The organism is Adhaeribacter sp., assembly GCF_057359045.1.
The window spans coordinates 1-57,671 of the sequence record NZ_JBMQUD010000123.1 but is presented as its reverse complement, the minus strand read 5'-3'; the positions used below and the strand labels follow the sequence as shown (position 1 = coordinate 57,671).

Here is a 57,671-nt window from a genome sequence, read left to right as displayed (position 1 = left end):
CTTTTATGCCCCGCGAATGAAAGGCCGCACTAGTAAGAATATTTTTTACCACACCGCGGGTAAGTTTGCCGCTCCGCTGATCTTTTTTCAAAATAATATCAACTAACAAGCCTGGGTAAATGTCTTTTCGGTTTTGCCCGTTCATAATTTTTCTAGTTGTTTAGCTTATAATTTTAGGCGGTCTTGCTGTTCGTACAAAGATAATCCGTAAGCGGTAGCCAATACGTAAACTAACTGCGTACCGGCCGTGCCCCAATCTTCTTTCAGGGTGGTGCCAAATAACAGCGCTGCCAGCACCAAACCGCATAGTATTAACCCGTAACGGCCTAAGCGGCCACCCGCCAGAATTAAAATGCCCGCCAGCAATTCTAAAATAGGTAACACAATTAAAAAGAATTTAACCAGCGGTGCCGGCAATACGGTTCCCTCGAAACCAGCGGCCATTTTGGTGGCAAATGCATTTAATTTAGGCAGCCGTACCAGGCCGTGCATCAGCATGTTAATGCCTAATCCTAATCTTAAAATAAATAATGCCGAAAAGGTCTGAAATATTTTAGCCATAGGTTTTGCCTGCGTTTCCGGGCTTAAAGTTAACCAATTATCTTACACGAAAGGCATGCCCCTGCTAACCCCTTGCTTTAACCGCTATTTTAGAAATAGTAATACTGCTAAATTCTGCGCCGTCTTACGCTATAGAAGCATTTGCCGGTATAATTAATAAATAAGAAAGGGACGTACTTTTTAGTACATCCCTTTCTGTTTAACCGAATAAAGCAATTTACCTGGGTTTAGCGCTTGATTTTTGCTGCCGCCAGGTTTTGGTAAGTGGCTGGCCGGGTTAATTCCGAATGCAATACATAACCTACTTCTTCGTCCACGGTTACAATAGTCCAGAGGTTGTTGTACCGGCGTACTATTTGCAAACGGTCGGCGGTGCTCAGGTTGCGGATAACTTTCGTGGATGTGCCGGGCTGTTGGTACATTTGTACATTTTCCTGCCGCACCTGCGCGGTAAGAACTTGTTTATCGGTGGCTGTGGCACAAACAACTTGTACTAATAAGGCAAGGGTAAAAATGAGCTTTTTCATAGTTTTAGTTTTTTAGATGGCGTTTAATTATTTTTTTTCATGTTTTATTTTGACCTCAGAACTTAGCCTGGTTAAAGCAACAATTCTGGTTAATGGCTTCGGGATAGTATTTACAACCGTTGTGCCAGTTTTAAAAAGGCCTGAATGCCTTTAAAAAGGCACTTTTTGGTGCATCATGGCCTTAAAACTGTTCATAACCGGACGGTGTCGTCCGGTTATAATACAACAAGAAGAGTAGAAATAATCGGGTAGGCGGTTGGGTTAATTAGCAGGGATAAAGCAGCCGGAAAGAGCTGGATATAAAAATGCTGGCCTGCTCCTAAACGAAAGAAGCAGGCCAGGAAATTTTCAGGGATAAAAAAACTATCGTCTTATTTCTATTCTTCTAACCAGGCTTTCTATGCCATCCGACACCTGCAGGTAATAATACCCATTGGGGGTAGCTTGCAAATCAAAATCTATCTCATACATAACGTGGCTCTTGGCCACTACCGTAGACGTTACCAGCTTGCCATTGCTGTCGTAAATAACAAAAGTGTAATCTTTGTCTTTCCGGTTTTCCAGTTTCACTTTTAATTGGCCGGGGCTGGGGTTCGGATAGGCAATCAGCACAATACCATCTTGCGGCACATCATCTACATATACCAATACTGTTTGCTGCACCGGCTCGGCCGCTAAATAATTTTCATTGCCTGCTTGGCTGGCTTCTATTATTACCTGGCCTTCGCCGGTAAAAGAAAGCAGATTGCCCGTTAAACTTCCCGGACCCGATACTACCCGATAAGCTACCGGTAAACCAGCCGAAGAAGTAGCCGATAAAGCTAAATTTGTATTGGCTTTTACTGGTGCGGCAGCGGTAAACATAAGGGTTTGTGAAGCTTTATTTACTTCAAAAGTTTGGGAGGCTGTAACCGGAAAATATCTGTTGTCGCCGGCCTGACTGGCCTGTACGGTAACCGTACCCGCTCCTGTAATGGTCAGGAAGCCTTCTTCGTTAATGGTGGCCGGCCCGGAAGAAACTACCAGGGTAACTGGCAAACCAGAGCTCGCGCTGGCGATAAACTGAAAAGGTTCGTCGCCGTAGGTTACATCGGTTAACTGGCCAAAACTAATTTCCTGGGTTTTTCTTTGGAATAATTCCCATTCGGCAAACTGGGTGTTGTTGTTATTACCGTTCAGAGTAATATTCAGGCGGTAGTAAATAAACGATTGTGTGTTATCCGGAATACTAAAGGTGCGGGTAAGCGAGCGGGTCGGGAAATCTTCATTTGTGCGGGTGTCCAGGCGGGTCCAGGTAGTACCGTTATTAGAGCCTTGTAAGTTCCAGTCTTTGGGGTCGCGCTCTTCTGAATCAAAGCCCGAAGTAATGGTATAACTGGTTACAATGGCCGGCACAGCCGATTGGTACTGCACCCACAAAGCTTTTCGGCCATTCTGGTAATATTTGGTATTATAATCATTGTCGATTATTTTCTCAAAATTCTCGTCGGGGCGGTTACTTACATACTGTGCTGTTAAAACGCCGCCATTATCAGTTATATCAAAAGCTTCCAGGTCGGCTTCATTCCCAGTGCCAGTGCCGTTAGCTATTGGCGGTTCGGCAACCAGCTGTTGCGTTCTCGCCCGTAAGGGTATCCATAAATTACCTTGTAATTGTTCGGGCACCACAATATTATTTACGGCCTGCTCGCCCAAACGCTCCCGCAATTGCTGTAAATAAAGGCTGCGCAGCGGCACATGGGTACCCCAGCTTTCCCAGTAACCAGTATTTTCTTGTTTTAACCCAATGCAGCCAATACCCCAGTTGCGGGCCGTGGGTGGGCTCTCTACTTCAAAATCGCTTTTATAAGATTGGCAGTTCCAGAACATGGTTTGGGCACCCGCCCAGCCGTGACCCGTACCGGACGCTTCCCGGTTTTGCACCCGTATTTGCCCGCCGTACACATTATCAAATAATAAACCGGTGGCCCAGCGGTGGTGCGGTCCAATGTCGGCCTGGGTGTTATCGGAGAAGCAATCCAGAAATACGTTGGGACCGGGTACTTTAGAGCCGGTTACATAATCGTGGCGCCCGCCCCAGGTCATACACCTTTGGAACAAATTACTTGTGCTGTTGCTTTCCAGATTAAAGGAATATTTCCGGCTGCCGGTAGTTTGAGATTTTGGATCGATCATGGCGCAATCTTCTATGGTATTAAAGCGCGACATGTTAGAAAGCCGGACCGCAGCGTAACCGAAATATTTGGCTACTACATTTTTTACCCAGCAATTTTCGGCGCGGTTAAACTGAATGGCATTCCAGCCGTGGGCCTCATCGCCACTGCTCCGGAACACCGACTCCAGGCGCATGTTTTCTACGCCCGATTCTGAAATCCGGCCGGTTACGTTAGATTTAAAAACCTCGCCGCCGCCATAAATGGTTTCGATGGGATCCACCACCGGAATATTAAGGGTAATATTATCACCACTTACTGCGGTTATTTTTCTTTCGAACTGAGTAATATAGCCCGAAGCCGTCCAGCCGAATTGAGCCATGTTTAAAACGGTAATCCAGGCTTCGTTGGGTGTTTTTTGCACAACTACGTTGTCGCCAACCTTAAAAGTATGGTTGGCAACCGCAAACGTTTTGGCTCCGGTTGCTACATAAGGCGTGGTAATTCTGGCTTTGCTGCCTGCCACTTCGGCAAAGCCACTCCCGGTTCCCCGCAATTCTATCAGGTTATGCTGCGTTCTTTGGGTAGCCACTAAAACAGTACCACTTACGCCATTGCCTTCGCCCCGCAGCACTACCCCGCCGGTCTGCAGAAACAAACTGCCTTCTACCGGGTAAATACCGGCTTTTAACAAAACTGCCCCCCGGAAACCATTGGCATCGACCGGTAGTGCGGCTACTCTGTTAATAGCTTCCTGAATTAGGGCCCGGCAATCGCCTTCCTGGGCCGAAATGGTTTCTTTTACTGGTAGTTCTGGTAATTTAACCCCGCCGCCCCGGTAACCCGCATTCGAAAAATCCGGCACCTGGTTCACGGCATTGGTCTGCCCCTGGTTGGCGTATAAACTGTACACTAATTTCCCGTTTTGCAGCGAAACCAAAGGGTCTTGCGCCGCCACCGGAAACATAAAAATAAGTAAGGCTAATACGGTAGTAAATAGTTTAAGCATATTTAATTGGTTAGGTGATTGGTGGATAACATTCGTGTAAATAAAATATTTAAGTAGTTAAGGGTAATGGATTGATAATTAAGTCTCATTTTCATCGACTTGAAAAGGCATGTAAATTCAGTTTAAAAGTTTAATATTTTCTCTGAAAGGTTAATGTCGCCCGCAAATCTTTTAATTCTAGCTATTGCGCCGTAAGCAGCTTGTGTATATTTTAAAAGAAATAAACTGTTTGGGTTAAGTATAATTAATTTTATTTAAAATATTTGATTTTCAGCACTTTTGTTTATCTATTCTAAAAGCGGGCTGAAGGCCTTTTATCAGCTCTAAGCCATTGAAATAATTATCCCGGGCAAAAATTACAATTAGCTGCGCAGTAATATCTCTGAATTAAAATCTAGTGGCAGGCTTTGATAAGACTGGGGAAAAGGCTAAAAAAGAAAAATGGGAGAATAAATGCGTTATGTTTTGCTTAACCAAGCCGCGGCTATTCGTAAAACCAGGGTAGCGGCTTACACTAAACCTAAATTACCGGCATGCACGCGTTGTACCAAACACTTATTATACAAGAAATAAAAGAAGAGGTAAAGGACTTTAAAACTTTTAGTTTTCGGGAAGAAGGGGCAAATAAAATCCGGTACGAGGCTGGGCAATATTTAACCTTGGTACTCCGGCAGCCCGGGAGAGAAATTCGAAGATCTTACTCAATTACTTCTTCGCCGGTAATGCCGGAGCCGCTTACCATTGGCATTAAGCGGATACCAAACGGGGTAGTATCGCGGCAAATGATAGATGAGGCCAAGCCCGGCGACGAAGTGCTTACCACCGGTACCGGCGGTTTTTTTACTTTGCCCGCAACTGTTGAGGCCCACAAACAAATATTCCTTTTTGCTGCCGGTAGTGGTATTACCCCCGTTTTCTCTTTAATAAAAACCATTTTGTACGGACATTCTCCGGTAGCCGTTGTTTTAATTTACAGCAACAACTCGCCGGATAGTGCTATTTTTAAAGAAGCTTTGGAAGAACTGGCGGCAAAGTTTCCGGAACGGTTCCGGCTTTTGTTTTTATTTAGTACTAACACCGACTTAAGCCGGGCGCGCCTGCACAAAGATTTGTTAAAATTACTTTTACACCAGGAAGCCATGGCTCCGCCCGAGGAGTTGTTGTGTTATGTTTGCGGGCCTTTAAATTACATGCGTATGTGTACTTATGGCTTGCGCGAAGCCGGGGTACCCGCGGCTAATATCCGGAAAGAAAATTTTAGCACCGATAAACCGGTTGCGCCGGCTTTACCGCCCGACACGGCGGCTTATCCGGTAACCTTAATGTACCGGCAAACCTCTTATCAATTGCAGGTACAATACCCTACCACTATATTAAGAGCCGCTCGCCAGGCCGGTATTACTTTGCCTTATAGCTGCGAGGCCGGCCGATGCGGCAATTGCGTGGCGCATTGCACCGCTGGTAAGGTATGGCACACTTATAACGAAGTTTTAACTGATAAAGAATTAGCGCGCGGGCTGGTACTTACCTGTGTAGGTTACCCGGTGGGCGGACCGGTAGTTTTAAGTATTCCGTAATGCTTCTTCCAAAATCATTAAAATAAAACGGGCAGAGAAGCATTAGCTCCTCTGCCCGTTTTATTTTTTGCCGGTACGCGTTACAAATAAAATATTAAGATTATATAAGTTTCCCTGGCGTGTAAAGCCGGTACTAAATTATTGGTACTGCGGCTTCAGCATTTGTTTAAATTCTTTTTCGAACTTAATTACTTTGGGGCGGCTTACCGATAAAATATAAGAATCGCTGGGGTTAAGCTTATAATAATCCTGGTGGTAGCCTTCGGCGGGGTAAAAAGCCGCAAAAGGTTTTATTTCGGTTACAATGGGGCTGGCGTATTTACGCGCCTCGGTGAGTTGCTTTACGTAATCCTGGGCTTGCTGCTGCTCGGTGCTGTTGCGGTAAAATACAGCCGACCGGTATTGTGTGCCTACGTCCGGGCCCTGGCGGTTGAGGGTAGTAGGGTCGTGGGTGGCAAAGAATATTTGTAGCAGTTCGGGGTAAGTAATTACCTGGGGGTCGTAGTACACCTGCACCGCTTCAGCGTGGCCGGTTTGGCCGGCACTTACCTGGCTGTAGGTAGGTTTCTTTTCAGGGCCGCCGCTGTACCCCGATATTACTCTGTCTACGCCTTTTACCCGTTCAAAAATGGCTTCGGTGCACCAAAAGCAGCCGCTGGCAAAAGTAGCGGTAGCCAGGCCGGCCGTTTGCAGTTCGGTGTCGGTGGGCAGGATAGCGGCTGCTTGCTGGGCCTGCCGGGTAGTAGCATCGGCGCAGCCAAAAAATAAAATTAAATAACTAAGTATAGAAAAATGCGCCAGGCGTATCATGGGTTGTTTAGTTAAAGGTTATAGGGTATTAACCAAATGTACGAGTAAATTAATTCCCGTGGTTTGTGCACCCATACTTTAAAAATAAAAGAGCCGGCACAATTTTGTGACGGCTCTTAATCACCTAAAAATAAAATTTAAGAGGGCTCAAAATATTAAAACCGTTTTAATATTTAGGGCGATAGTTTTCGTCGCGGGTGGGCGGCGGAACAGGTTTAAGATCTTGGTTGGGGTTTATAGCCTTGCCGGAACGGCGCGACATTTTGGTTACAACCAGGTAACCTACCACAAAAGCTATTAGGAGAGAAATACATATAATAAAAACCATAAGGGTAGCAGCTTAATGAGTAAAAAGTAAATAAGCTGTTTACCATGCCCAATAAAGTTCTGTTGTTTTTTAAAGCAAAATACCCGGTTATACGGAGTTGCCGGGTTCGTACATATACGGGCGGAGCTTACCCGGTAGCCATAACTCTCCGTATTTATTGGGGCACTTAATTCGTGAATAAAGTTTGCTTTGCTTCCTGTTCTGAAAATAAAAAAAGGGATATAAAATATATCCCCCTTTCCAACAAACAAACAAACAATTATAATACCTTAAAAGGTGCTTTTGCGACCGGTTTTTGTCATCGCGATATTTTTAACGTCTTTTTTCAAAGTTATTTCGGAAGTTAAAACGTAGCCTACTTCGCCGTTTACCGTAACAATGGTCCAGTTGGCGTTGTGTTTGCGCACTACCACTACTTCGTCGGTGCTTTTCAGTGATTTTAATACTTCGGTTGAAGTGCCGGCCTGGCGGTACATTTTAACATTATCGTAGCTGGCCTGGGCAACTTGTTCGGGCCCGGCGGCAAATACCAATACCGTCTGGATTAAGAAGGCAAGGGTGAAGATGATCTTTTTCATAGCTTTAACTTTTTAGTTTGATACATTTTTTAGGTTTTTTACTCTTGCCCGGGCCTTTGTTACTAAGATGCCTGTGCGTTTACTTTGGTTGCCCGGCCGTTGAATTTTTTATTTTATTTGCCCATATTCTCTATCACACACTTTCCTTTTGCTAAATAGTTACGGCAAACTTTAACTTTTATTAAACAAGCCGTATGCCACAATCCGGCGGTGCCAGGTTTTTATTATTTTCTGTTACCAGGGAATAATACTTGCGCCGCAAGTGTTACTGTACAAATATGAACCAGGAATGGCTTTACAAAAAACGTTAAGGTGTGAATAGCTTATTTTATGCGGTGAACAGCAGTTTTATGCGGTTGAAATGTTCTGAAATCGTACTGGGCTACAAGTTTTTTCCGGAATATTTATAACTAGAGATAGTGCCGGAAGCTCAAAGCTTGTTTTTATTTGTTAAAAAAATATTAAAATAATTTTAATAGCAAAGGCTTAATTAAATGCTAAACAGGCAATTTGTTCGTTTTCGAACAGAATAATGTCCGGTAATATTACAGCTTAAGTTTTACCAGGGCGGCAAGGCATTTAAACAGCAGCATAATTTCCGGCTTATATTCAGACTAATATTTATCTTTATTCCCTACATTCAGTTTTTATTTTTTATGAGATATCTAATCTTATTAATGCTTATCTTTTGCTTACCCTTGGCTACCATGGCCCAGGTAGGCAGCGATAATGACCCACGTACCCATTTTATTGGGTTAATGAACGGGCAGAAAGTTTATGCCAAGCGGGTTCAGCTCAAAAATCCTTTTTTAAAAGGCAGTTACTTCTTACTCGACGACACCTTGCGCTACCCCCTGAATAGTGTAAGGTATTACCAAAACGATAATGGCTATTTTCTGCGCATTTCTAACCCTTATGATCGCGATGATTTTGCCAAACGTACTATTAGTGGCCGTATTTCTAAATATTATGTGTCTAAAACATATTATAACAATATGTATGGTCCGTACGGCGGCTATGGTGGCTATGGCTACGGTGGTTTTGGAGGATACGGCTGGGGGATGCCTTCATCGCGCAATATTTACTTTTTTAGCAAAGACGATGGCGAGTTGCAAAATTATAATTTTAATAATTTGCGCGAAGCCATGGCCGATAACCCCGGTAGCGTAGAATTATTAAACCAATACCGGCGCGGTAAATATGTAGATACGGGGGTTACAATTGCCGGAGCCGCTATTTTAATTTACGGCATGACCCAAACGTTTAAAAATTACCAGAACCAGAACGGACAGAGCGGCGGAGTGCACCCTACGGTATATGTAGGCGCCGGAGTAATTAGTTTACCGTGGCTAACCGGGCTGTTTAAAAAAGATAAAATTACCCAGGCGGTAGAACTATATAATTACAATACCCGGGAGCAATAAACCTGGCAACCGCAATATTTAATAAAAAACCAGCTCTTACCGGGGCTGGTTTTTTTATGCCGATCATCCCGGCAATATATTTAAGGGCTTGTACATGGATATAAGCTTTAAACCTTATTTGGCCCAGCGCTAAAATTAACCCCAATATCTACTGCTAAGCGGGTAAAACCGCCTGCAATAGCGTGGCTTAGTACTTTTAGCGGCGGACAATATCCAGACAAATGAAGTTGCATCGATTAAAATAAAGTAAGTACTATACCACAACCCTGGTAAAAAGAGTTTTATAGTTAAACTTAACTGCGGGTAACTTTGCCTTTAAAATCCCAGTGGCTTTTGGTAATGGTTACACCGTCGGGCGCATATTGTAGCCGTCGGGCATAGCGTTCGCCGGTAATACTGCCGTCGGGGTTGCGTTTGCCAATAAACAAAGTTATGGCCTGGCCGGCTTTATCGGTAATAATGGTAAGGTCTTTGCCCCTAAAATTATCCTGAATAGTTGCGGCGGCTTCGTAAGGTTTAGCCAGTTTAGCCTCTAAGGCCGGGTTTAAAGCCATAAATTTATATCGGTTTAAAAGTTTATCCTTTTTAATTTTACGCCCGATGTAGGGCCGGGTTGTTAACCTGGGTTAGTGCCGCTGCTGTTTATTTCGCTTATGATTAAATTAAAACATCTCTTTTTACTCCTCTTTGTAGCTCTCCTGAGCAGTTGTGCGGGTAACCAGTTTACCCAATCCGGAAAAGCCTCTTTTTACAGCAATAAATTTCAGGGAAGAAAAATGGCCAACGGTCAGCCTTACCGCAAAGGAAAACTTACAGCCGCTCATAATACTTTGCCTTTTGGCACCAAGGTAAAAGTTAGAAACGAGCAAAACGGCAAAACGGTAAAAGTAAAAATTACGGATCGCGGTCCGCACGTTAAAGGCCGGATTGTAGATTTATCGTTAGCCGCCGCCCGGCGCTTAGATATGGTAAGCAGTGGCGTGGCACCGGTTAAAATTAAAGTAGTGCGCCGGCCATAAATAAATCTGTTTGAGCCGCTAAAATTCTGATTGAAATTTGCAACCTGGTTAAAAAAATTCAGTAGTTATAAGTAGCTAATTGCTTTTATTATTTAGTGGTTTTTCAGCAATTGTTTAACTGTTAAAAGATAATAATTATGGCAATTCAAAGATTTGGCGGCTTAATGGAGGACTTTATGCCGCAAACTTTCAGTAGCATGCTCGACCGTTTCTTTCAGGATTCGGTAAACCAGCGCCAGCGCGTGGCCGACTACAGACCCCACGTAGATACTTGCGAAACCGACAATGGTTATGAACTGGAACTTACTTTGCCCGGCCTCCGGAAAGAAGATATTCATATTGAGTTTCAGGAGGGACGCTTAACCGTATCGGGCGAACGCAAGTTTAAAAACGAAAAGAACGAAAAGCGTTACCACGTAATTGAGTCGCAGTACGGTTCGTTTTCGCGTTCTTTCCAGTTGCCTAACCACATTAACCCGGCGGCTATTCAGGCCGAGTTTCAGGATGGCATTTTGCGGATAAACGTACCCAAAGACGAGCAGAAAACGCAAAAACACCAAATCCGGATCAAAGATGCTGCTCCAGGCCAGGCTGCAGCCGCACAACAACCTTTAGATGCCAGGCCGCCTCAGAACAGCGGAATCCCGCAATCGGAGGTTACGCATAACGGCCAAACCATTGAGATAGGCCAGAATAACAAGAAACCCAAGGCCAAAAATACAGCTACGGCTTAACACAAAAGGCGCTACATAAGCGCCTTTTGTGTTGTATGCTTCTCAGTATAAAAATATTGCTTTTGTTAAAACCTTACACTTATACCCGGGAAAACAGTTTTGAATTTATCGGTAAAGTAAAGTTCCGGTATAATTCTAATAACGCTTTTAGCAACGGGGTAAGCGTAAGAAAGCCGGAAAGTGTTTTTACTAAAATAATCACCGGTTGAATTAATTAAATATCCGGCCGAAATCCGGTGGTACACATCGTCGTCTTTTTTGCCCGGCACTTTAAACCCAAAGCCTAAGTCCAGAAACGAGTTAAGGTATAATTTATATTTTCGATTCTCGTCCCGCTCAAAGAAAAAGTTCATGTCGTAAGATACTGAATATTCTTTTTCTTTGATTCGAATTGTAGCCACCGGTGCTATTTTGGGTACCCATTTATCTCTTATTAAACCAGTACCTACGCCGGCCCATAATATAAGCATGTCGCCGGATTTCTTTTGGGCCGTATCGGGGGGAGTTAAGCTTACCAGGTTGGCTTGGGCTTGCCTGGCTTTAGCCGGAATGGTTCCCGCCGATTCAAGTTGTTGGTTTAAATCCCTGACCACCGAGTCGAGGCTGACTTTTTCCAGATCTGCCAGGTTCTCTATTTTATCTAAAATTAAAATCATTTTGGTATTGTTGGGTAATTCCAGCATTACCGAATCTACTTTAGATTGAGGGTTGGTTTTAACATTGGTTTGTGCAAAAGCAGTAGTACTGTAAAAACAAAGCATGGCCAGGCCAGCCGAGCATAAATTTCGGATTTTCATGGGTGAAACAGGTTAAATTTTAAAGTTCTATATGGGCGCCTAAAGGCAAAGCTGAGGTGGTGGCACGCGCCGTAGCCATTGGTAATTCATCGGTCGGTTGGCTATTGGGCGAATAAATACGCAGACGGATTTTCTTTTTGGTTTCGGCCACTGATTTTAAGTTGATGCTGGGTTGGGTACGGGCTAAAGTAGGTGCGCCTAACACTACCGTAATTTTAAGTGGTTTGGGGATATTAGCTTTTTCGGTACCGCTATAAGCTTCATTTAAAACTAAGTTGTTCTCTAAACTTTTTTCTGCCTGGCCCACCGTAGCCGTTGGTACCGACTGCGCTGTAAAATCTGGTGCTGCCGGCAATTGCTTTTTAGGCGGTAAAATAGCTAACTTTTTCTCTGGGGCAGCCTTGCTGGGGGCAAGCTTTACCAGGCTATTAATAGTTGGTTGGGGCATTACTGCTGCCGGGGGCAATATATTGGTTTTAGTAATGGCCTGGTTAGTAGTAGCCAAATTTGGTAATGGTTTAATAGTTGCAGGCCGGCTTACTGCAACTTTGGTACTGGTAATACCTTGCTCTGATACGAACCACCAGGTTAGGCCACTTATTAATATAATAGCCCAAGCTGCCGCCGCGTAAAAAAGCCAACCGGGTCGTGCGGGCCGTTGTACCTGGTTGGGCCGTATTTGTTGCAATTGCTGCCAGGCTGCCTCCGGTTGCCAGTTTACGTTGGGCGGCGGGGTGTGCTGCACCGCTTCTATCTTTTCTTTAAAATATTTTTCCAGGTTATCAGATGGCATATTTCAGGTTATTTTTGGTGAGCAGTTCCCGCAGCACCGCTTTGGCTTTACTTAACTGCGAGCGGGAGGTAAGTTCACTTATATTTAATCTTTCGGCAATTTCTTTGTGGCTGTAGCCTTCCAGTACATACAGGTTAAAAACCGTACGGTAACCGGTGGGCAACTCCAGCACCAGCGCATAAATATCCTCCGCCGATAAATTACTATCCGGCGTAACGTCAGTGGGTACTTCTAAATCGTCGGAGATGGAAGTAAGATTAAAATTATTGGCCTTTCTCAAAAACATCAGGCATTCGTTTACCATTATTTTCTTTATCCAACCTTCCAGGCTTTTGTCGTCGCGGTAATGCAGCTGGTGCATATTGGTCAAAACTTTATGGAAGCCTTTCATAAAAGTATCTTCAGCTTCGGCCTGGTGCCGGATGTAACGCAGACAAAGCCGGAACATTGGTACCGCATAAGCATCGTAAAGGCATTTCTGGGCCTTTGCATCGCCTTGCTGGCATAATTTTATAAGTTTTTCTCCTTTCAAGCCGGGCTTTGTTAACTATTCTCAAATATAAGAATGCCCGGAGTGGTATAACCGTTGCTTCGGTACCAAACTTTTTCCTGGTAATTATTTAAGTCTTTTCTAAACGCCAAAATATAAAGACACTTAAACGGGTAAGAAGCAACCATTTGGCATACTGGTGGGTCTTTACATTATAAATAACCGGGAGCAGGTGTCAGGAATTAAAATTTTTCCAAGTTCAAAACTTCTTAATATCTTTATTAGTCCAGAAGTTCTTTTTGTATGAAGTCTACGTTTACCAGTTTACTTTCTTTTATACTTTGCTTTTTACTTTTTACCGATAAAACTTGTGCCCAGGCCCTTAAGTCGGTTGCCAGTACAGTAGCAGCCCCTTTAAATCAGCCTGGTCCGGAAAAAAGCCTGCAATTTATTCAGAATAAAAACCAGTGGGATAAAGCTGTACACTACATGGCGCAATTGCCCGGCGGACGCTTGTTTTTACGGGCGCAGGGCCTTACGTATGCTTTTTACAACGAAGCCCAACTCGATCACCACCACACTCCATCCGAAAAGGCTAAGACCTCGGCCTCGCCAAATAAAATAAAAGCCCATGCTTATAGTGTTAATTTTTTAGGTGCCAGCACTACCGGTGCCGCAGTAACGGGGCAGCTCCCAACACCCGGCGTGCGTAATTATTTTGTGGGCAACGACCCGAAACGTTGGGCCGCCGGCGTAAAAGCCTACGAAGAAGTAACTTACCAGGCTTTATACCCCGGCATTGCCATGCACCTCTTTGAAAAAGATGCGCACCTAAAATACGAGTTCCTGGTGGCACCTCATACCAATCCTAATGTAATCCGGATGCAGTACCAGGGTGCCGATAAGCTTTTTATTCAGAACCAGGACCTGCACATTAAAACCTCGGTTACAGAAGTTATCGAGAAAAAACCTTACGCCTACCAAATGCAGCAGGGCCGGCCCGTAGAAGTACCCTGTACTTTTAAACTCGACGGCGATGTGGTAACTTTTGCTTTTCCGCAGGGGTACGATGCTTCGCAGCCGCTGGTAATAGATCCGGTATTAATATTTTCTACTTTTTCCGGTTCCAGAGCCGATAACTGGGGTTTTACGGCTACTTACGATCAGCAAGGCAATATGTATTCGGGCGGTATTGTAGCGTATATTGGTTTTCCGGCTACTACCGGCGCTTACGATATTTCCTGGAATAATAATAACGATCCTATGCAATCCAGCGCTAGTTGGGATGTGGGTATTCTAAAATATAATCCCAGTGCCAGTGGGGCATCGTCTTTGGTATATGCTACTTACCTGGGCGGCAACCTGACCGATGTACCCAACAGCTTAGTTGTAAATAATAAAAACGAACTCCTGATTCTGGGGGTAACCAGCTCCGATAATTTCCCAACGTCAACGGGTGCCCACAGCCGCCGGTTTAGCGGCGGGTCTGACCCCATTGAGCCCTTAAGCGGTATTGTTTTTAGCCAGGGCACCGATTTATTTATCAGCCGCCTGAATGCCGACGGCTCGGCTTTGCTGGCCTCTACGTATTTAGGTGGCACGGCCAACGATGGTATTTTAGCCGGTGCCTTGGATGGTCACCCGCTAAACCGGAATTATGGCGATCAGTTTCGCGGTGATATTTTTACCGATTCTACCGACCAGGTATATATTGTGTCTTCTACCCGATCTAGTAACTTCCCGATCCGCAATGGATTTCAGACCCGGTATGGTGGGGGCAATAACGATGGGGTAATTGCCAAGCTAACGCCAGCCTTGGCTTTGCAGTGGAGTAGCTTTATTGGCGGGGGCGGTGCCGATGCCGTATATTCCATACAATTAGATTCACGATACAATATTTTAGTGGCCGGCGGCACTACCAGCGACAATTTACCCGGTGCGCGCGGGGCCTTTCGCGATAGTTACCAAGGCGGCATAGCCGATGGCTTTGTGGCAAAAATAAATAATAATGGTACTGCCTTGCAGCGCTTATCATACATTGGTACCCCGGCTTACGACCAAAATTATTTTGTGCAGTTAGATGATACCGACAATGTGTATTTACTGGGGCAAACCTTGGGCAGCTATCCCATTTCGGCGGGAGTGTACGCGGTGCCCAACGGCAAGCAATTTATTCAAAAGTTAAACAACGATTTAACCAGCAGCGTTTTCTCTACCACCTTTGGCGCGCCTACCAACAACAATAACATCAATATTTCGCCTACCGCTTTTCTGGTGGATAATTGCGCCCGCTTATACATTTGTGGCTGGGGTGGAGGCCCCAATTCTGCCGAAGGCGGTCAGAGTTTCCCGAATGGCTCTACTATTGGTTTGCCTACTACCTCCGATGCCCAGCAGCGCACCACCGACGGACGCGATTTTTACCTGATGCAACTTACCCGCGATGCCACTGCCTTGGAGTACGCCACCTTTATTGGCAACGCCAGCCCTAACGGCGAACACGTAGATGGTGGCACCAGCCGCTTCGATAAGCGGGGCTTTGTGTACCAGGCAGTTTGCGGCGGTTGCCGGGGTACTTCGGCTTTTCCTACTACGCCTACGGCCTGGTCGCAAAACAACAACTCCAGTAATTGTAACAACGCCGCCTTTAAGTTTAATTTTAACTTTGCAGTAGCCGATGCTGGCCCCGACCGGGATGTTTGCGTAACCGAAGCGCCTTTTCAGTTAACTGCCAGCCCCGCGGGTGGCACCTGGTCGGGGCAAGGCGTTTCGCCTACGGGCCTTTTTACGCCCAGCCCAAATAATATTGGTAGTTTTACTTTAACTTATACGGTAGCCAACGGTACTTGCGTAAACACCGATACCAAAGTTATCCGGGTAAGCAGCATGCCGGTAGTAGTGCCGGGCCCCAACGAACAGATTTGTTCCGGCTCTTACCCGGTTATGCTCAGTGGGTTTTCGCCGGCCGGCGGTACCTGGACGGGTAATGGCGTAAGTCCCGATGGTTTGTTTACGCCTACCGATGCGCTGGTGGGCACACATGTACTCACGTATACTGTAACCAACGGAGGTTGCTCGGTAGTACAAACCAAGACCATAGTAGTAGAGCCTTCTCTTAAATTCTCGCAAGGGCCGGAGTTAACCTTGTGTCACGATGCTGGTCCCTTTGCTATTACCGATGTAAATCCGCCGGGCGGAACCTGGACGGGTAATGGCGTAAGCCCCGACGGGGTGTTTACCCCCTCACCAACAATGACCGGTCGGCAGCAACTGACTTATTTTATTACGGTAGGCGCCTGCAGTGGCGTTAGTACCAAATACATTACCATAAATCCTTTGCCAGAAGTTAAAGCTGCCCCCGAACCAACCGATTGCAGTACCGAAACCAGTATTCAGGGGTTTGCGCCCTTTACGGCTAATTTTACCAATACCACCACGGGGGCTACGGGGTATGTGTGGGAGTTTGGCGATGGCAGCACCTCGCAGGAAGTTGCCCCTTCACACCAATACAATACACCCGGCACATACAACGTAGACCTAACCGTTAGTTTTGGGAATAATTGTCAGCTTAAAAAGCGCATTACCACGGTAATAGTAGAAAAAGAAAGATTAATACCTAATATTTTTACGCCCAACCAAGATGGCTACAACGATACGTTTGTGCCGCGGGTAACCTGTTTACCCACCGACCTGAAAATATTTAACCGCTGGGGCCAGCAAGTATACGAAGGGAAAAATTACCAGAATACCTGGGCTGGCGAAGGCCTGACCGATGGCATCTATTATTACCAGCTAACCAGTTCTAAAGGCGAAATCTGGAAAGGTTGGGTAGAGATTACCCGGTAATATTTAAGCGTAAGTAGATTGCTATTTTATTATACCAAATCGTATTTATAAACTTCCATAGCTATTTTGTTCAAAGCGCAAACCCGCCAGGTTTTATACCCTGGCGGATTTATGTACGGCAGCTTCTTTTTACTATTTGGTGTTATCTAAATATTAATCTACTTACGCTTAATATCTAAATATTGGCAAATTGTCCGGCGTAGGTTATTCCTAATGGTTCCGTTGTGAAAAGACTAGTGTACCAAATCGCCGGCCAGGGCCAACAACGCGCCGGCCAGGGTAGCCAATATTTTATTCCGGTTAAAGCGGTGTTCGGGGCTGGTTTCGAAGAGAATGGTGGTAGAAATATGCAGGAAATTGCCGGCAACCAAACCCGATAAAATGGTGAATATTTTGCCATCCTGCAATTGCTCCGGAATAACATAGTTGCTAAATAAAATACCCAGCGGCGAAGCCACCGCAAATATTAACAGATAACCAAAAGCTTTACTAAAATTGTTTAGCCGGAAAACCAGTATGGTCATAAGCGCAAAGGCTGCCGGAATATGATGAATGGCAATACCCGCCAGTACCTGGTAAAAATTTTCGCTTAAGTGGGAATGTGGCGCTACCGAGCGATTTTCTAACAATATACTGCCTTCTAAAAAAGAATGAATCGCTAGCGAAAGCAAAAGTAAAAACGGTACCGACTGATTGCTTTTGTCGTGGGCGTGCAGGTGCATGTGGCCGTGCTCAATGCCTTGCGAAAATATTTCGAGCACCAATTGCAGAAAAAAGCCGGCCAGAATGTAATAGCCTACTGCGTGCGGATCGGGGCTGCCAATAAGCACCTCCGGCAAAATATGAATAATAGTTAGGGTAAACAGGTAAGCCCCGCTAAAAGCCAGAATAACTTTTAACCAACTATGTTTCCGTTGCGGAAAAAACCGCACCAACCAACCCGAGAATATTACGACTAAAAATAGGACAACAATGGCAATGAGCATGCTATTGTACTTAAGATTTAGATTAAACCAGCTTTAACAGGCCACAACTTTACGCCGCCGGCTAACGGCTGGCTACAATAACCCTGCCGTTTAAACCCAATATACTATTTGGCAGTTGTATAGCAACAAAAAGGCAGGTTTACACCTGCCTCTCCTTTCAAATTCAGTTCCGTATGGTTTTAATTTACTACGTTGGTAGCCGCCGAATCGGTGGCTGACCCTTTGTAGTTGGGGTTTTTAACTAAGTCCATGCTGCAAACCGGGCACTTACCGGGTTCGTTGCTGGCGCTGCCCTCGCATTGCATAGGGCAAATATAAGCCAACTGGGCCGAGGCTTCGTTGGCAGGCTTATTAGTAGCCGGAGAGTCGTAGGCTTCTTCGCCGGGTTGTTTTTCGTTTTTATTACCGCTACAGCCAGGTAAAATAATTACCCCCCATAGTAGCGCTAAAGCTAAAAAGATATTTTTCATAAAATAAGTGCCGGGGCAAATGGCCGGGTTAAAGTAAATTGCCTGATTTATTTATGGTTTTCAACCGCATCTTTCTGGGTTGTCTCCACGCCTTTGTTAACCGATTTTGCCTGGCCACTAACCTCATTCGAATGTTCATCGTGGTTTAGTTGTACTTGCTGTTGTGCATCGTGGCCACTGTGCTGGGCTGCATTATCTAAGTTTGGGGTGCTGCGGGTGCCAGGCGGCACGGCATCTACAGATACTTTTTTACCAGGACGTAAATCGGATGGTTCGCTGCTACAGGCGGCTAACACCAAATTGCCTGCTATTATAGCCAAGGTTAAAATGCGTTTTGTCATATAGATTAAAATTTAGCTAACTCGGGTTTACACAAGCATATTCTAAAATATGCTGTTTCTAGGATTTATTAATTTATTAATACGATAGGCTTAGTCAATTAGGTTTTTCCGTTTTAGGTAAGCCTCCATCATCTTAATGTCGTTGGGATTATTAAAAATCCGGTACGGTAAGTAAATAAACTGGGCTTTGGAAAGCGAAAGCAGAAAATGATCTTCAGCTTTTTTAGCGCTTTTAATCATATCCCAGGCTACCGGCATGCCCTGGCGTTCGTTTAACTTCATCAATATTTGACGGCCATCTATTTCGTACGACATTTTCTCGAACATTACTTTATTCTGCTCTAGTTGGGTAACACCGGTAAACTGCACTGCCCAAAACAACAGGTAAAGCACCACAATTAAAAGAGCGCCCGAAATAAACCACCACGAAGGCCAGATAAAAGCCAAACAAGCTACGGCAATAGGGCCAATAATATACCACCATTGTTTCCGGAGCAACTCCACCATCGACATTTTAATATACTGGCTGGTTCCCAGCTGGTATTTTTTGGTTTTAATAATCACAAGTAAAAAGTAAAAGTATTAATCACTTAAAATCAGAAATTAAGCAGAATAGCCTTGCGGATGCTCTTTTTAATTTTCGAGCACAAAAGTAGTTAAAATTTAATTTGCAACAATCAGGTTTTATGAGTTAGTGCCGGCTGTTTTGGGGCATTGTACAAAATATTTTCGGGCTAAACCTCATTCTGATAGTTTAGCCGGCTATAGACTTCTTAAAAAAGTGTTTGGCCTGGTTAAAAGAAGCTGCTATTGAAGTAAATTATTTATTCTATAATGCAAGTGCTTCGGCAAAACCAATAGCCGCAATAACGAAAGCAGTAATCAGATAAATATCCTAAATAGTTGGTTTGGTGTGTTGAGGTTTATTCTTGATTTTGTTACAAATATTTTAGAGGCGAATCTTGCTGTTTGTTTAAGTCCGCCCAGTATTATTAAATAATTTATCCAAATAAATAAGATGTTGTTTGTTTATGTATTCTTGATGAATATTTCTTTTATTTAAATATTTAAGCTTTATTCTTGTGAAATTATTGCTGATTACTGTTTGGTAATATTTATTTATTCATAATTTTAAGTTTGTGCTTGCAGAGTAAATAAAATTTGTATTAAATTTATAGCATAAGAATATTTCTATTTAGAATGAAAGATCCTGAACTTGAATTAAAACTAAAAATACGTGCGGTGCAACACCAGGCACAATTGGCTGGTAAATTATTTGGATTGGCGCTGCTCCTAACACTGCCGGCGCTTTTGGTTAATTTGCGCGGCGAAGCCTTTGGTTTTTTACACATGCCGTGGTGGGCCGAAACCATGCGTCTGCTGGGGCTGATTAGTTTTTTCTCGGCTTTATTTATTTACCGCAATGGCGCAAACAATCGTAAAAGATACCGGGCCCTCTCGGCGGGTAGGTGTTTTGCCACGCAGCTAGAGGTGCAAGATTGCTTTACTTTTATAAAATTATTACCCGGCAAAGATGGGCCTTTAGAACTGCGTAATTTTGTTGTAACATCGGCTGGTAACTGGCGCCTGGCCGATGACAAAGCAGATGTATTTACCCAATTGGTGCCCGGTAGCCAGATCCAGGCCGCCGTTGTTGCCGGCAAACTTACCCGCGAAATAATAGATTTAGAGATTTTAAATCCAGGTCAGGCATTAAATGTTAAAAGCCTCTGGAACACCGTTACCAGTAAAATAATTAGTGAAGTAAATATTACCGGTTACCAGAACGGCCAGTATGAGGTAAATAAATTGCACTTGTTTAAAGAGGTAAAATATTACCTGGTACTAAATAACCAACCCGTACAGGTAAAGAAAGATGAATTTGAGGCGGTAACGCTAGCTCAAAAATACCTGATACCGAAAAATATGTCGGCAAGCGTAAATACCCCGGTACCAGAAGAATTTATTTGCCTGGAGGCGCCTTATGCTTAATGTTATTTTCGCAACAATCATAAAAGTATACCCGCCCGAATTTTTGGGTATAAATTTAGTCTGTTGCAAATTAATTAGGCGCGCACAGAAATATTCTTAGCATTATAGCCCCTCCGGCCTGGTTAGTAGCCAGCCGCTTATAATTATTTAGTAAGCCTTTAAACTTAAATCCAAGCTTTTGTTAGAGTGGGTCAGGGCGCCTACCGAAATAAAATCTACCCCGCTGGCGGCTACTTCGGCAATGGTCTGTTCGGTTATGCCACCCGAGGCCTCAGTTTCGTAGCGTCCGTCAATCAGTTTTACGGCTTCGCGCATTAAATCGGGAGACATATTATCCAGCATAATCCGGTCTACGCCACCTGTATGCAGCACTTGTTGCACTTCGCTTAAATTGCGGGTTTCGATTACAATGCGCAGGTTTTTATCATGCTGCGTTAAATACCGTTGGGTAGCCGTAATGGCCTGCTGAATGCCCCCAGCATAATCTACGTGGTTATCTTTCAGCATAATCATATCGAATAAACCAAACCGGTGGTTTACGCCGCCGCCAATTACTACTGCCCATTTTTCCATAAGCCGGAAGTTAGGCGTAGTTTTGCGCGTATCGAGCAGGCGGGCTTTGGTTCCGGCTATGAGTTGGTTTAAATGGTGGGTATACGTCGCAATACCGCTCATGCGCTGCATACAATTTAATACCAGCCGCTCGGCCGTTAAAATTGCCTGCGCTTTACCCGTTACGGTAAACGCTACATCGCCTTTTTCTACCGTACTGCCGTCGGGTATAAATACCTGCATGGTAAGCGCGGGATCTACTTCCCGGAATATTAACCGGGCTAATTCTACCCCGGCCAGAATACCGTTGTCTTTTACGAGTAGGCGGGCTTTGTTTTCGGCATTGGCCGGAATAGCCGCCAACGACGAGTGGTCGCCGTCGCCTACATCTTCGCGCAGGGCAGCCTGAATAAAACTTAGAATGGCGGTTTCGGTTAAATAAGATGGTCTGTTCACGGCGTAAAAGTAAAAAGGCCCGCTAATAGTTGCGAGCCTTTTTACTTTTTATTAAGCAGTGTAGTTACAATGCCTGGTTATTATTTCTTGGTAAAATCGATAGTATCAATTACATAAGCCCCATTGACTTGTTTTACCACTACAAAAACCCGGTACGGACCAGATTTGCTGTTGTAGGTACCAATGGCATAACGTTGGCCCTGGTCTGAACTACCCTGGTGATCAAACTCAAAGCCGGTAGGCGCATTTTTAGAGAAGAAATTCTTCAGCACAAATTCGGCTTGGGTTTTACTGTAGCTCGATTTATCGCCATCCAGCCCTATTTCTATGGTATTATTAAAAAAACGGGCCAAGTCGCGCGACGACCCGCTCCGAATAGCTGCTTTAATCTCGCTGGGTACTTCTGCCTGGGCGTGCACCAACTGAGCGCCGGAAACGCCCACCAGCAGTAATACTAAGACCAAAACAAACTTAAACTTTTTCATGTGTGTATAAAATATTTTCGAATCAGTTGTAGCCAAAACTATGCCAAGCCCCAACATCCTTAACTAATTAAGTTTTAATTTTTATGTGGCCCCACAAGGTAAGAATTAATTACAGATTTTACCAAGGTTGCCTATATTTGCACCATGGAGAAGAAAGTTATTCTACTTATTTTAGACGGATGGGGAATTGCCACCAATCCGACCGTATCGGCTATTGATCAGGCTAATACGCCTTTTATTGATTCATTATTTAAAAATTACCCGCACGCCACGCTACAGGCTTCCGGCGAAGCTGTAGGTTTGCCCGAAGGGCAGATGGGAAACTCCGAAGTAGGCCACATGAATATTGGGGCCGGCCGGGTTGTTTACCAGGATCTGGTTAAAATAAATAAATCTATCCGGGATCAGACCCTTAGCGAAATGCCGGTGCTGGTAGAAGCCTTGCAGTACGCGAAGGAGCAACATAAAAAAGTGCATTTTATGGGCTTGGTGTCAGATGGCGGGGTGCATTCGCATATTGAGCACTTAAAGGCTTTATGTTCTATTGCCGCCAACAAAGGCGTTAAACAGGTATTTGTGCACGCATTTACCGATGGCCGCGATACCGACCCCAAAGGCGGTATGCAATATTTACATAACCTGCAGGCCCATTTAGACGAAACCGGTGGCCAGATTGCTTCGGTTATTGGCCGGTATTACGCCATGGACCGCGATAACCGCTGGGAACGCGTTAAATTAGCGTACGACTTGCTCGTAAACGGCACCGGCGCACCGGCGCAGGATATTATAAATGCCGTACAAGCTTCGTACGCAGCAGGCGTAACCGATGAATTTATTCAGCCCATTGTGGCCGTAGATAGCAATGGTCAGCCGCTGGCTACCATCCAGCCCGACGATGTAGTTATTTGCTTTAACTTCCGAACCGACCGGGGCCGCGAAATTACCCAAGCTTTAACCCAACGCGATTTTCCGGAGCAGAACATGCACAAGCTGCCACTCTACTACGTTACGCTTACTAATTACGACGATGCCTTTGTGGGTGTAAAATCCATTTTTGATAAAGATAACCTAAACAATACCCTGGGCGAAGTAGTAGCCAATGCCGGCCGTACCCAAATCCGGATTGCCGAAACCGAAAAGTACCCGCACGTAACGTTCTTTTTCTCGGGTGGCCGCGAAAATACTTTTGAAGGCGAAAAACGCATTTTGTGTGCCTCGCCCAAAGTAGCTACTTACGACCTGAAACCAGAAATGAGTGCCTTTGAAATACGGGACGCCATTATCCCGGAACTGCAAAACCGTTCCGCCGATTTTATTTGCCTGAACTTTGCCAACCCAGATATGGTGGGCCACACCGGGGTATTTGAGGCCGCTGTTAAAGCCTGCGAAACCGTAGATACCTGCGCCGAAGCTGTAGTAACCACGGCCCTTCAGAACGATTACGCTTGTATTGTAATTGCCGACCACGGCAACGCCGATATGATGGTAAACCCTGACGGCACACCTAATACCGCCCACACAACCAATTTGGTGCCTTTTATTCTGGCTGATAATACGTTTAAAGGGCCACTTAAAAGTGGTAAATTAGGCGATTTGGCCCCAACTATATTAGCTTTGATGGGCATTAGCCAACCCGCCGACATGACCGGCACCCCTTTACTCTAAGATTATATTTTGAAAAAAAACTGGCACCTATATTTACTTTGGACGGGGGGGCTCTGCTTGCTGTACGGCTGCAGTGGCCCGCCCGCGCCCAAAGAAAAGCAAGCCCAAACTGCCGGCCAATATTTTAATGTGGCCGGTTTTGTACAGGAGCAGATTAGCCAATTAAAAAACCAAAATCCGGTGGTTACCAAAAAAGTAACCGAGGCCGGTAGCAACGCCGAAACCAAAAAGATTGATAAGGTAGATTGGGCCGACGAACTGGAAGTGTTTCAGGAACTGGACTTAAACAAACCCGCTTTCCGGAATGCTTATACCACCGTTCGTCAGAACGATCCTGCTACAGGGTTAACCCAAACCACTTACCGGAAAAAGCCCGGCACCGATGGCACTATTGTATACTTAAGCGTTTACACCAATGCCCAGGGCCAGGTAAGTATTATCCGGGGTTTGCAGGAAAACAAAAACTTTTTACTTACCAGCCGCCGTGAGTTAGAACTACAATATCAAACCCAGAATGGCAAGCAGCGCCTTACCGCTTACCAGATTCAGGGCTTACAACAACCCATTGTGTTTAAACCCTTGCGCTACGTAATTACTACCCAATTAGCATACCGCTAAACGTAGTGGTTTTAAATGGCTGGGGTTTACTGGATAAAATAAGCCAGCCAGATTATAATTAAAATTACGGAGTTCCGTTTGTTTAATTAATCGCTTATATTTTGGTATTATTATCAGTTAAGTGAATATTGCCTTATTTTTGATTGATATAATATTTAAAGATTCCCCATTTCTGAACTAATTAGCAGCGCATGGCCAAAACCTTTACTACTCTCTGTCTGCTACTGCTCTTTACATGTTTTACAGCTAAAGCGCAAATTACGTCTTTACCGGCTTCCCGGACTTGTGCCACAGAGGCAGTTACCCAAAAAATAAAGCAGCGTGATCCGGCGGGCGGGCAACGGCTGGAGCGGGTAAAAAAAGCCGCCGCCGACTACCTGCAGGTTGCCGGCCGGGCCAGGGTTAATCAGCCGGTTATTCAAATTCCGGTTGTTTTTCACGTGCTCTATCATACGTCGCAAGAAAATATTTCGCAGGAACAAATCCTTTCGCAACTAGAGGTATTAAACCAGGATTATCGTCGGCGCAATGCCGATACGGCCAAGACCTTACCGGCTTTTAAAAGACTAGCAGCCGATACGGGCATTCAGTTCTGCCTGGCTACCGTAGATCCGGCGGGGCAGCCAACCACCGGCATTACCCGTACTTATACCGATTCCGTGAGTTTCTCTACAAACGATTACATGAAATTTTCGGCGTTTGGCGGTAAAAATGCCTGGGCCAATGGTAAGTATCTGAACATCTGGATTTGTAATTTACGGGATAATTATTTGGGTTATGCGCAATTCCCGGGCGAGTTGCCGGCCTACGATGGCGTAGTTTTAATGTACCAGGCGGTCGGCAAATTTCCGGCTAATCCGTATGCATCGGCTTTTAACCAGGGTCGCACCGCTACTCACGAAATTGGCCATTGGTTAGGCTTAGAGCATATCTGGGGTACGCAGGATAGTGGCTGCAACGACACTGACAGCATTGCCGATACACCTAACCAGGACGATTCTAATGCCGGTTGTCCCACAGGCGTAGTAACATCGTGCAACAATGCGGCAGAAGGCGGCGATATGTACCAAAATTTTATGGATTATACCGATGATGCCTGTATGACCCTGTTTACGCAAGGGCAAGCTGCTTACATGCAAGCCATTGTTAATGCTGCCCGTCCCGGATTATTATCGGCGGTAGTATGCGCCTTTCCGCTCCGCGCCGATTTTAGTGCCAACGATTCAATTATTGTAACGGGCTCTTCGGTGGCTTTTACCGATAATTCTATTGGTATACGGGCTACCAAATGGCAGTGGACATTTGAAGGCGGCTCGCCGGCCACCTCTGATCTGCAAAACCCGGTAGTTTATTTTGCTAACCCGGGCCGCCATACCGTATCCCTAACGGTAAGTAATGGTGCAATTACCGACACCAAAATTAAAAACAAGTATATTTATGTAACCTACGGCGAGCCGCGTTTTTACCCGAATCCGGCACCGGGCAATTTAGTTACCCTGGAGCTGCCCGCCGATTACGAAGTAGAAAAAGTTTATTTAGTAAATACCGTAGGGCAAATAATTCTGACGGTTAAACCAACCAGCCCTATTCTCCAGTTTGATTTAAAAGGTTTAGCCGGCGGCATTTACATGGGTAAAATTATTCTGAAAGATGGGCGTGTGGTTACCCGCAAACTAATGGTATTGCAGGAACAAATAAGGTAATATTTACTTAACCTTTTTAAGTTTTATTTCGCCTAGTCCTTTTAACGTTAGTACATCGGCCTGAATATGGTAGGTACTTACGTGGTGGAAAAGCGATGCCAGTTCCTGGGCCATATCGGAGTCGCAGCAGATTTCGGTGTAAGACATCCGGGTTATTTTTATCTGGCCGGGCTGGCTCACGGTGTAATCGCCTTCACAATTGTTCACATCAAGCTTAAGCGTAAAACGCTGGTTCTTTTTTAACTGAAGAATATACGGATTAACTGGGTACTGCTGCAAAGTGCTGTTGGGCCGCCGCATGCTTACTACCTGCCATTGCTGTAATAAATCTTCGGGGTTAGTGCGTTCTTTCTGACAAGCTTCTATAATCAGTAAAGAAAACAAAATAAAAATAAGCAAGGTGATGCTGCCTGAATTTTTCATGCTGGGCTGAATTTTTTAATCTTCCCACCTGCCTCCAACTTCGCTCCCGGAGATAATTACTACTTAAAAAGTTGGGCAAAACAAACGTGCTGCCGGCTAAACCTATCCGAAATTATAAAATTTAAGCGTAAATTCTTAAACGGGCGTAGTTTATTTGCCCTGCAAAGTAATAACCAACCAACGCCGGGTGGCGTGGTCGCGGTGCTCACACAAGTAAATACCTTGCCAGGTACCTAAGTTTAACTGCCCGTCGGTAATGGGTACGGTAACCGAGCTGCCGAGCAAAGAAGCTTTTAAGTGAGCGGGCATGTCGTCGGGGCCTTCGGAGTTGTGCCGGTAATAAGGCGCATTTTCCGGTACCATTTTGTTAAAGTGGCTTTCAAAATCGTGGCGTACGGTAGGGTCGGCGTCTTCGTTTATGGTAAGGCTGGCCGACGTATGCCGGATAAAGATATGCGCCAACCCTACTTTAATATTTTCCAACTCCGGCAATTCTGCCACAATTAAATCGGTAATTAAATGGAAGCCGCGCTTTAAAGCCGGTAAACGCATTGTTTTCTGGTACCAGTGCATAGTAAAAATTTAAGGCAACAGCCGTTCGTACGCCCCAATATCTGGTTTTTCGTCGTTGCGGGCAACATCATTTAAATCTAATTTTACCTGGGGTAAAGGCCGGGCCGCGCCATTTGCCACCGAAAGCGTATCGAGGCGATAATCGTAGGTATAACCGGTACGGCTTTCCGGGGTATTCCGGAAACGCGGGTCCTGGTTAAAAATATTCGTTTTGTTTAGCGTGGTCTTGTAAAGCTCTGTTTGTAAAATATTATACCGGAACGTAGTATCCAGCCGGGTACTGCCTTCGTTCCGGAAAAGCAACTCTTCGGTTAAGCGGCCGCTCCGCGAACCTGCCCACACAATAGAATTTATCATATTTATTTTAATGGGATAATCAATATGCTGGCCGTTGTCCAGAGTTATGCGGTCGGTAAAAGCAAAAGAAGGGGTGTCGCGCCTAAACTCCGGGGTGTAGTTGGCAATGGTACAATACTGAAAATCGAAAGCACCGCCGCCAAAGCCGGCTACGGCGTGCTGGCCGCAATTGGTAATAAGGGTATTTACCGCCTGAATATCGGACGTATAGCTTAAAATACCCGTGGTATACATATTCCGGATGGTGCAGTGCGCCAGCTTTATTTCATAAGTAGCCGGGTTGCGGTCGGGATTACCCGCCCATATTCCTACCTCGGCATTCCGGATATCGGCGTACTGGATAAGGTTGTTTTTGCTGTTGGTGAAAAAACGGATGCCACTCCACTGTCCCGGAATATTATCGTAATAGGGCTCCTGGCGGTAACCGGCAAAAGTTACCCGCTCTTTGGCGGTACCGTTTACGTGTAAGCTGCCATCTACATACAAACTAGCGCCTTTATTGGCGTAAATGCGGGCGCCGGGCTCAATGGTGAGCGTACAACCGGCTTTTACGGTTACATTACCATAAAGCACGTGCGGTTTATCGGCCTTCCAAACACTGTTGCACGCTAATTCCTGGTTGCGGTAAAAATGCGCATCTTGCCCATAGGCTACCAATTTTACGTCTTGTACCGCGTTGTTTAAACTAAATGTAAGCGAATCTTTTACCAGAAAAGGCGTATTGCGGTTACCCGGCTGAATAAAAACCTTAACCAATACGAGTAAGCTATCTTTGCCCCGGATGCGGATATTGCGGGCTACCGGCGTTTCTACCCCATTAATAATTACCCGATAAGCCGAGTTTTGCAGGTTACCCAGTTTTATCTCGTCTATGCTAACGGCATTTTTATTGAAATTGTATACCTGCACCCGTTTGGTTACACTGCCGGTTTGTACAAAAAGGGTATCAAAAAGAAGCGAATCGGTAGATAGTTGTAGATTTGCTTTGGGGCTGGTAGTTACTACTTCTTCGGTAGGTTCGCAGGCACCCAGCAAAACCCAACCCATAAAAAGTAAAAAAGCAGTAGGCAGGTATTTAGCCATTTATTCTGTTTTAAAAGCCGGCATTTACTTCTTTAAAAGAAACTGCCGGGGAAACTTTCCTGATGCAAAACACGCCGGGCCTGCAGAAAGTGCCTTTCTTCGTGCAAAACCCCAATGGTAACACAATCTTTCAGGCTGTAGGTAATAAATTTACTAACCGGCGAAGTTACAATAACTTTATCGTGGTTTACCTTATCTGTAGCGATAATTAATTTGGTTAGCTGTTGCTGGTACTGGGCAAATTCGGCAACCATGGTAGCGGGCAGGTTACTGGCTGCCGGGGTAAAAATGGCGGGGGCTTTTAACTTTTTTTGCGAAGCGGGATCGGTACCCTGCTTAATCAGGCGGCCCCAAAAACGCGGTAAAAGCGGCAGTTGCTCCCAAATGGTTTTCTTTTTTTTCCCTTGGCTTACTTCTTCATAAATCGGGAAATATTGCTGATTGGCTTTGATTAAGTGGTCGAGGCACTGGGCAATGCTCCAGCTATCGGCCGCTGGTTTCCAGTTAAGCTGTTCCCCCGAAAGGCGACCGAATTCGGCCTGAACTTTTTGGGTAATCAGGCCGAGCTCATGCAGCGACTCTTCTAAATATCCGTTATTCATTTTGCTCTTAGTAATTAGCTGTTAGCAGTAAGTGGTTAGTTTTAAAATATTATCTACTGGTTACTTAATAATCCAATAATTAACCAACACCAAGCAGCAATCACGCATCAGCATATTAACCAATCAGCAAATTAGCCCATTCATTTACGCCACGCCTTCTTTTAATTTTTCGGCGCTTTCGGCAATCCTTAATTCTTCAATAAAGTCGTCGATGGCACCGTCCATTACAATGGGCAGGTTGTATACGGTATAACCAATACGGTGGTCGGTAACGCGGCCCTGCGGGTAATTGTACGTTCGGATTTTATCGGAACGGTCGCCGCCACCTACCATGCTCTTGCGCTGGGCACCTTCTTCTTCGTTTTTCTTCGCTAACTCTACTTCGTAAATACGCGAGCGCAGTACTTTTAAAGCTTTATCGAAGTTTTTTAACTGCGATTTCTGGTCCTGGCACTGGGCTACAATACCGGTTGGAATGTGGGTTAAACGTACGGCTGAGTAAGTCGTGTTTACCGACTGTCCGCCGGGCCCGGAAGCACAGAAAAGGTCTTTCCGGATGTCGTTCATGTTTAGTTCAATATCAAATTCTTCAACATCGGGCAGTACCACTACGCTGGCCACTGACGTATGAATGCGGCCCTGGGTTTCGGTAGCGGGTACCCGCTGTACCCGGTGCACACCCGACTCAAACTTCATTTTGCCGTACACGTCTTCGCCCGAAATACTACTGATAATTTCTTTAAAGCCACCCGAGGTACCTTCCTGGGCATCAATTAATTCCATTTTCCAGCCTTGTTTTTCGGCAAAGCGGGAGTACATGCGGTGCAAATCGCCGGCAAAAATAGAAGCCTCGTCGCCGCCGGCGCCCGCCCGTATTTCAATAATAATATCTTTGCTATCGTTGGGGTCTTTTGGAATCAGCAGGTTTTTAATCAGTTCTTCCATTTCTTCCTGCTGCGGCATTAGTTCGTCGAGTTCTTCTTTGGCCATTTCCCGGAACTCTTCGTCTTTTTCGGTAGAAATAACTTGCTTGGCGTTTTCGATGTTGCTAAGCAGGTTTTGGTATTTTTTATATTCGATTACGATTTTTTCGAGGTCTTTGTACTCTTTGTTTAGTGCCTTGTATTTTTTCATATCGCTCATAGCATCGGGGGCTATGAGTTGCTGACTCACATCTTCAAATCGCTCTTTTATCGCTTCTAACTTATCTAACATTGCTCAATAAATATAATTTAATTACAAAGATAATAAATAACATTTGTGTTTGTGTATTAGTTGCCTTACGATAAAACAGGATATTTTAAGTGAATAATCCGGCTACTTAGCCATTTTCTGCGGCACACTTTATAACTTGCGCCGTTGTTTTCAACTAATGTGTTATGCGACGAATTATCTGGGCGGGCGCCATTTTTATAAGTTTGTTGCTGCTATTCTTACTTTTTTTCCGGCCTAAGCCTTTGGCTGTGCGCAAAGAGCTGGAGGTAAAATCAGAATTGCACAAAGTAAAACGTATTACCGGCAAACAGGTAGAAGCGGCTGCTTTGCGCTTAGGCGATAGCCTGGTAGCCGTTGCCGATAGTTTATGGCAGTTACGTTTAACTGCTGCTTTAAACCAAGATAATATAAAGGCAGCGCTGGCGCAATATCCGCCCCAAAACTACCCCGAAGTGCAGGCGGGTGCCCGCCATTACCAGGCCACCTTAACGCGCCAGGCCCAAACCTTACCCTCTGCTGCTGATAGCGGACAGGTAAAAGTTACTGGCAACGCCGAAATATTATATACGCGCCCTATATTTATAAAAGATGCTTTGTGCCTGCGCTGCCACGGCACCGTAGGCCAGGAAGTGTTGCCAGCTAACCTGGCGGAGCTTAAAAAAGCTTATCCGGCTTTTCACCTGACTGGCTTTAAAACCAACGACCAGATAGGCCATTGGCAGATAAAGTTTTTACGGGCACCCATTCTGCACCAGCTTTCGCTGCAAAGCCGTAAAAGTTTACGCCCCCGTTAATTATACCTCTACAGCGCCCGCCTACCTAAACTAAATATTTCGGGCAAAGTTTAAGAACGGTAAGCCGCTGTTTCGTTTGGCTTGGTTATTTATTGGGTGGTTAAATATTCTATTTAGCTGGCCTGCCCAACAAAAATGCTATTTGCCTGGCGGTTAAAATATTACTGGCGGTATTTCTTTAGGATAGCTGTTTCCAAGGCAGGATTAAAACGCAATAATACAATTGTTTAAAAAATGTTTTGCTTATCTTTGCAACCGCAAAGTAAAAATGTTCGTCAATTTGTAACAAAACATCTTTATTATATAATTTTTTATAATAAAAATAGATAAACAATGGCTATTATTCAAGCAACTGATTCTGATTTTAATACGGTTCTTTCTCAGAACGAGAAAGTTGTAGTTAAATACTACGCCGATTGGTGCGGCAACTGCCGTTTATTTACGCCTAAGTTTAAACGTATGGCTGCCAACGAGCAATACCAGGATATCGCGTTTGTAGACGTGAACGCCGAAGTAAGTCCGGAAGCCCGCAAAGCTGCCGGCGTTACCAACCTGCCCTTTTTTGCGGTATTTAAAAATGGTACGCTGGTAGATACCGTAGCGGCCAGCAAAGAAGAAGCCGTTTTAAACTTGATAAATAAATTAAACTAGCGAATACATGAAAATTCCAGCTATAAAAAAACTGGTAGAGAGTCAGACCATTGAGTCGTTGCGCCAGGCCGAAGAGTTATTGATTGAAGAGCAGCAACCAGCATTTGAAATTGAAGGCTCTGACGAAGGGGAGCAGTTAACCCACGTGTTTGGTGCCATTTGGATTCTGAACCACATGCAGGACAATAATTCTGATTTTAAAACCGCCCTGCGGGAGTTTACCCAAAAAGTAAGGGTATCGATAAACTAAATTTACTTTATTAACATCTATAAAACCGGTGAAGTACTGCAAACCTTCACCGGTTTTTTTATGCCAAAAGCTACATAAACCGGTAATCAGTCAGCCAATCTAAATATTTATTTATAGCTGGTTGTTGGCAAAGAAATTTTCGGCTAGTCTGGCGCCGGCATCGGTACATAAGCCCCGCAAGTAGTACAAAAATATACTCCGGAACACCTCGGCTAAATTGTAGCGGTCGGGCGGAAACAAGGCGGGGTTGAGTAACATGTGGAGCTGCTCTATTATTATTTTGGTAACCAACTCTAAATTTATATCCCGCCGGAAATTTCCTTCCAGAATACCCTGGTTTATAATACCATATATTTGGGGGTTAGAATAAGTTTCTAAATGATAAAGCGCAATTTGCCAAATCTCCGGGAACTGCTGTTGTAAATGCACATAATAGGCCGGGTTTACTTTATTTACCTGCTTAATCCCGTTTTGCAACAATTGCATAATAGCCTCTACCGCGTTGGCCGAGTGGGCCAGCAAAAGTTCCTGTTCTGCTACCTGTACTTGCAAATCGTACCTGACTACTTCCTCAATCAGTCCGGCTAAGTTGCCGAAGAGATCCCGAAAAGTAGTGGGGTCTAAATTAAACCTTGCCCGTACAGCCGCTTCCGAAATGTTTTCTAACCCTTTCCGGTGAAAAACAGTCAGCGCCTCTTGCAATATAGTTTCTTTAATGGTCATGGTGTTGTATTTAGGAGCAGCGCCCGTTATAAACTAAATAACCTGAACACAAAAACTACGGGCAACTTTGTTTTAAGTGAATGTAACTACCTGCTACGATATATACAGCATTTTTAATAAATATTTTAAATAAAAAAAGCACAAGCCGGCTAATTACGGGCGTGTGCTTTTTTAATAAAATAGTAAGTAATAATGCGACGGCAGTAATATTTAATTTAAGTTATAAATATAATTACCGCTGTACGTATAATCTGGCCGACCCTCGCCTATATTTACCGCTCTGGTTTGGCTGGTCGGGTAGTCGTTGGCGTTGTATAAATAGGTGTAGCGTTCCCGGCCTACCAATTCATTGCCATTTCTATCCTGAATATATTTTACCCCCGCGTTATTTACCCAACTGGTTACCTGCGGCAAATGCGGAAATACATTCAGGAACGGAATGGGCGCTTTTTTACTGTCGAAATGGCTAAAGAATATTCTGGTCGAAAGCTCGAACTGGCCTGTAGCTTTATTAAAGCTATAATTTTCCAGCAGTACCAGGTTGCCGGCGGCATCGTATTTATATACTTCTTTCAGGTGTTCGTATTTAGAATTATCTAAATTTACTTTATAAGTTACACGGGCTTCTAATTTATTATCGGCGCGGTATAAATAATGATATTCTTTTAGGGGCCGGTTTAGTTTATCATTTTCAATGGCTTTGGTTAGCTGGTTACCGGTATAAAAAAAATCAACGGGGCCGTAAATATTGCTGGTTTCTTTTACCAGGCGTTGGTTGGCATCGTAGTGGAATTCGTAAGTAAAATTACTAACCGTAGTACTGCCTTGCACTGAATTATACTGGCTCACGTAATGCGTTACCAAACCGGCTTCGTTGTAATTTACCTGTTGGTAATCCATCTCCGACCATTTAAGCTGCACAAATTTGTTGGTAGTAGTAGGCGGTTGGTTGGGTGTTGGTTCGGTAACCGGGTTGCCCGGATCGGTAGGTATATCGGCGGGTGGCGGCGGCGGTGTAGCCGGGGTTCGGGGTATTATCTGATCTTCGGAGCAGGCACCTAAAAGCAGCGCTATTCCTAATATAAAAGTTAAGCTTCGGGCTTTAAATCCCCTTTTTAAAGGTGTTTTTTCCATTCGTTTTATGTATGAGGGTTGGGGTAAAAAGAGTAGGAATATTTTAAATTTCTTTCTGATATTTATTAATTTTAAAACCAGGTATATACTTATTTAAGTCAGGTACTATGTTAAGAGTAGTTAGCCAAAATAGGGTTGCCGGTATCTCCGGGAAATTTTAAATATCGCGGGAGGCCGGAAAAGTAAGCGAACGACCTGGCTTTTGCTGCGCTTTACTTTTTAAGACTACCCGTAATTAAAAACAAAAATGGCTGCAAACCAGCCCGCTATGCAAATTAGTTTGGTTAAATGCCCGTAAAGCAACTTTAAAGCCCGGATATTTGCCCTCCAATCGATATTGCAAAACAATTAATTGAGCCATTTAGGCTAATATTCTATGCGCCAAGCCTGTATAACCCTGTTACTTTGCTGCTGCTTTTTATGTACGTTTGCCCAACAAACCAAAACCCCGGTACTGCAGGAAGCGAAACCCGAAACAGTGGGTATGAGTAGCCAGCGGTTACAACGCTTGGACCTGGTTTTAGAAGAATATACCCGAAAGAATTACGTGCCGGGCGCCATTGCTTTAATTGCCCGCCACGGCAAAATTATTTACTACAAAGCAGTAGGCCTGAACGACACCGATACCAAAGCACCCCTGCCGCGCGATGCCATTATGCGCATTGCTTCCCAGACCAAAGCCATAACCAGTATCGGGCTCATGCTGTTGTTTGAAGAAGGTAAATTTTTACTCGATGAACCTGTTTCTAAATACCTGCCGGCTTTCCGAAATGCCAAAGTGCTGGATAAATTCAACGAGAAAGACAGTAGCTACACAACCGTACCGGCTCGTCGCGAAATTACTATCCGGCAATTGCTTACCCATACCTCGGGTATTGGTTACGCCGGCATTGGTACCAAAGAAGCCAATGCTATTTACGCCAAAGCCCACGTTACCAGTGGTATTGGGGTGCCCAACGCTAGTTTAGCCAATGCCATAAATGCCTTAGGCTCGTTGCCCCTGATGCACCAACCCGGCGAACGCTTTACCTATGGCCTGAACACCGATGTAATTGGTTATTTAATTGAAGTTCTATCGGGGCAACCCCTTGACCAGTTTTTGCGGACCCGCTTATTTGAGCCGTTGGACATGAAAGACACCTACTTTTACCTTCCCGTTGAAAAACAAAACCGTTTAGCCATTTTATACACCGAAGACACCGCTAAAAATACTTTTAAAATGCCCCTGCGGGGCGGGCTGAGTCCTGATTTTCCCAAAGCCAAGGGTACTTACTTTTCGGGTGGCGCCGGCTTATCTTCTACCATTTACGATTACGCCATTTTCCTGCAGATGCTCCTGAACGGCGGCGAATACAATGGCAAGCGCTTATTAAGTCCGGCTACGGTGCGCCTGATTACCACCAACCAGATTGGCGATATAAACCAGGGCGATAATAAATTTGGCCTGGGCTTTGGTATTACCACCGCCAAAGGAGCGGCCAAACTGGGCGTGAGCGAAGGTTCTTTTGATTGGAGCGGCATCTTTGGGACTACGTACTGGGTCGATCCGAAAACTGGTATTGTGGCTTTACTCTACACTCAAAAATATCCCAACAGTTACGGTAACCTCAGCGATAAATTCCGGATATTGGTTTACCAGGCTCTTACCCATTTAAATTAACCGTAAAGTTTTTCGCAAAGCTGTTTTTAAGCATTAATTTAAAAAGATTAGTAAGCGTATTTTCTTTATAAGATCAAGCGTAAATTATTATACTGAGCTAGTGTCAGGAACATACGCATGCCGCAACAGGTAATTACGGGTAAAAGTACCGGCTACTGTAGCGCATTATCCCAAGAAAACAATAGGCAAAAAGGCTTTCTGAGTGGTGTAAAAGCCGGTAGGGCCGGTTAGCTAAGCTTATTTCAGGCAGTTTAGCTTAAAAATAAGTTGGTTTAACCATTAAATTCCGGCATTTACCCAATAAAAATTGTTTTCTGCGGCCAGATATCCCACCTTTGTACAGTAAACAAATTGCAAAAGGAACAGCGGCGCTTAATAATTGTTCACCCGAACCAACCTTACGGCTAAAATTATGAAGTTATTCTTACTGCTTTTTATTTGCGTTGTAGGCTTTACCTTAGTGTTAGCCGGGTTGCCAGATAAAATTACTTCTGTCGGGCAGTGCCGGGTAGCGCTTGTTGGCGTAGCTGCGGGTAAAATAACAGCCGTTAAAAGCATCGACCGCCTAACGGAAAGCTAATATTACCCCGCTGGGCATTTACCAAAGAAAATACCACATTTAATAAAAATATACCGATTACGCTCTTAATTTCAGACAGCATTTAGCCTTAGTCAAGGTAAACTATGAAAATCTAAAGCCCGGAAAGCCGGGCTTTTTCTTTTTTATTCAATCTCTCCTAATCGGCCCGGTTGCAGGTTCGGCCCAAATTATTTTTTAGAACACATAACTTTAGTACCTGCTTTGGGGTGGGCATTTTTATTGAACTTGTTTCGTGTTTTAGAGAAAAGTAGGAACCGCTGCCATTAGTGGTATTATCACCGCCAATCATTTAATTTTTGCCCGCCTACTTACTGGTGAAAACACGCAGCAAGGAAACCATTCATGCCATATCCAAAATATTAAACAGCATCATTATTTAAACTTAAAGGCAGCTTATAGAGTTAAACAAAAGCAACCACGGGCTGCTTATTGGCCTGGAATTAAGTAAAAGCCACTACTTATGCTTAATTTCTTTTACTACTTGTATTATCGAATTCGTGAAGCCAATAATAGAGCCGGCGCTATTTCTAACCAGGCGCAGCGGGCAGCTTATTTTACAATTGTAGTACTGCTTATTCTTAATAGCTTATCTGTTTATTTTCTGCTGATTCAGAGTTTGGATTATGCGGTGGCCGAGCAGTTTTGGAAAGACAAAGGTTTAAACCGGTACATTACGATTTTTGTGGCGGCTGCGGTTCCGTTAGGGGTATACGGGTGGTACCGGGTACGCCAAATCCAAATCGAAAGAATATTAACTGGGTTTAAAACCGAAAGTTCCGACGAAAGGCGCATGGGGGGTGCCCTGATTATGGCGTATATATTTTGTTCGTGTGGCCTGCTCATATTTGCCCTGTTCCTGCCTTTTCTGTAACCCACCGGTGATTTAGTTTAAAGTCTGAACCAGACTTGTTTATACTTTTTCCTAGTAATTAATGAATAATTATTAACAGCTAACTACTAATAGTTATCTACTGGCAAATACCGCATTATTTTTTATTTTGGCTGTTAATATGAAACATCCTGTTCGCCTTTGCCACCTCAATTATTTTAATTGCCGGTTGCTATGCCTGTTATATGGTAGTTTGTTTTGCTTTATGTGGCTGCCATTGCAGGTGCTTGGGCAAAATAATACCTTGCTGGCCGAAGTAAAATCGCCGGACGGTAAACTAACGGCTACTTTTTCTGCGCCGCAAACCACCGATAAGAATGGGTTACTTTATTCTTTAACCTACGCCGGAAAACCCGTAATAACCAATGCCGACTTAAGGTTGCAGTTAAAAGGCATGCCCCGGTTTATGCAAAGTGTACAACTGCTTAAAACCCATACGGCCATCCACGATACCACCTGGACACCCGTTTACGGCGAGCAAAATAAAATCCGGGATCATTACCGTGAGCTGGTGCTGGACCTGAAGGGTGCCTCCGAAAAAGACCGGTATTGGCAGTTGGTAATACGGGCTTATAACGAAGGATTGGCTTTTTGTTACCGGGTGCCGGAGCAACTCGCTTTGCAGAACGTAGATATCATCGCCGAAAAAACAGAATTTTCTTTGCCGGCTGGCACCTTGGCTTATACCGCCGCGCATTCGCAGGCCGAATACAAATTACAACCTTTGGAAAACTGGATTGGTGCTACCGAGCGCCCGCTTACGCTGGTGTTACAGAATAAATTATTTGCCAGCATTGGCGAAGCCGCCATGGTAAACTACACCCGCATGAAGCTGGCCTTGCAGGCGCCTAATGTGTTGGTAAGCGAACTGGAGGGCACCGTAATTGAAACCTCGCCGTTCTCCACACCCTGGCGGGTAATTATGGTTGCTGAAAAAGCTACTGATTTGCTCCAGCACAATGCCCTGTTTCTGAACCTGAACCTGCCCTCACAACTTAAAGATGCCAACTGGATTAAGCCCGGTAAAGTAATCCGCGAAACAACGCTTTCTACCGCCGGGGCCAAAGCGCTCGTAGATTTTGCCGTGCAGCAAGGCCTGGATTATATCCATTTTGATGCGGGCTGGTACGGCCACGAAAACGAGATTGCTTCGGATGCTACCCAGGTAAACGTAGACCCACGCCGTAACCCCAAAAACGATCTCGATTTACAAGAGGCTATTCGGTACGCCAAAAGCAAAAATATTGGGGTGTTTCTGTACGTAAACCACCGGGCGCTGGAGCGGCAACTCGATACTATTTTGCCTTTATACCAAAGCTGGGGCGTAGCGGGCATTAAATTTGGCTTTGTGCATACCGGCTCGCACCGCTGGACGACCTGGCTGCACGATGCTGTAAAAAAATGCGCCCAATATAACCTAATGGTCAATATTCACGACGATTACCGGCCTACCGGGTTTAGCCGCACTTTTCCCAACCTTATGACCCAGGAAGGTATCCGGGGCAATGAGGAATTTCCGGACGCCACGCACAACACCGTTTTGCCTTTTACCCGGTTCCTGGCTGGCCCCGCCGATTATACTTTTTGTTATTTCCAGCGCGAAGAGTTTGGCTTTAAAGGCCGGGTACTAAAAACCACGCCCGTACACCAGTTAGCTTTACCCGTAATATATTTTAGTCCGTTGCAATGGCTGTACTGGTACGATACGCCCAACCGCTACCAGGGCGAACCCGAACTGGCTTTCTGGAAAACCATGCCCACCACCTGGGACGAAACCAAAGTACTGCAAGGCGAAATAGGGCAATATATAACCGTAGCCCGCCGCCGGGACGACGAGTGGTACGTAGGTACCATTACCAACAACGAGGCCCGCACCCTGCGAATACCTTTAAATTTTCTGGAGAAAGGGAAAAAATATACCGCCGAAATTTACGAAGATGGTGGCGAAGAAGTTAAAACCCGCACCCACGTAAAAGGCACCTGGCAGGTGGTAAATAGTAGGAACACGATTAAGGCAACTTTAAAACCAAGTGGTGGGCAGGCTATCCGGTTGGTACCGGTAAAATAATTTGTTAGGGCTTCTATTGACCTGATTACTTATATGCTTTTCTGAATTTTTATTATCAGCTCTTTACTTCTGCTGCCTTAGTTACTTTAGTCCGCTGTTTTTGGCAAGTAAATATTTAGCCAGGAATGGCTATTTGAAGCAGCTATACAATGGCAGGAGTTATAAACCTGTATTCTGCTAGAAATCATATCTATGCATCTTTTCTAATTAGGTCGCTATAAGTGCCTTCTATTGTGGGAAGAACTTTAAGTTAAAGCTTAACCTATATTTGTGTAAGTACACTGTTCCAAACAAAAGATAAATTAAGCAGCCAAAAAATTATTGACTGATAAGCCTAATATTTTCAGGTTGTAACCTGGAGGGCTTAATTGCAGTATGGGTTAATAAATTGTATAACTATATATACTTAGAACTGGATTTTTAGAGGCGATAATGCAGGCTTAGTATAAGTAGCTCTGTGTAAACTGGGTAAGTGTTTAGATGAACCTTTTGTGAAGTTTAGTTTATATTTAATAAAATCATTAACACAAAAATTATTTCGTTATTCATTTAAAATCCAAAATAAAAGGATAAATTACCTCGCAATAAAGCTTACCTGCATAAATGTTGCTGTTAAGTTTTGGGTTTAAAGATACCGGCTTACCAAATAAAAGGCTTTGTTAAGTGTACACTTATTCATAAGCCAGCCGCTGTTTAGATAGTGATACCCGGATCTTTAGCCCCGCGATTAAGATTATAGTGCCATAGCTTACTTTACGTAGCTTACCGACCGATATATACCACAAATAATTATTACACCTTAAAACTAATTAAATGAAACAACAGCACACAACTCCTCCCATTTAGGTTCTCTTTTACATAGTATTTTTATTCTCAGCACAGGCTTGTACTTTAATTTTTCTTTCCGGAAAACCACGGGGAATATATTAGCCAGGCTTCCAGTAAATCTGGTGTTGACTATTAACCGACAGCTAATAATTAGTTGCCGGCTCTACTACTCCTGTATTTTTACAAACGAACTTAAAAATTATGAACAGTTTTCTACAAATAGGTAAGACTGGTAAAACGTTTTATCAAAATCATCTTTTTAAAAGGGCATTCTTGACAACCATGTTACTTTGTCTGGCGGGTATGGTTTATGCCCAAAATCAAATTACTGGCCGGGTTACTACCTCGGGTAATGAAGGTTTGCCAGGGGTAACGGTATTATTAAAAGGTACATCTAATGGTACTGCTACAGATGCTAACGGGAATTACACGTTAAGTGTGCCCGGAGCCAGTGGTACCCTGGTGTTTTCATTTATTGGCTATAATACTACCGAAAAAACTTTTTCTAAGCCGGGCACCCTTAACGTGGTTCTGGAAACCGATGCTAAAGCCTTGGAAGAAGTTGTAGTAATTGGTTATGGTACCCAGCGTAAATCAGATTTAACGGGAGCTGTGGCCTCGGTAAAGGAAGAACAAATCCGGGAGCGGGCCGCCCCGTCGTTGAACCAGGCTTTAGCGGGTAAAATGCCGGGCGTACAGGTAAATACCAACTCTGGCCGGCCGGGTGGCCGTACCAATATTCGTATCCGGGGTTTTAGCTCTATTAACTCCTCTAACAACCCCTTGTATGTAATTGATGGCGTAATGATGCCACAGAGTAACCTGGCGCAATCCAGCAACCCCATCGATTTTATTAATCCCAACGATATTGTATCGGTAGAGGTACTGAAAGATGCCTCTTCTACGGCTATTTACGGCGCCCGCGGAGCCAACGGGGTAATATTGGTAACTACCAAAAAAGGCCGGTCCGGCGAAGGACAGATTTCCTATAACGTAGATTTTGGTACCACTACCAAGGGCCCGAACAGCCCCGAAGTACTGAATGCCCGAGAATATATGGCGGTAGAAGATCTGGCCTGGCGCAACATGGAAAAATACGATCCGGCCGGCTGGGCGGCGGGCAAATGGGTTTCGTTAAATCCGGCGCTGCGCAGAAAAGATCCTAACCTGATTGCGAAAGGCGTATTTGATGCCAACGGCAATCCGCTGCACGATACCAACTGGCTCGACGAGACTACCCAATCTAAAATTTCGCAAAACCACCAGTTAGGCTTTAGCGGCGGCAACGACCGGACTACTTATTCGCTTTCGTTGGGTTACCGCGACGATCAGGGTTATTTGGTGAACTCTTACATGAAACGGTATTCCGGCCGGTTTACCATCGACGACCAAATCAAAAAATGGCTTAAAATAGGCGGTACACTCAGTTACAATTACCAAACCGAAAACCTGGTAGATATTAGTGACCAGGTAGCGCGGCAGATTGTAGAAGACTTTCCGTTTTTACCGGTACGCTACCCCGACGGCACTTTTGCCAATAACCGCGATTATCCGAATGCCGAAGGTACCATGAGTTCTATGCACCGCTTGTATGGCCGTAAGTTTATCCTGAATACCCAAACCGCCATTGGTAGCATGTATTCAAATATTACCTTTGCCGAAGGCCTGGAAATGCGTACCGTATTGGGTACCAATATTCTGACCCAGGAAAACAACGATGCCGTTACCCGTACCCTAAACATCGGGGATCGTGGCAATGCCGCTTCGCGTAACCGGCGGGAAAATTTCTGGTCGCTGGAAAATTATATCACCTATAACAAGAAATTTGGTGAAGACCATTCTTTTACCGGCTTATTGGGTATTTCGTGGCAGGAAACAAACACGTTTAACGTAGATGCCACTGTCCGTAACTTTGCCACTGATTATTTCCTGTATAATAACTTAGGCGCCGGCAGCACGTCGCCTACGGTTGGCTCCGGGGCTTCGCGCACCGCTTATAACTCCTACTTTGGCCGGATTAACTACGGCTTAATGGATAAATATTTAATTACGTTTACTGGCCGGGCCGATGGGTCTTCCCGGTTTGGCGAAAACCACAAGTTTGCCTTCTTCCCCTCGGCAGCCGTGGCCTGGCGGGTTTCCGAAGAAAGTTTCCTGAAAGGCAACAGCGTAGTAACTAACCTGAAACTGCGCAGCAGCTATGGTTTAACCGGTAACTCCGAAATTCCGGCTTATTCTTCGTTGTCGCTGTTAAGCTCTACCTATGCCGCAGTTTTAGGCGACATACGGGTAGGTGGTACCGGCTTAAGCCGCCTGGCTAACCCGGAACTAAGATGGGAAAAAACAGCCCAAACCGATGTGGGAGTAGAAGTAGGTTTATTTAACAACCGCATTAGCCTGGAAGCCGACTACTACTATCGCAAAACCACCGATATGTTGCTCGATGCACCTGTGCCGCGTACCAGTGGTTACGCCACTATCCGCAAAAACGTAGGCTCTATGGAGAACAAAGGGGTAGAGTTATCTTTAAATACCGTGAACATACAAGGCGGCGATTTTTCGTGGAACTCCACTTTTAACGTTTCCTTAAACCGTAACAAAGTGCTGGCTTTGGCTTCACCGGCCGATATTTTTGGGGTAGGTGGTCCTAACTTTACGAACCAAACTAACATTATCCGGATTGGTGAGCCGGTAGGTTCTTTCTGGGGCTTAACCCGCCTGGGCATCTGGAGCGAAGCCGAAAGAGATGAAGCTGCTGCCTTTACCAGCTACCGCCCCGGCCAAACCCTTTTGCCCGGCGATATTAAATACCTGGATGTAAACGGCGATAAAGCTATTACCGATGCCGACCGCAGCATTATTGGTAACGGTAGCCCTAAAGCTTGGGGTGCACTCACCAATACTTTCCGGTACAAGAATTTCGACTTACTGGTAGATTTGCAATATTCTTACGGCAACGATGTGCTGGATATGACCCTGCACTCCAGTGAAGACCGCCAAGCGCTGGCCAATAGCTACAAAACGGTATTAAATGCCTGGACCCCACAAAACCAGAATACCATGATTGCCGAAATACGCGATACCCGGGCCGGTTATATTACCAACGTAGATAGCCATTGGGTTAAAGATGGTTCATTTATTCGGGGACGGAATATTTTATTGGGCTATACCTTCCCGGCCGCTGTTACCGAAAGATTGAAATTAAACCGCCTGCGGATTTATACTTCGGCCCAGAACTTATTTTTAATTGTAGATAATGAACTGATTGGCGACCCCGAAACCGTAGGTATCCGCGATTCCGATGCCCAAAACGTGTTCTCGCAAGGCCAGAACTGGCACGGTTATCCTAAACCCAGAAATTTTTTATTGGGTCTGCAAATCGGCTTGTAATAAGTTTATTCATCTAAAAAGAAACGTATCATGAAGATTTATAAATTAAGAAAATTAACCAAAGCGGTTCTGTGTGGGGTGCTCTTATTGGGAGCAGCCGGATGTAAAGATTTCCTGGACGAAGAACCGCCATCTAACCTTACCCCAGATAACTTTTATACCATTCCGGACCATGCCGAAGCTGCTTTAGCGGCCGTTTATGCCGATACCCGTCTGGTTTATGAGGGTTCTGGTATATTCTCGTCGACTTGGCAAATGTTGGAAGCGCCTACCGGCACGTCTACCACCGAAACCGGCCAGAACTCCGACCTGAACAACCTCTACGGCTTAATATATGATGGCAACACCGGCCACATAGCCAACTACTGGAATGGTTTGTACCGGCTTATTGCACAGGCTAATTTATTGCTGGACCGCGTACCGGCCATTACCCCTATGGATGAAGCCCAGAAAAAGAAAATCTTGGGTGAAGCCAAGTTTTTGCGGGCCTGGGCATACTTCCGGGCCGTACAGCTATGGGGCGATATTCCTTTAATTACTGCGCCCCAAAGTATTACTTCGCCCGATTTTTATCCATCGCGCGCGTCCAAAGAAGAAGTATATAACTTAATTGTAGCAGATTTAACTGAGGCGGAAGCAGCTGGCTTGCCCTGGATGGATGCCTCGGGCCGGGTTTCGCTGGCGGCTACCAAAGCGTTACTGGCTAAAGTGTACTTAACCATGGCGGGTTCTCCGCTGCAAAAAGGTGCATCGCATTACAAACTGGCCGCCGATAAAGCTTTTGAGGTAGTGTCGTACGCTAATGCCAATCCCGGTACTATCAATCTGTTTACTACTTATAAGGAGGTTCATAGTGAGAGTACCGAGAACCGCTTGGAGCACCTTTTTATGGTACAGTATAACAACCTGGTGGCCGGTAACCCCATGGAAAACATGTACCCCAACTTTAAACCGGTTACCTATGCAGGTCCGTCCGGTACCGGCAGTACCGTGCCTACTACTTCGTTTTATAACTCGTATGAACCAAATGATCTGCGGGCTAAAAACCAGGAAGGTTATTTTTATACCACTTATTACACCAATGGTACGGGAGCTGAATTTGCCTTAGGTGCGCCTTATATTTTCAAGCATTTTAATCAAACATCGGCCGGTGCGCCCAACATTACGCCTACGCGTAACAACAACCTGAACGTGCCGGTTATCCGGTACGCCGAAGTATTGCTGATTTATGCCGAAGCGCAAAACGAAGTAGGCGGTCCTACCCAGGAAGCTTACAATGCCTTTAAAAAAGTTCGCGACCGGGCCAAATTAAATACGCCGGATTTGGGAACGTACAACCAGGTTAGTTTCCGGGAAGCGGTGTGGCGGGAGCGCTGGCACGAACTGGCCTACGAGCAAATTACCTGGTTCGATATGGTGCGGCTACGGAAAGTATTTAACGAAACCACCCGGGGCTTTGATAATTTTGTGGGGCACGTAAATAAAAACTCCAACAAACCTTTAGAAGAGAAGCATTTATTATTTCCGTTACCAACCCCTGAGCGGCGCAACAATCCTAACCTGAATCCGCAGAACCCCGGCTATCCTGAATTTTAGGCAATATTTTATAAAAACCTGGTACCCATCGTGCCAGGTTTTTTATTCTTAGTCTTAACTAACCTGTCTTGGTTTTTTAGATTGCTTTACCTTAGTCCTTACCGGGTGTTATGCCCAAAGGCAGGTGAAAGAATATTCATAGAAGAAATCACCTAATGCTGGTACATTGTCGGGTTCATGTTTAAGCGCAACGGTAACTTGGAGCTAAAATAATTGCCAGTTTTCAACTTCCTTTCATCGGTAAATACCAGCTCAAAGCTGGCGCGAGCAGACGTGAATTATTCTAAAATATTCCATAGCCTGACGGTTATGATAATAACACTATCAAAGGCCGTTGCTAATTCAGTTGGGAAAGCGCTATATAAACTCAACCCGAAAAATATTAAAGCAGCAATTCTGTTAAATGCTGTTATTATTTATATCCAGGAAATAAAAAGTTAATATGCAGAAAGACTTTACAAATCAGGGAAAGCCGGTTCAGAATCGGCGCGATTTTATAAAAGCAGCGGCCGTAACGGCGGCCAGCTTTATGATTGTACCGCGCCATGTACTGGGCGGCAAAGGTTTTTTAGCGCCCAGCGACCGCCTGGTAATTGCGGCCGTGGGGGTAGGCGGCAAAGGCCGCTCCGATATTGATGCCTTTTATAAAAGCGGCAAAGCCGATATTGCTTATCTCTGCGATGTAGACGACCGGCAGGCCGCTATGTCGGTTCAGAATTTTCCGAAAGCCAAATATTACAAAGACTGGCGGGAAATGTTCGACAAAGAGGGAAAGAAGTTTGACGCAGTATCGGTATCTACGCCCGACCATACGCACGCAGTGGTAACCATGGCGGCCATGCAGTTGGGCAAGCACGTGTATGTGCAAAAGCCCATGGCACACGATATTTACGAAGCCCGCAAATTAACCGAAGCGGCTAAACGCTACAAAGTAGTAACCCAAATGGGCAACCAGGGCGCCTCTGGCGACGGCGTACGGCAATTGCACGAATGGTTTAATGCCGGCATTATTGGTGATGTAGAAACCGTTTACCTCTGGACCAACCGGCCCATCTGGCCACAGGGCGTGCCGTGGCCCAGTACCACAGCGCCGGTGCCAAAAGAATTAAATTGGGATTTATGGCTGGGCACCGCACCTTACAAAGAATACGTAGATAAAGTAGTGCCCAAAAGCTGGCGCGGCTGGTGGGATTACGGTACCGGTGCCCTCGGCGACTTGGGTTGCCACCTCATGGAGGCGCCTTTTAGAATATTGGATCTGAAATACGCCACCGATGTGCAGGCCAGTGTGGGTAGTGTTTTTGTAGATTGGGGCAAAAGGGGCACTTTCCCCGATAGTCCGCCGCCGTCCAGCCATGCCACGTTAACCTTTCCAAAAACGAGCAAAACCAAAGGCCCCCTAACCCTGCACTGGATGGATGGCGGCATAAAACCGGAGCGGCCCGAAGAACTTGGGCCAAATGAATTATTTGGCGATGGTAACAGCGGTATATTATTTGTGGGTACCAAAGGCAAAATGATGGCCAGCGAATACGCCGCTAACCCGCGGTTATTGCCGCTGTCGCGCATGCAGGAAGTACAGGTAAAACAAACCTATGCCCGGGTGCCCGGCAGTGCCGACGGCCATTACGCCCAGTGGGTAGAAGGTGCCATTGCCGGTTACGGCAAAAAAGAAATGAGCTCGCCGTTTGAAATGGCCGGCCCCTTAACCGAAGCTATTTTAATGGCCAACCTGGCCATACGGGGTGCCGATATGCCTAAACCCCGAACCAATGGCAATGGCTTTGATTACCCCGGCAGTAACCTCAAAATGCTGTGGGACAACCAGAACATGAAAGTAACCAATTTTGATGAGGTAAACCAGTTTGTAAAACGCACTTACCGTACGGGCTGGAGCCTGGGTGTATAACCCAGTATAAGTAATTGCGCAGGGGGGGCTATACCAAAATTACAACGGCTGCGTTATCCGGCTAGTATCAGAATATAACTTTTGCTCTATAAATATTATCATTTTAAGGTATTGTCGGATTTTTAAGTTCCTTAAATAGAAAAGCAGAAAAAAAATAGTATACTTAAACGGGCAATCTCTCTGGTAAAAGGTATTCTCCGGAAAATTACTCTCACCAAAACCTTCATCAGGTTAGGTGTTATGTTTTTTGACGGACCCGAAAGTTGGTACTTTGTTGATAACCAGGCGGGTATTGCCGGTAATATTATTCAGATAAATCAATTTATCCACCAGCAATAAGCACTCAAATAAATTAAACCACTAGTATGGCATTTCAGATTAAAAAGAAAGGCGAAGTTTACGATGTCGTAATTGTAGGTTCGGGTGCCGGCGGCGGCATGGCGGCCAAAATATTGGCCGAAGCGGGCGTAAAAGTAGCGTTGCTCGAAGCCGGCCCGGATTATGACCCTGCCAATCCCGAACAGCAAACCCAGTTAAAATGGCCTTACCAGTCGCCGCGGCGGGGCGCCAATACCACCCGGCCCTTCGGCGATTTTGATGCGGCTTACGGTGGCTGGGAAATAGAAGGCGAGCCCTATACCCGTAAAAACGGTACTCAGTTCGATTGGTTTCGTTCCCGGATGATGGGTGGCCGCACGAACCATTGGGGCCGGATTTCGCTCCGTTTTGGCCCGCACGATTTTAAACGCAAAAGCATGGATGGCCTCGGCGACGACTGGCCCATTTCTTACGACGATATAAAACCGTATTACGACCGCGTTGATAAGCTGGTGGGCGTGTTTGGCACCAACGAAGGCCTGGTAAACGATCCCGACGGGTATTTTCTGCCGCCGCCCAAACCACGTTTGCACGAGCTCATGATTAAAAAGGCGGCTACGGGCATCGGCATTCCGGTTATTCCGGCCCGTAAGTCTATGCTTACCCGGCCCATTAACAAAGACCGCGGCTCTTGTTTCTTCTGTGCCCAGTGCGGCCGCGGGTGTTCGGTCCACGCCGACTTTTCGGCCGGAACCTGCCTTGTAAAACCGGCCCGTAATACCGGCAACGTAACCTTGTACGTAAACGCCATGGCCCGCGAGGTACTTACCGATAAAGCCGGCAAAGCCACCGGTATTTTATTTACCGATAGAACTGATTTGCAGGAGTACCAGGTAAACGGTAAAGTAATTATGCTGGCTGCCAGCGCCTGCGAATCGGCGAGGCTTTTATTAAACTCAAAATCGGCGGCGCACCCCAACGGGCTGGCCAACAGCAGTGGCGTAGTGGGTAAATACCTGCACGATTCTACCGGTGCTTCCCGGAGTGCGTTTATTCCGCAACTCATGGACCGACCCCGTTACAACGAAGACGGTGTAGCCGGTATGCACGTGTATACGCCCTGGTGGCTCGAAAACAAAAAGCTGGATTTTGCCCGCGGCTACCACATAGAATATGGCGGCGGTATGGGTATGCCTAATTACGGTTTTGGCGGCGGTATAGAAAGCCTGAACGGCAAATATCCCGGTCCCGACGGAAAAATTAAACCGGCTGGCGGTTACGGCGCTTCGCTCAAAGACGATTACCGCCGTTTTTACGGGGCCTACGTGGGGTTTGCCGGCCGCGGCGAGTGTATTGCCCGCGAAGATAATTACTGCGAAATTGATCCCAACGTGGTAGATAAGTACGGCATACCGGTGCTGCGCTTTAACTACACCTGGAGCGAGCACGAAATAAAACAAGCCAAGCACATGCACGATACGTTCGAGAGCATTATCGAGGCGATGGGCGGGGTAGCCCTGGGGCAAAAGCCGGGAGCAGCCACCAATTTCGGGTTAGAGAATCCGGGCCGCATTATTCACGAGGTGGGTACCACCCGCATGGGCAACGACCCCAAACGCTCGGTACTAAATAAATTTTGCCAGGCGCACGAAGTAAACAACCTGTTTGTAGTAGACGGCGGGCCGTTTGTGTCGCAGGCTGATAAAAACCCGACCTGGACCATTATGGCCCTGGCCATGCGCTCATCGGAGTACCTGATAGACCAGGTTAAAAAACGCAATATTGTAGGTTAGGATAAGAGATAAAACAACATGGACAGAAGAGAATCCCTCAAAGCTTTGGTTATCGGGTCGTTAAGTACCGGCACGTTGCTGGTGGGCTGCGATACCAAAACCGACGAAAAAAGCACCCAGGCCGTAAAACGCGACGCCAAGTCGGATGCCTACGGCCGGACCGACGAAGAAAAAGAGCGCGATGCCCGCCTCCACGACGAAAAATTTTTTACCGAAGCCGAAATGGCCACCATTACCGTACTGGCCAATATTATTATACCCAAAGACAACCGCTCCGGGAGTGCTTCCGATGCCGGTGTACCCGAGTTTATTGAATTTATTGTAAAAGACCGGCCCGAACACCAGGTACCCATGCGGGGCGGTTTGCGCTGGCTCGATTTAAAAGCGCATAAATTATTTGGCAAAGCGTTTACCGATGCGGGCAAAGATCAGCAAATACAATTAGTAGAATTAATTGCTTACCCCGAGCAAGCAGCTCCCGAAAATACCCAGGGCGTGGCGTTTTTTAACCAGATGCGCAACTTAACGGCCGCCGGCTTTTTCTCGAGCAAAATTGGTATTGAAGATATTGGCTACAAAGGCAATACCCCCAACGCTTGGGACGGCGTGCCCGACGAAGTGTTAAAAAAATACAACCTGGCTTACGACCAGAAAACCCTGGCCGAGTGCCTCAAAAACGAAGAGCGCGGCCAAATCATGACCTGGGAGAGCTAACCGGTTAGCCTGCGGCCAATACCAGCCTTTAAAACTATCAGGCTAAAGGCTGGTATTGGTGCCGGGTTAATCTGTAAACAGTATTTTAGGCGAAATGGTAGCCTTTTTAACAATCAGCTTGCTTAGGTGCAGCTGTAACTAAGTTTGGGTTGTCGCCTAAATTCAGGAGTTTACCGGCTTTGGGCAAAGACAACATCGGGAGGCTTAGGTTTTGAATGAGGCGGCCGGTTATACTATTATGAAACAGGCTTTCCCACCAGGTGCGGGGCAAAATGGTAAAAGCGAGTAAAGTTGCCGGATGCTGCTGCACATATTTTTCGAGGCCGGCGGCAACATCCCGGCTGGCAACCTGCACAAAATCAAATTTCTCGTCCGGATAACACCGGCACAAATCATTCTTAATTTCCTCGTCGCTAACCAGATCCGGCTGGGTTTCGCTTTTAACATGCAGCACCGATAAAGAAGCCCCAAAAAGGGCTTTTACCTGTAAAATCTGGCGCATGGGTACTTCTTCAAAATTTTCGAAATCAGAAGCATAAATAATATTTTTTATGGGGCCAAAGGTAGCGCCGCCCGGAATAGCCAACACGGGGCAACGGCTTTGCCGGATAATGGTTTCGGTGGTTGTGCCAAAAAACTTTTTCAGCATATTGTCGCCGCCCGTAGTACCCATTACCACCAGGGCCACGTCCTGTTCTCCGATTATCTGGCAAAGTTCGCCCACAATATTGCCTTCTCTCAACAAAGTATTTAGTTCAACCGCCGTAGGGGCCTCTACGTTGGCCAGGAAATTATCCATTTCCTGTTGCGCTTCCTGTTTAAATTCCTGGCTGGCCCATTCCGGATCGCCGGTAAAACCCAGGGCTACCTGGTAAATGTGGCAAACCAAAACATTAGACTTTGTTTTTTGTGCCACATCCAGGGCATAACGAAGCGCATTAACGGCCGGAACAGAAAAATCGGTAGGAACTAAAATCGTTTTCATAAGGCTGAAGTTTAAGAGAAATAAAACGGAATAGATACATGCAGCAGGCTGCTTTTTTATTTATTCCAAATACATTAACGGTTAAACAGCCGGCAATTGATAGAACGGTATGGCTGCCAGGTAAAAGTAGTTTACGGCAGAAGGCTTAAAAATGATAAAAACCAGCTTTATAAATGATTAAGATTCTTTAGGATATACAAGTTATAAAGCAACATTTAGCGTAAGCAGATATTTTTATATCTATATTTTTTGCATCTTTTAGCCTCACTTTTAAGGTATTGTAAATTTTTTAGCTTACATTGTAAAAAATTATTGAACGAATATGCCGGTTACAATGTAGTAGGTGTATCATTAACAAATCAAAATGAATAAAGGAACAGTAAAATTCTTTAACGAAACCAAAGGATTTGGTTTTATTAAAGATGCAAATTCAGATCAGGATTACTTTGTACACGTATCAGGACTGAAAGACGACATCAGAGAAAACGACGAAGTAACTTTTGACCTGCAAGAAGGGAAAAAAGGACTAAACGCAGTTAACGTTAAACGTGCTTAGTTTTTACTTATAGCGTACTTAAAGGAGCCTTGCCCCCAGCAAGGCTTTTTTATTTTGCCTCTTCTGGTAAAAAATTTAAACCTTGTTTCAATAAATTAAAAACCGAATAAGATGAACCGAAAATACTTAGTAGATACCACTACCAAAGAATATCTGTGTGTAGCCCTTAAAAAAGGCCAGGATTGGGTGCCCAATAACCAAAAAGCACTGCCCGGTTTTATGGAAACACGCACAAACCAAAACGAAGAAAACTTCGAACTAATTTCCGGCGAATACAACGACAATTCTTTTTTCGAGAAATGGATCCGGAACGGTACGAACTTTATGTTCCGGTAGTTTAAACAAGTATTAAAGCTGAAACGGCTTTTGGCGGTGGTGGGTGATTAAACGTACTGCCCGGCAAAATAGCCCTGTTAATTAAGCTAATAAGAAAAGCCCTTGTAACGTGTTTACAAGGGTTTTTTGTTTTCTGGTTAAAAAGTGCTTTTAGCAGCTCCCCAGTACCACTTACTTAGGCGGCTTAAATATGGGGTGCACGTACCAATTGCAAAAAAAAATACTTTATATTTGGTATTCCCAACTAAACCAAATATTTATGCGCCTGCCTGTTTACTTGTTGCTCTTTTTAACCAGTTTCTTCGGGGCCTTAACTACCCGGGCGCAAAAGCTGCCGGTGCTGGGTATTGTGGATTCCATTGAAAAAGATAGCCTGATCGCTGCCGCCGGGTTTACTTTGCTCGGCGAACCCATGGAGAAAATGCTGTCGCCAAGTTTAACCGAAACGCAATTTGCAGCTAACCTCAAAAAAATAAAGCAAGCCAAAACCAAACTGTATTTGTGTAATGTGCTTTTTCCGGGCTCTATAAAAATTGCCGGCCCCGCGGTAAACCCGCAAAAAGTATTAACCCACCTCGACCAGGTGGCCAGCCGGGCCAAAAAGGCGGGCGTACCGGTACTGGTGCTGGGCAGTGGCGGCTCCCGGCGCTTACCCGAGGGGTACGACAACGAAAAAGCAAAAAACGAATTTGTTTTATTGTGCCGCCAAATGGCCCAGGTAGCCCAAAAGCATAAAATCATGATTGCCTTTGAGAGCCTCAACAGCACCGAAACCAATTTTATCAATACCCTCCGGGAAGCCGCCGAAGTGGTAAAAAAAGTAAACCACCCCAGCTTCCGGCTCAATGCCGATATTTACCACATGATGAAAGAAAATGAGCCCCCGCAGCATATTCTGGATGCCGGTAAAATTATTGCGCACGTAGAAATAGCCGAAAAAGAAAAGCGCTCTTTGCCGGGCGTTACCGGCGACGATTACCGGCCGTATTTCCGGGCCTTAAAAGCCATCAACTACCAGGGCCCTATTGTGATTGAAGCCTTTATCGATAAATCGGACCAGGAAATACCCCAGGCGCATAAATACCTCACCCAACAACTCCGGGAAGTATACAACACTAAAAAGCCTTAATAATTTTAGTTGCCCTTGCGGTGTCTTAGGATTGGTAAATAAGATTCTCTTAATAAGTATAAATCCCTTGTAGCTTTGGTTGCAAGGGATTTTTGTTTGGCGGGTAGCAGCTAAAAGTAAACCCTCTGGCAAATAGCCCTAAAAACCGCTAAAAACATACTTACTTTTAGGTATTTTTTAGTTCGTGCAAACAAGAGATGATTTATTTTTTCTATATTAATGCTTTAGAATATTAGCATCCCGCATGACACCTGCCCAGCCGCAAACAGTTAAACAAAGTCTGAACAAAGCTTACCGATTAATCAAACCCAAACGCGCCAGCATGGAAGCGTTTAAGGCCAACTTAATTCATTTACTCCAGGGCATCGACGAAAAAGAAAGCGAAGAAAACGTGAAAATCCAGCTCATGGATTTTCTCAAAAATACCTTTTACCACCCCGATTATTTAGTAGCTACCAAAGGTAAAACCGATTTAGTTATTCATACGGGCAAAGAAGCTAAAACCCCGGCGGGCGTGTTGGTAGAAGTAAAACGGCCGACGAATAAAGGCGACATGGTGAGTAAAACCAACCTGAATGCCAAGGCCCTGCACGAACTCATGTTGTATTATCTGCGCGAACGCCTCGACGGCCACAACACCGATATGCGCCAACTGGTAATAACCAATATTTACGAGTGGTTTATTTTTGATGCCCAGGATTTTGAACGGCTGTTCGGCAAAAGTACCCAGCTCAAAAAAGACTACGAAGCCTGGAAAACTGGCCAGAAAGTAAGCCCCAACACCGACCATTTTTACAAAGAAATTGCCCGGCCTTTCCTGGACAACCTGCCCGAAGAACTGCCCTTTACCTACTTCAACATAAAGGATTTTGAAAAGGCGTTGCGCAATAAAGACCAGCAAGACGATAACCAACTCATTGGCCTCTACAAAATATTAAGCCCGGTGCATTTGCTTAAGTTGCCGTTCTCCAACGACAGCAACTCCCTGGACAAAGGCTTTTACAGTGAACTCCTGCACCTCATTGGCCTGGAAGAAGTAAAAGAAGGCAATAAAAAACTGATTCAGCGCAAAGCCCCGGCGCGGCGGCAAGCCGGCTCGCTTTTAGAAAATGCCATCCTGACCATTGAATCCGAAGATAGGCTGCGCAAGCTAAACCCGCCCTCGGCATACGGCAGCACCGAAGAAGAGCGGCTGTTTACCGTAGCCCTGGAGTTGTGCATTACCTGGGTAAACCGTATTTTGTTTTTAAAACTGCTGGAGGCCCAGCTCATTAAATACCACCGCGGCAGTGCGCACTATAAATTCCTGAACTACGCCACCATTCCGCAGTACGACGAGCTGAACAAGCTGTTTTTCCAGGTGCTGGCCCGCCGACCCGCCAGCCGCACCGGCGCCATCCAGCAGAAGTACGGGCACGTGCCTTACCTCAACAGTTCTTTGTTTGAACCCACCGACCTGGAAGACGATATTATTCGGGTAAACAGCTTGGATGATATGGTGGAACTGGATTTGCACCCCAACACCGTGCTGCGCGACGCCAAAAATAAACCCGTAGCCGCCAGCCTGAACGCCCTGGAATATTTGCTCCGCTTTTTAGATGCCTACGATTTTGCCTCCGAAGGCCGCGAAGAAATACAGGAAGAAAGCAAAACCCTAATTAACGCCGCTGTGCTGGGCTTAATATTCGAAAAAATAAACGGCTACAAAGACGGCTCTATTTATACGCCCGGTTTTATTACCATGTACATGTGCCGCCAAGCCATAAGGCTGGCTGTGCTGCAGAAGTTTAACGACACCTATAACTGGCAGGCCGAAACGCTGGATGACCTTAAAAATTACCTCGCCGACCACCGCAGCACCGCCAAAATACTGGAGTTTAATGCCCTGCTCAACAGCCTGCACCTCTGCGACCCGGCCGTAGGCTCCGGCCACTTCCTGGTATCGGCGCTAAACGAAATTATTGCCATAAAAGCCGAACTCAAACTGCTCGCCGACCACAAAGGCGTGCGCCTGGCCAACCACGAAGTAAGCATTGAAAACGACGAGCTGATTATTACAAACCAGGACACCCAGGATATTTTTGAATACACCGTAAGCCCCGCCGCGCCCGGCAAACCGTTTTACGTGGCGCCCGAAACCCAGCGCGTGCAGCAAACCCTCTTCCACGAAAAGCAGACCATTATCGAGAACTGCTTGTTTGGCGTAGATATTAACCCCAACTCGGTTAAAATTTGCCGCCTCCGCCTCTGGATTGAGCTCCTCAAAAACGCCTACTATATCCTGGAACCCACTAACCAAGCAGCCAAAACCGTAACCTCCGGAAAAGCCGAAAACTCCCCCTTCGAAGGGGGCAGGGGGATGTCTAACAAAAGCCCCGTTTGCTACGCCGACACTCCCGATGTGCGCCCGGAGTTTGCCCAAACTAATACCGAACAGTCCCCCTTGGGAGGGGGTTGGGGGAGGACAAACGAACCCGAATTGCAAACCCTGCCCAACATCGATATTAACATAAAGCAAGGCAACTCGCTGCTCAGCCGCTTTGCCCTCGATACCGATTTAAAAGAAGCCCTGAAGGGTACTAAATACACGGTGGCCCAGTACCGCAGCTTTGTGCAGGAGTACAAAACCAGCCACAACAAAGACCGCAAGCGCGAACTCGAAACCATTATTAACGGCATTAAAGCCGATTTCCGGACGGAGATTTACCGCAACGACCCCAAAGTAAAACGCCTGCAAAAACTAAGCGGCGAGCTGCAGGTGCTTACCACCCAAACCAGCATATTTGAGCCCAGCGCCAAAGAGAAAAAAGCCCGCAAGCAGCAGCAGCAAAAACTGGAAGCCGATATTGCCGTACTCAGCGCCGGCATCGAAGAAATAAAAAGCAATGCCATTTACCGCAATGCCTTCGAGTGGCGCTTCGAGTTCCCGGAAGTGCTGGACAACGACGGTAATTTTGCCGGCTTTGATGTGGTGATTGGGAATCCGCCTTGGGGTGCAGAAATGGATAATAGTTCTCTGCAAATAATCAAAAATCAGAACTTCGATATTATTATACGAATGATTGATTCCTTTATGTTTTTCATAAATAAATCATTCGCTTTAAAAAAATCAATAGGTTTAATTTCCATGATTATTCCTGATGTTATTTTATATCAGGTTGATAACAAGGCGTTAAGAAATAAAATTTTAACTGATGGGCAATTACTAGAAGTAATAAATTTAGGAGACAATATTTTCCAAGATGTTGCTAGAGCGTCTGCTATCCTTTTAATCGGCTCTAGTAAAACCAATAAAACATTAGCTGGAAAATACAGAAAGAAAAACTTAGATTCTATTAATGATATAAATTTTCAGATTGTTGAAACTGATTTATTTAAAAGTTTACCTTATTATTTATTTGCTACCGAAAACATAAGCGGCTATAATTTATTAAGAAGATTAAGCCAAGCAAAATTAGAAGACTATTTAGATGAAAGTGGTATACAAAGAGGTGTTAGTCCAGATTTTAAAGATGCTTTTGTTGTAGATGAGGAGATAGTGAATATTAATAATTTAGAAAAAGAAAAAATCAAAGTAACGGTTACTGGTGGAGTTGATGTAAAAAAATATATAGCTGGTAATAAATCGAAAAGAATAATCTACACTTCAGCAAAAGATAAGCCTGAAGAAATCCCCTTTATTATTGAATATTTAAAACCATTCGAAAAGAAAATTACTTGTAAAGAGGTCAAAGAAGGTAAGCATCCTTTTTATTCATTACATCGAGTAAGAGAAGAAAAAATATTTACTAAAGCCAGTAAGATAATTGGAGTAATTACTGGAGATAGAATAATTACTGCAATAGATGAAGAACAAATTTATCCAACTGATGGATTGTATGTTTTGTGTGGTGATGAATCGGTTAATAATAAATTTTTAGTAGCGCTACTTAATTCGAAGTTTATCACCTATTTATATAGATTATTTTCATTGGAAGAAGGCAGAGTATTAGCTCAAATTAAGCCAAGTATTCTGACTGAAATTCCAGTTCCAACAATTTCTCAGGCACAACAACTACCTTTTATTAATAAGGTTGACCAAATTTTGGCTGCAAAACACGTGAACTTACAAGCCGATACTACTGCACTGGAAAAGCAAATAGATGAACTGGTTTACCAACTTTATGAGCTCACGGAGGAGGAAATTGCCATTGTGGAGGGGGAATAATTATTACCTATTTCTTTAACATAAAGTAATGAAAGGAATATCAAATAAACTTTATGGAATTATTAATTCACAATAGGTTTGTGATTTAATTTTTCTATTGAGCAAGGAACTTGAATATCGTTTTTTAACAAGTTTCTCGCTCAATAGACAATAGTGAACTGCTTTTGAGGTTACTTAAGGTTAAATGCGTAGCATTTGTAAATGTTTGGCTTACCTTAGGCTATTACTTTCTACAAATAGTATGCGGTCGAACCCCCAATAATCGAAAAGGCAAAATAACATACTGCGTAACTCTACACTTGCACCACCGTGATGTTTAAAATCCTTATTCATAGCTAATTGTTCAAGTTCTTTAGCTACGATAAAAAGACTTTTAGATACGTCATTTTTAGAAAAATATTCACCGAGAATAGCCGAATTTAATCTTGCTAATTGGCTTTCAACATTAGCCTTAACTTGACGGGCTATAACAGCACCATCTTTGGCATTCTGTTCAACTAGGCCCATTGCGACATTTAATATTTTTTTAATTCCTAAACTGCCCTTTGCTCCATAAGTAAAACCTTCTTTAATAATTTTACTCCGTTCTGCTGTATCATGAAATGAAATTTCCTTCATACAATAATCAATGGCAATTGCTATATATGAACAGACAAGATAAAGGCAGCGTAAAGCTAATTCGCGATGGTTTTCCTTAATAATAGACTGCTCTGCAAAAAATTTCGCATGCATCATCCATTCGTTACAGCTGTCGAAAGAAAGAGGAGAAGACAAGAGGCTCTTACAGTGTTTAATACGACCTTTCCAATCCCCATCCAATTTATTTAAGGAGTATTCACTAATTTTTGAATAAAAATCTTCGTCAGAAATTCGTTCTTTCATTCCTTCGTCCGATGCAGAAGATAATTTGTGCAGAAAATGACCATCCAACACTACTATTCCTAATTCCCTACCAAAGTCTTTAACCTCTTGT

General features: G+C 44.9%; 51 protein-coding genes (1 of these 51 running past the window's edge). 25 read left to right on the top strand and 26 right to left on the bottom strand.

Translation table 11 applies throughout. The annotated features are described in order from the left end of the window. From ACO1R6_RS18935 to ACO1R6_RS18920, 4 genes are all read right to left on the bottom strand, one after another. On the bottom strand, positions 1-145 hold the 5' portion of the coding sequence (locus tag ACO1R6_RS18935) for a YwbE family protein (RefSeq protein ID WP_486266642.1). The gene continues 65 nt to the left of window position 1, outside the view; only the first 145 of its 210 coding nucleotides appear in the window; the start codon lies at positions 143-145; its stop codon lies off the left edge, out of view. A gap of 20 nt (positions 146-165) precedes the next feature. Further along, entirely contained in the window at positions 166-561 is a 396-nt protein-coding gene (locus tag ACO1R6_RS18930; RefSeq protein WP_486266641.1) for a DoxX family protein, read from the bottom strand. A 227-nt stretch (positions 562-788) separates the two neighbouring features. Continuing rightward, positions 789-1,088: an SH3 domain-containing protein gene (locus ACO1R6_RS18925; RefSeq protein WP_486266640.1), complete on the bottom strand. Its 300-nt coding sequence runs from the start codon at positions 1,086-1,088 to the stop codon at positions 789-791. Between the two features lie 363 nt (positions 1,089-1,451). Next, a complete protein-coding gene (locus ACO1R6_RS18920) occupies positions 1,452-4,250 on the bottom strand; it encodes a T9SS type A sorting domain-containing protein (protein ID WP_486266639.1) in 2,799 nt (932 codons plus the stop codon). Positions 4,251-4,783: 533 nt separating this feature from the next. On the opposite strand from ACO1R6_RS18920, the gene ACO1R6_RS18915 reads away from it, so the two are divergent. Beyond that, positions 4,784-5,827, top strand: a complete 1,044-nt coding sequence (locus ACO1R6_RS18915) for a 2Fe-2S iron-sulfur cluster-binding protein (protein WP_486266638.1) — start codon at positions 4,784-4,786, stop codon at positions 5,825-5,827. Positions 5,828-5,965: 138 nt separating this feature from the next. On the opposite strand, the gene msrA is transcribed toward ACO1R6_RS18915, so the two are convergent. The 3 genes from msrA to ACO1R6_RS18900 all read right to left on the bottom strand — a co-directional run bounded on the left by msrA (position 5,966) and on the right by ACO1R6_RS18900 (position 7,543). Next, positions 5,966-6,637: a peptide-methionine (S)-S-oxide reductase MsrA gene (msrA, locus tag ACO1R6_RS18910; protein ID WP_486266637.1), complete on the bottom strand. Its 672-nt coding sequence runs from the start codon at positions 6,635-6,637 to the stop codon at positions 5,966-5,968. A 166-nt stretch (positions 6,638-6,803) separates the two neighbouring features. After that, on the bottom strand, positions 6,804-6,965 hold the full coding sequence (locus ACO1R6_RS18905) for a hypothetical protein (RefSeq protein WP_486266636.1): 162 nt from the start codon (positions 6,963-6,965) through the stop codon (positions 6,804-6,806). Positions 6,966-7,234: 269 nt separating this feature from the next. After that, a complete protein-coding gene (locus tag ACO1R6_RS18900) occupies positions 7,235-7,543 on the bottom strand; it encodes an SH3 domain-containing protein (protein WP_486266635.1) in 309 nt (102 codons plus the stop codon). Positions 7,544-8,199: 656 nt separating this feature from the next. Between ACO1R6_RS18900 and ACO1R6_RS18895 the strand changes: the two genes are divergently transcribed. Further along, positions 8,200-8,967 carry a hypothetical protein gene (locus ACO1R6_RS18895; RefSeq protein WP_486266634.1) on the top strand — a complete coding sequence of 256 codons (768 nt, stop codon included), beginning with the start codon at positions 8,200-8,202 and terminating at the stop codon, positions 8,965-8,967. A 293-nt stretch (positions 8,968-9,260) separates the two neighbouring features. Here the strand turns inward: ACO1R6_RS18895 and ACO1R6_RS18890 are convergent, their stop codons facing one another. Next, positions 9,261-9,521 (bottom strand): hypothetical protein, encoded by a 261-nt coding sequence (locus tag ACO1R6_RS18890; protein WP_486266632.1) that lies wholly within the window; start codon positions 9,519-9,521, stop codon positions 9,261-9,263. Positions 9,522-9,620: 99 nt separating this feature from the next. Here ACO1R6_RS18890 and ACO1R6_RS18885 point away from each other — a divergent pair, with 99 nt between their 5' ends. Further along, complete coding sequence (locus ACO1R6_RS18885) at positions 9,621-9,986, top strand: septal ring lytic transglycosylase RlpA family protein (protein WP_486266631.1); 366 nt, start codon at positions 9,621-9,623, stop codon at positions 9,984-9,986. 137 nt (positions 9,987-10,123) lie between these two features. Continuing rightward, positions 10,124-10,720: an Hsp20/alpha crystallin family protein gene (locus ACO1R6_RS18880; RefSeq protein ID WP_486266630.1), complete on the top strand. Its 597-nt coding sequence runs from the start codon at positions 10,124-10,126 to the stop codon at positions 10,718-10,720. 65 nt (positions 10,721-10,785) lie between these two features. Here ACO1R6_RS18880 and ACO1R6_RS18875 read toward each other — a convergent pair whose 3' ends face one another. Genes ACO1R6_RS18875 through ACO1R6_RS18865 form a run of 3 tightly spaced genes read right to left on the bottom strand, consistent with a single transcriptional unit; the run spans position 10,786 to position 12,842 of the window. Then, the gene (locus ACO1R6_RS18875; protein WP_486266629.1) at positions 10,786-11,517 is read right to left on the bottom strand and encodes a hypothetical protein; all 732 of its coding nucleotides are present in this window, start codon (positions 11,515-11,517) and stop codon (positions 10,786-10,788) included. Between the two features lie 19 nt (positions 11,518-11,536). Then, positions 11,537-12,310: a hypothetical protein gene (locus ACO1R6_RS18870; protein WP_486266628.1), complete on the bottom strand. Its 774-nt coding sequence runs from the start codon at positions 12,308-12,310 to the stop codon at positions 11,537-11,539. Further along, the gene (locus ACO1R6_RS18865; RefSeq protein ID WP_486266627.1) at positions 12,300-12,842 is read right to left on the bottom strand and encodes an RNA polymerase sigma factor; all 543 of its coding nucleotides are present in this window, start codon (positions 12,840-12,842) and stop codon (positions 12,300-12,302) included. The genes ACO1R6_RS18870 and ACO1R6_RS18865 overlap by 11 nt, the downstream gene beginning before the upstream one ends. 261 nt (positions 12,843-13,103) lie before the next feature. Here ACO1R6_RS18865 and ACO1R6_RS18860 point away from each other — a divergent pair, with 261 nt between their 5' ends. Further along, a complete protein-coding gene (locus ACO1R6_RS18860) occupies positions 13,104-16,646 on the top strand; it encodes a DUF7948 domain-containing protein (protein ID WP_486266626.1) in 3,543 nt (1,180 codons plus the stop codon). 233 nt (positions 16,647-16,879) lie between these two features. Here the strand turns inward: ACO1R6_RS18860 and ACO1R6_RS18855 are convergent, their stop codons facing one another. The 4 genes from ACO1R6_RS18855 to ACO1R6_RS18840 form a co-directional block, all read right to left on the bottom strand. After that, positions 16,880-17,632: a ZIP family metal transporter gene (locus ACO1R6_RS18855; RefSeq protein WP_486266625.1), complete on the bottom strand. Its 753-nt coding sequence runs from the start codon at positions 17,630-17,632 to the stop codon at positions 16,880-16,882. A gap of 179 nt (positions 17,633-17,811) precedes the next feature. After that, positions 17,812-18,102, bottom strand: coding sequence for a heavy metal-binding domain-containing protein (locus ACO1R6_RS18850; RefSeq protein ID WP_486266624.1), 291 nt, complete (start codon positions 18,100-18,102; stop codon positions 17,812-17,814). Positions 18,103-18,149: 47 nt separating this feature from the next. Further along, positions 18,150-18,443: a hypothetical protein gene (locus ACO1R6_RS18845; RefSeq protein ID WP_486266623.1), complete on the bottom strand. Its 294-nt coding sequence runs from the start codon at positions 18,441-18,443 to the stop codon at positions 18,150-18,152. Between the two features lie 90 nt (positions 18,444-18,533). Beyond that, complete coding sequence (locus ACO1R6_RS18840) at positions 18,534-19,007, bottom strand: YcxB family protein (RefSeq protein WP_486266622.1); 474 nt, start codon at positions 19,005-19,007, stop codon at positions 18,534-18,536. A 636-nt stretch (positions 19,008-19,643) separates the two neighbouring features. Between ACO1R6_RS18840 and ACO1R6_RS18835 the strand changes: the two genes are divergently transcribed. Then, positions 19,644-20,435, top strand: coding sequence for a hypothetical protein (locus ACO1R6_RS18835; RefSeq protein ID WP_486266621.1), 792 nt, complete (start codon positions 19,644-19,646; stop codon positions 20,433-20,435). A 147-nt stretch (positions 20,436-20,582) separates the two neighbouring features. On the opposite strand, the gene nadC is transcribed toward ACO1R6_RS18835, so the two are convergent. Together nadC and ACO1R6_RS18825 are read right to left on the bottom strand one after the other, a co-directional pair. After that, positions 20,583-21,443 carry a carboxylating nicotinate-nucleotide diphosphorylase gene (nadC, locus tag ACO1R6_RS18830; protein WP_486266619.1) on the bottom strand — a complete coding sequence of 287 codons (861 nt, stop codon included), beginning with the start codon at positions 21,441-21,443 and terminating at the stop codon, positions 20,583-20,585. Between the two features lie 80 nt (positions 21,444-21,523). Next, a complete protein-coding gene (locus ACO1R6_RS18825; RefSeq protein ID WP_486266618.1) occupies positions 21,524-21,928 on the bottom strand; it encodes a DUF4783 domain-containing protein in 405 nt (134 codons plus the stop codon). 144 nt (positions 21,929-22,072) lie between these two features. On the opposite strand from ACO1R6_RS18825, the gene gpmI reads away from it, so the two are divergent. From gpmI to ACO1R6_RS18810, 3 genes are all read left to right on the top strand, one after another. Next, complete coding sequence (gene gpmI / locus ACO1R6_RS18820) at positions 22,073-23,593, top strand: 2,3-bisphosphoglycerate-independent phosphoglycerate mutase (RefSeq protein ID WP_486266616.1); 1,521 nt, start codon at positions 22,073-22,075, stop codon at positions 23,591-23,593. A 9-nt stretch (positions 23,594-23,602) separates the two neighbouring features. Further along, a complete protein-coding gene (locus ACO1R6_RS18815) occupies positions 23,603-24,211 on the top strand; it encodes a hypothetical protein (RefSeq protein ID WP_486266615.1) in 609 nt (202 codons plus the stop codon). A 191-nt stretch (positions 24,212-24,402) separates the two neighbouring features. Beyond that, positions 24,403-25,914, top strand: a complete 1,512-nt coding sequence (locus ACO1R6_RS18810; RefSeq protein ID WP_486266614.1) for a M43 family zinc metalloprotease — start codon at positions 24,403-24,405, stop codon at positions 25,912-25,914. A gap of 3 nt (positions 25,915-25,917) precedes the next feature. Here the strand turns inward: ACO1R6_RS18810 and ACO1R6_RS18805 are convergent, their stop codons facing one another. The 5 genes from ACO1R6_RS18805 to prfA all read right to left on the bottom strand — a co-directional run bounded on the left by ACO1R6_RS18805 (position 25,918) and on the right by prfA (position 30,167). Continuing rightward, positions 25,918-26,337 carry an META domain-containing protein gene (locus tag ACO1R6_RS18805; RefSeq protein ID WP_486266613.1) on the bottom strand — a complete coding sequence of 140 codons (420 nt, stop codon included), beginning with the start codon at positions 26,335-26,337 and terminating at the stop codon, positions 25,918-25,920. A 150-nt stretch (positions 26,338-26,487) separates the two neighbouring features. After that, positions 26,488-26,910 (bottom strand): secondary thiamine-phosphate synthase enzyme YjbQ, encoded by a 423-nt coding sequence (locus ACO1R6_RS18800; protein WP_486266612.1) that lies wholly within the window; start codon positions 26,908-26,910, stop codon positions 26,488-26,490. Positions 26,911-26,919: 9 nt separating this feature from the next. Then, on the bottom strand, positions 26,920-28,350 hold the full coding sequence (locus ACO1R6_RS18795) for a right-handed parallel beta-helix repeat-containing protein (RefSeq protein WP_486266611.1): 1,431 nt from the start codon (positions 28,348-28,350) through the stop codon (positions 26,920-26,922). 32 nt (positions 28,351-28,382) lie between these two features. Further along, complete coding sequence (locus ACO1R6_RS18790) at positions 28,383-28,952, bottom strand: DinB family protein (protein WP_486266610.1); 570 nt, start codon at positions 28,950-28,952, stop codon at positions 28,383-28,385. A gap of 144 nt (positions 28,953-29,096) precedes the next feature. Further along, positions 29,097-30,167 carry a peptide chain release factor 1 gene (prfA, locus tag ACO1R6_RS18785; protein ID WP_486266609.1) on the bottom strand — a complete coding sequence of 357 codons (1,071 nt, stop codon included), beginning with the start codon at positions 30,165-30,167 and terminating at the stop codon, positions 29,097-29,099. A 164-nt stretch (positions 30,168-30,331) separates the two neighbouring features. Between prfA and ACO1R6_RS18780 the strand changes: the two genes are divergently transcribed. The 3 genes from ACO1R6_RS18780 to ACO1R6_RS18770 all read left to right on the top strand — a co-directional run bounded on the left by ACO1R6_RS18780 (position 30,332) and on the right by ACO1R6_RS18770 (position 31,862). Then, complete coding sequence (locus tag ACO1R6_RS18780; RefSeq protein WP_486266608.1) at positions 30,332-30,961, top strand: c-type heme family protein; 630 nt, start codon at positions 30,332-30,334, stop codon at positions 30,959-30,961. Positions 30,962-31,294: 333 nt separating this feature from the next. Then, positions 31,295-31,612, top strand: a complete 318-nt coding sequence (locus ACO1R6_RS18775; RefSeq protein WP_486266607.1) for a thioredoxin family protein — start codon at positions 31,295-31,297, stop codon at positions 31,610-31,612. A gap of 7 nt (positions 31,613-31,619) precedes the next feature. Further along, positions 31,620-31,862 (top strand): DUF6952 family protein, encoded by a 243-nt coding sequence (locus tag ACO1R6_RS18770; protein ID WP_486266606.1) that lies wholly within the window; start codon positions 31,620-31,622, stop codon positions 31,860-31,862. A gap of 111 nt (positions 31,863-31,973) precedes the next feature. Here the strand turns inward: ACO1R6_RS18770 and ACO1R6_RS18765 are convergent, their stop codons facing one another. Together ACO1R6_RS18765 and ACO1R6_RS18760 are read right to left on the bottom strand one after the other, a co-directional pair. Further along, a complete protein-coding gene (locus ACO1R6_RS18765) occupies positions 31,974-32,585 on the bottom strand; it encodes a TetR/AcrR family transcriptional regulator (RefSeq protein ID WP_486266604.1) in 612 nt (203 codons plus the stop codon). Positions 32,586-32,795: 210 nt separating this feature from the next. Then, positions 32,796-33,719 carry a hypothetical protein gene (locus ACO1R6_RS18760; protein WP_486266603.1) on the bottom strand — a complete coding sequence of 308 codons (924 nt, stop codon included), beginning with the start codon at positions 33,717-33,719 and terminating at the stop codon, positions 32,796-32,798. Positions 33,720-34,095: 376 nt separating this feature from the next. Between ACO1R6_RS18760 and ACO1R6_RS18755 the strand changes: the two genes are divergently transcribed. The 9 genes from ACO1R6_RS18755 (at position 34,096) to ACO1R6_RS18715 (ending at position 49,485) form a co-directional block, all read left to right on the top strand. Continuing rightward, positions 34,096-35,379 carry a serine hydrolase domain-containing protein gene (locus ACO1R6_RS18755; RefSeq protein WP_486266601.1) on the top strand — a complete coding sequence of 428 codons (1,284 nt, stop codon included), beginning with the start codon at positions 34,096-34,098 and terminating at the stop codon, positions 35,377-35,379. Positions 35,380-35,791: 412 nt separating this feature from the next. After that, complete coding sequence (locus tag ACO1R6_RS18750) at positions 35,792-35,959, top strand: hypothetical protein (RefSeq protein WP_486266600.1); 168 nt, start codon at positions 35,792-35,794, stop codon at positions 35,957-35,959. A gap of 481 nt (positions 35,960-36,440) precedes the next feature. Further along, entirely contained in the window at positions 36,441-36,851 is a 411-nt protein-coding gene (locus ACO1R6_RS18745) for a hypothetical protein (protein WP_486266599.1), read from the top strand. A gap of 223 nt (positions 36,852-37,074) precedes the next feature. Next, positions 37,075-38,937: a glycoside hydrolase family 97 protein gene (locus ACO1R6_RS18740; protein ID WP_486266597.1), complete on the top strand. Its 1,863-nt coding sequence runs from the start codon at positions 37,075-37,077 to the stop codon at positions 38,935-38,937. A gap of 1,110 nt (positions 38,938-40,047) precedes the next feature. Further along, positions 40,048-43,155: a SusC/RagA family TonB-linked outer membrane protein gene (locus ACO1R6_RS18735; RefSeq protein WP_486266649.1), complete on the top strand. Its 3,108-nt coding sequence runs from the start codon at positions 40,048-40,050 to the stop codon at positions 43,153-43,155. Between the two features lie 30 nt (positions 43,156-43,185). Next, positions 43,186-44,751: a RagB/SusD family nutrient uptake outer membrane protein gene (locus ACO1R6_RS18730; RefSeq protein ID WP_486266596.1), complete on the top strand. Its 1,566-nt coding sequence runs from the start codon at positions 43,186-43,188 to the stop codon at positions 44,749-44,751. A gap of 442 nt (positions 44,752-45,193) precedes the next feature. Then, positions 45,194-46,660: a Gfo/Idh/MocA family protein gene (locus ACO1R6_RS18725; RefSeq protein ID WP_486266595.1), complete on the top strand. Its 1,467-nt coding sequence runs from the start codon at positions 45,194-45,196 to the stop codon at positions 46,658-46,660. Between the two features lie 365 nt (positions 46,661-47,025). Beyond that, the gene (locus tag ACO1R6_RS18720) at positions 47,026-48,771 is read left to right on the top strand and encodes a GMC family oxidoreductase (RefSeq protein WP_486266594.1); all 1,746 of its coding nucleotides are present in this window, start codon (positions 47,026-47,028) and stop codon (positions 48,769-48,771) included. An 18-nt stretch (positions 48,772-48,789) separates the two neighbouring features. Further along, on the top strand, positions 48,790-49,485 hold the full coding sequence (locus ACO1R6_RS18715) for a gluconate 2-dehydrogenase subunit 3 family protein (protein ID WP_486266593.1): 696 nt from the start codon (positions 48,790-48,792) through the stop codon (positions 49,483-49,485). A 106-nt stretch (positions 49,486-49,591) separates the two neighbouring features. Here ACO1R6_RS18715 and ACO1R6_RS18710 read toward each other — a convergent pair whose 3' ends face one another. Then, complete coding sequence (locus ACO1R6_RS18710; RefSeq protein ID WP_486266592.1) at positions 49,592-50,470, bottom strand: universal stress protein; 879 nt, start codon at positions 50,468-50,470, stop codon at positions 49,592-49,594. A gap of 364 nt (positions 50,471-50,834) precedes the next feature. Here ACO1R6_RS18710 and ACO1R6_RS18705 point away from each other — a divergent pair, with 364 nt between their 5' ends. The 4 genes from ACO1R6_RS18705 to ACO1R6_RS18690 all read left to right on the top strand — a co-directional run bounded on the left by ACO1R6_RS18705 (position 50,835) and on the right by ACO1R6_RS18690 (position 56,698). Then, positions 50,835-51,026 carry a cold-shock protein gene (locus ACO1R6_RS18705; RefSeq protein WP_486266590.1) on the top strand — a complete coding sequence of 64 codons (192 nt, stop codon included), beginning with the start codon at positions 50,835-50,837 and terminating at the stop codon, positions 51,024-51,026. A 111-nt stretch (positions 51,027-51,137) separates the two neighbouring features. Next, a complete protein-coding gene (locus tag ACO1R6_RS18700; RefSeq protein WP_486266589.1) occupies positions 51,138-51,362 on the top strand; it encodes a hypothetical protein in 225 nt (74 codons plus the stop codon). A gap of 259 nt (positions 51,363-51,621) precedes the next feature. After that, complete coding sequence (locus ACO1R6_RS18695; protein WP_486266587.1) at positions 51,622-52,491, top strand: sugar phosphate isomerase/epimerase family protein; 870 nt, start codon at positions 51,622-51,624, stop codon at positions 52,489-52,491. A gap of 244 nt (positions 52,492-52,735) precedes the next feature. After that, positions 52,736-56,698: a DUF7149 domain-containing protein gene (locus ACO1R6_RS18690; RefSeq protein ID WP_486266586.1), complete on the top strand. Its 3,963-nt coding sequence runs from the start codon at positions 52,736-52,738 to the stop codon at positions 56,696-56,698. 210 nt (positions 56,699-56,908) lie between these two features. Here the strand turns inward: ACO1R6_RS18690 and ACO1R6_RS18685 are convergent. Continuing rightward, positions 56,909-57,671, bottom strand: a 763-nt coding sequence (locus ACO1R6_RS18685; RefSeq protein WP_486266585.1) for a hypothetical protein, incomplete at its 5' end; no start/stop codon positions are given.

Excerpts from the sequence above, each read along its gene's own strand:
- ACO1R6_RS18835 (WP_486266621.1), top strand. The coding sequence starts at position 19,644 with ATGAAAGATCCTGAACTTGAATTAAAACTAAAAATACGTGCGGTGCAA.
- ACO1R6_RS18750 (WP_486266600.1), top strand. The coding sequence starts at position 35,792 with ATGAAGTTATTCTTACTGCTTTTTATTTGCGTTGTAGGCTTTACCTTA.
- ACO1R6_RS18755 (WP_486266601.1), top strand. The coding sequence starts at position 34,096 with ATGCGCCAAGCCTGTATAACCCTGTTACTTTGCTGCTGCTTTTTATGT.
- ACO1R6_RS18915 (WP_486266638.1), top strand. The coding sequence starts at position 4,784 with ATGCACGCGTTGTACCAAACACTTATTATACAAGAAATAAAAGAAGAG.
- ACO1R6_RS18900 (WP_486266635.1), bottom strand. The coding sequence starts at position 7,543 with ATGAAAAAGATCATCTTCACCCTTGCCTTCTTAATCCAGACGGTATTG.
- ACO1R6_RS18795 (WP_486266611.1), bottom strand. The coding sequence starts at position 28,350 with ATGGCTAAATACCTGCCTACTGCTTTTTTACTTTTTATGGGTTGGGTT.
- ACO1R6_RS18885 (WP_486266631.1), top strand. The coding sequence starts at position 9,621 with ATGATTAAATTAAAACATCTCTTTTTACTCCTCTTTGTAGCTCTCCTG.
- ACO1R6_RS18930 (WP_486266641.1), bottom strand. The coding sequence starts at position 561 with ATGGCTAAAATATTTCAGACCTTTTCGGCATTATTTATTTTAAGATTA.
- ACO1R6_RS18890 (WP_486266632.1), bottom strand. The coding sequence starts at position 9,521 with ATGGCTTTAAACCCGGCCTTAGAGGCTAAACTGGCTAAACCTTACGAA.
- ACO1R6_RS18715 (WP_486266593.1), top strand. The coding sequence starts at position 48,790 with ATGGACAGAAGAGAATCCCTCAAAGCTTTGGTTATCGGGTCGTTAAGT.
- prfA (WP_486266609.1), bottom strand. The coding sequence starts at position 30,167 with ATGTTAGATAAGTTAGAAGCGATAAAAGAGCGATTTGAAGATGTGAGT.
- ACO1R6_RS18825 (WP_486266618.1), bottom strand. The coding sequence starts at position 21,928 with ATGAAAAAGTTTAAGTTTGTTTTGGTCTTAGTATTACTGCTGGTGGGC.
- ACO1R6_RS18740 (WP_486266597.1), top strand. The coding sequence starts at position 37,075 with ATGTGGCTGCCATTGCAGGTGCTTGGGCAAAATAATACCTTGCTGGCC.
- ACO1R6_RS18800 (WP_486266612.1), bottom strand. The coding sequence starts at position 26,910 with ATGCACTGGTACCAGAAAACAATGCGTTTACCGGCTTTAAAGCGCGGC.
- ACO1R6_RS18875 (WP_486266629.1), bottom strand. The coding sequence starts at position 11,517 with ATGAAAATCCGAAATTTATGCTCGGCTGGCCTGGCCATGCTTTGTTTT.
- ACO1R6_RS18920 (WP_486266639.1), bottom strand. The coding sequence starts at position 4,250 with ATGCTTAAACTATTTACTACCGTATTAGCCTTACTTATTTTTATGTTT.
- ACO1R6_RS18810 (WP_486266614.1), top strand. The coding sequence starts at position 24,403 with ATGGCCAAAACCTTTACTACTCTCTGTCTGCTACTGCTCTTTACATGT.
- ACO1R6_RS18925 (WP_486266640.1), bottom strand. The coding sequence starts at position 1,088 with ATGAAAAAGCTCATTTTTACCCTTGCCTTATTAGTACAAGTTGTTTGT.
- ACO1R6_RS18880 (WP_486266630.1), top strand. The coding sequence starts at position 10,124 with ATGGCAATTCAAAGATTTGGCGGCTTAATGGAGGACTTTATGCCGCAA.
- gpmI (WP_486266616.1), top strand. The coding sequence starts at position 22,073 with ATGGAGAAGAAAGTTATTCTACTTATTTTAGACGGATGGGGAATTGCC.
- ACO1R6_RS18720 (WP_486266594.1), top strand. The coding sequence starts at position 47,026 with ATGGCATTTCAGATTAAAAAGAAAGGCGAAGTTTACGATGTCGTAATT.
- ACO1R6_RS18860 (WP_486266626.1), top strand. The coding sequence starts at position 13,104 with ATGAAGTCTACGTTTACCAGTTTACTTTCTTTTATACTTTGCTTTTTA.
- ACO1R6_RS18805 (WP_486266613.1), bottom strand. The coding sequence starts at position 26,337 with ATGAAAAATTCAGGCAGCATCACCTTGCTTATTTTTATTTTGTTTTCT.
- ACO1R6_RS18775 (WP_486266607.1), top strand. The coding sequence starts at position 31,295 with ATGGCTATTATTCAAGCAACTGATTCTGATTTTAATACGGTTCTTTCT.
- ACO1R6_RS18725 (WP_486266595.1), top strand. The coding sequence starts at position 45,194 with ATGCAGAAAGACTTTACAAATCAGGGAAAGCCGGTTCAGAATCGGCGC.
- msrA (WP_486266637.1), bottom strand. The coding sequence starts at position 6,637 with ATGATACGCCTGGCGCATTTTTCTATACTTAGTTATTTAATTTTATTT.
- ACO1R6_RS18855 (WP_486266625.1), bottom strand. The coding sequence starts at position 17,632 with ATGCTCATTGCCATTGTTGTCCTATTTTTAGTCGTAATATTCTCGGGT.
- ACO1R6_RS18765 (WP_486266604.1), bottom strand. The coding sequence starts at position 32,585 with ATGACCATTAAAGAAACTATATTGCAAGAGGCGCTGACTGTTTTTCAC.
- ACO1R6_RS18905 (WP_486266636.1), bottom strand. The coding sequence starts at position 6,965 with ATGGTTTTTATTATATGTATTTCTCTCCTAATAGCTTTTGTGGTAGGT.
- ACO1R6_RS18760 (WP_486266603.1), bottom strand. The coding sequence starts at position 33,719 with ATGGAAAAAACACCTTTAAAAAGGGGATTTAAAGCCCGAAGCTTAACT.
- ACO1R6_RS18790 (WP_486266610.1), bottom strand. The coding sequence starts at position 28,952 with ATGAATAACGGATATTTAGAAGAGTCGCTGCATGAGCTCGGCCTGATT.
- ACO1R6_RS18845 (WP_486266623.1), bottom strand. The coding sequence starts at position 18,443 with ATGACAAAACGCATTTTAACCTTGGCTATAATAGCAGGCAATTTGGTG.
- ACO1R6_RS18745 (WP_486266599.1), top strand. The coding sequence starts at position 36,441 with ATGCTTAATTTCTTTTACTACTTGTATTATCGAATTCGTGAAGCCAAT.
- ACO1R6_RS18705 (WP_486266590.1), top strand. The coding sequence starts at position 50,835 with ATGAATAAAGGAACAGTAAAATTCTTTAACGAAACCAAAGGATTTGGT.
- ACO1R6_RS18770 (WP_486266606.1), top strand. The coding sequence starts at position 31,620 with ATGAAAATTCCAGCTATAAAAAAACTGGTAGAGAGTCAGACCATTGAG.
- ACO1R6_RS18730 (WP_486266596.1), top strand. The coding sequence starts at position 43,186 with ATGAAGATTTATAAATTAAGAAAATTAACCAAAGCGGTTCTGTGTGGG.
- ACO1R6_RS18690 (WP_486266586.1), top strand. The coding sequence starts at position 52,736 with ATGACACCTGCCCAGCCGCAAACAGTTAAACAAAGTCTGAACAAAGCT.
- ACO1R6_RS18695 (WP_486266587.1), top strand. The coding sequence starts at position 51,622 with ATGCGCCTGCCTGTTTACTTGTTGCTCTTTTTAACCAGTTTCTTCGGG.
- ACO1R6_RS18850 (WP_486266624.1), bottom strand. The coding sequence starts at position 18,102 with ATGAAAAATATCTTTTTAGCTTTAGCGCTACTATGGGGGGTAATTATT.
- ACO1R6_RS18735 (WP_486266649.1), top strand. The coding sequence starts at position 40,048 with ATGTTACTTTGTCTGGCGGGTATGGTTTATGCCCAAAATCAAATTACT.
- ACO1R6_RS18700 (WP_486266589.1), top strand. The coding sequence starts at position 51,138 with ATGAACCGAAAATACTTAGTAGATACCACTACCAAAGAATATCTGTGT.
- ACO1R6_RS18710 (WP_486266592.1), bottom strand. The coding sequence starts at position 50,470 with ATGAAAACGATTTTAGTTCCTACCGATTTTTCTGTTCCGGCCGTTAAT.
- ACO1R6_RS18780 (WP_486266608.1), top strand. The coding sequence starts at position 30,332 with ATGCGACGAATTATCTGGGCGGGCGCCATTTTTATAAGTTTGTTGCTG.
- ACO1R6_RS18895 (WP_486266634.1), top strand. The coding sequence starts at position 8,200 with ATGAGATATCTAATCTTATTAATGCTTATCTTTTGCTTACCCTTGGCT.
- ACO1R6_RS18870 (WP_486266628.1), bottom strand. The coding sequence starts at position 12,310 with ATGCCATCTGATAACCTGGAAAAATATTTTAAAGAAAAGATAGAAGCG.